At 68.6% G+C, this 57,671-nt stretch carries 47 protein-coding genes (1 of these 47 running past the window's edge); 24 read left to right on the top strand and 23 right to left on the bottom strand.

Annotated features, from left to right (window positions below; translation table 11 throughout):
- The 5 genes from ABD255_RS14640 to ABD255_RS14620 form a co-directional block, all read left to right on the top strand.
- On the top strand, nucleotides 1–1,103 hold the final stretch of the coding sequence (locus ABD255_RS14640; RefSeq protein WP_344213988.1) for a serine hydrolase. Its footprint begins 2,248 nt before the window's first position; only the last 1,103 of its 3,351 coding nucleotides appear in the window; its start codon lies off the left edge, out of view; its stop codon occupies nucleotides 1,101–1,103.
- A complete protein-coding gene (locus ABD255_RS14635) occupies nucleotides 1,103–2,266 on the top strand; it encodes a M20 family metallopeptidase (RefSeq protein ID WP_344213986.1) in 1,164 nt (387 codons plus the stop codon). Before ABD255_RS14640 ends, ABD255_RS14635 begins: the two co-directional genes overlap by 1 nt.
- Nucleotides 2,263–3,150: a GNAT family N-acetyltransferase gene (locus ABD255_RS14630; RefSeq protein WP_344213984.1), complete on the top strand. Its 888-nt coding sequence runs from the start codon at nucleotides 2,263–2,265 to the stop codon at nucleotides 3,148–3,150. The genes ABD255_RS14635 and ABD255_RS14630 overlap by 4 nt, the downstream gene beginning before the upstream one ends.
- The gene (gene menC / locus ABD255_RS14625; protein ID WP_344213982.1) at nucleotides 3,150–4,253 is read left to right on the top strand and encodes an o-succinylbenzoate synthase; all 1,104 of its coding nucleotides are present in this window, start codon (nucleotides 3,150–3,152) and stop codon (nucleotides 4,251–4,253) included. Before ABD255_RS14630 ends, menC begins: the two co-directional genes overlap by 1 nt.
- A 102-nt stretch (nucleotides 4,254–4,355) precedes the next feature.
- On the top strand, nucleotides 4,356–6,011 hold the full coding sequence (locus tag ABD255_RS14620) for a PucR family transcriptional regulator (RefSeq protein ID WP_344213980.1): 1,656 nt from the start codon (nucleotides 4,356–4,358) through the stop codon (nucleotides 6,009–6,011).
- Between the two features lie 291 nt (nucleotides 6,012–6,302).
- Here the strand turns inward: ABD255_RS14620 and ABD255_RS14615 are convergent, their stop codons facing one another.
- Nucleotides 6,303–7,250 carry an electron transfer flavoprotein subunit alpha/FixB family protein gene (locus tag ABD255_RS14615; RefSeq protein ID WP_344213978.1) on the bottom strand — a complete coding sequence of 316 codons (948 nt, stop codon included), beginning with the start codon at nucleotides 7,248–7,250 and terminating at the stop codon, nucleotides 6,303–6,305.
- A gap of 15 nt (nucleotides 7,251–7,265) precedes the next feature.
- Complete coding sequence (locus ABD255_RS14610; protein WP_344213976.1) at nucleotides 7,266–8,048, bottom strand: electron transfer flavoprotein subunit beta/FixA family protein; 783 nt, start codon at nucleotides 8,046–8,048, stop codon at nucleotides 7,266–7,268.
- Nucleotides 8,049–8,189: 141 nt separating this feature from the next.
- On the opposite strand from ABD255_RS14610, the gene ABD255_RS14605 reads away from it, so the two are divergent.
- The gene (locus ABD255_RS14605) at nucleotides 8,190–8,924 is read left to right on the top strand and encodes a class I SAM-dependent methyltransferase (protein WP_344213974.1); all 735 of its coding nucleotides are present in this window, start codon (nucleotides 8,190–8,192) and stop codon (nucleotides 8,922–8,924) included.
- A gap of 34 nt (nucleotides 8,925–8,958) precedes the next feature.
- On the opposite strand, the gene ABD255_RS14600 is transcribed toward ABD255_RS14605, so the two are convergent.
- From ABD255_RS14600 to ABD255_RS14560, 9 genes are all read right to left on the bottom strand, one after another.
- Nucleotides 8,959–10,038, bottom strand: a complete 1,080-nt coding sequence (locus ABD255_RS14600; RefSeq protein WP_344213972.1) for a hypothetical protein — start codon at nucleotides 10,036–10,038, stop codon at nucleotides 8,959–8,961.
- Nucleotides 10,031–11,008: an acyltransferase gene (locus tag ABD255_RS14595; protein WP_344213970.1), complete on the bottom strand. Its 978-nt coding sequence runs from the start codon at nucleotides 11,006–11,008 to the stop codon at nucleotides 10,031–10,033. Before ABD255_RS14595 ends, ABD255_RS14600 begins: the two co-directional genes overlap by 8 nt.
- Nucleotides 11,009–11,028: 20 nt before the next feature.
- Entirely contained in the window at nucleotides 11,029–11,976 is a 948-nt protein-coding gene (locus ABD255_RS14590) for a class I SAM-dependent methyltransferase (RefSeq protein WP_344213968.1), read from the bottom strand.
- A 2-nt stretch (nucleotides 11,977–11,978) separates the two neighbouring features.
- Nucleotides 11,979–12,758 (bottom strand): enoyl-CoA hydratase/isomerase family protein, encoded by a 780-nt coding sequence (locus ABD255_RS14585; protein ID WP_344213966.1) that lies wholly within the window; start codon nucleotides 12,756–12,758, stop codon nucleotides 11,979–11,981.
- A gap of 125 nt (nucleotides 12,759–12,883) precedes the next feature.
- Nucleotides 12,884–13,921: a Gfo/Idh/MocA family protein gene (locus tag ABD255_RS14580; protein ID WP_344213964.1), complete on the bottom strand. Its 1,038-nt coding sequence runs from the start codon at nucleotides 13,919–13,921 to the stop codon at nucleotides 12,884–12,886.
- The gene (locus ABD255_RS14575) at nucleotides 13,918–14,934 is read right to left on the bottom strand and encodes a Gfo/Idh/MocA family protein (RefSeq protein WP_344213962.1); all 1,017 of its coding nucleotides are present in this window, start codon (nucleotides 14,932–14,934) and stop codon (nucleotides 13,918–13,920) included. Before ABD255_RS14575 ends, ABD255_RS14580 begins: the two co-directional genes overlap by 4 nt.
- An 8-nt stretch (nucleotides 14,935–14,942) precedes the next feature.
- Nucleotides 14,943–15,827 carry a carbohydrate ABC transporter permease gene (locus ABD255_RS14570; protein WP_344213960.1) on the bottom strand — a complete coding sequence of 295 codons (885 nt, stop codon included), beginning with the start codon at nucleotides 15,825–15,827 and terminating at the stop codon, nucleotides 14,943–14,945.
- Entirely contained in the window at nucleotides 15,820–16,704 is an 885-nt protein-coding gene (locus ABD255_RS14565; RefSeq protein ID WP_344213958.1) for a carbohydrate ABC transporter permease, read from the bottom strand. Before ABD255_RS14565 ends, ABD255_RS14570 begins: the two co-directional genes overlap by 8 nt.
- On the bottom strand, nucleotides 16,701–17,990 hold the full coding sequence (locus tag ABD255_RS14560) for an ABC transporter substrate-binding protein (protein ID WP_344213957.1): 1,290 nt from the start codon (nucleotides 17,988–17,990) through the stop codon (nucleotides 16,701–16,703). The genes ABD255_RS14565 and ABD255_RS14560 overlap by 4 nt, the downstream gene beginning before the upstream one ends.
- Before the next feature lie 227 nt (nucleotides 17,991–18,217).
- On the opposite strand from ABD255_RS14560, the gene glgX reads away from it, so the two are divergent.
- The 5 genes from glgX to ABD255_RS14535 all read left to right on the top strand — a co-directional run bounded on the left by glgX (nucleotide 18,218) and on the right by ABD255_RS14535 (nucleotide 23,530).
- Nucleotides 18,218–20,314 (top strand): glycogen debranching protein GlgX, encoded by a 2,097-nt coding sequence (gene glgX / locus ABD255_RS14555; protein ID WP_425554416.1) that lies wholly within the window; start codon nucleotides 18,218–18,220, stop codon nucleotides 20,312–20,314.
- A gap of 25 nt (nucleotides 20,315–20,339) precedes the next feature.
- Entirely contained in the window at nucleotides 20,340–20,741 is a 402-nt protein-coding gene (locus ABD255_RS14550; protein ID WP_344213955.1) for a PPOX class F420-dependent oxidoreductase, read from the top strand.
- 77 nt (nucleotides 20,742–20,818) lie between these two features.
- A complete protein-coding gene (locus ABD255_RS14545; protein WP_344213953.1) occupies nucleotides 20,819–21,817 on the top strand; it encodes a hypothetical protein in 999 nt (332 codons plus the stop codon).
- Nucleotides 21,798–22,637, top strand: a complete 840-nt coding sequence (locus tag ABD255_RS14540) for a MerR family transcriptional regulator (RefSeq protein WP_344213951.1) — start codon at nucleotides 21,798–21,800, stop codon at nucleotides 22,635–22,637. Before ABD255_RS14545 ends, ABD255_RS14540 begins: the two co-directional genes overlap by 20 nt.
- Nucleotides 22,637–23,530 carry a transglutaminase-like domain-containing protein gene (locus ABD255_RS14535; RefSeq protein ID WP_344213949.1) on the top strand — a complete coding sequence of 298 codons (894 nt, stop codon included), beginning with the start codon at nucleotides 22,637–22,639 and terminating at the stop codon, nucleotides 23,528–23,530. Before ABD255_RS14540 ends, ABD255_RS14535 begins: the two co-directional genes overlap by 1 nt.
- Nucleotides 23,531–23,595: 65 nt before the next feature.
- Here ABD255_RS14535 and ABD255_RS14530 read toward each other — a convergent pair whose 3' ends face one another.
- Nucleotides 23,596–23,793, bottom strand: a complete 198-nt coding sequence (locus ABD255_RS14530; protein WP_344213947.1) for a hypothetical protein — start codon at nucleotides 23,791–23,793, stop codon at nucleotides 23,596–23,598.
- Nucleotides 23,794–24,088: 295 nt separating this feature from the next.
- Here ABD255_RS14530 and ABD255_RS14525 point away from each other — a divergent pair, with 295 nt between their 5' ends.
- Nucleotides 24,089–25,225: an erythromycin esterase family protein gene (locus ABD255_RS14525; protein WP_344213945.1), complete on the top strand. Its 1,137-nt coding sequence runs from the start codon at nucleotides 24,089–24,091 to the stop codon at nucleotides 25,223–25,225.
- A 232-nt stretch (nucleotides 25,226–25,457) separates the two neighbouring features.
- Here ABD255_RS14525 and glgP read toward each other — a convergent pair whose 3' ends face one another.
- Nucleotides 25,458–28,055: an alpha-glucan family phosphorylase gene (glgP, locus tag ABD255_RS14520; protein ID WP_344213944.1), complete on the bottom strand. Its 2,598-nt coding sequence runs from the start codon at nucleotides 28,053–28,055 to the stop codon at nucleotides 25,458–25,460.
- Between the two features lie 248 nt (nucleotides 28,056–28,303).
- On the opposite strand from glgP, the gene ABD255_RS14515 reads away from it, so the two are divergent.
- Together ABD255_RS14515 and ABD255_RS14510 are read left to right on the top strand one after the other, a co-directional pair.
- Nucleotides 28,304–30,292 (top strand): alpha-1,4-glucan--maltose-1-phosphate maltosyltransferase, encoded by a 1,989-nt coding sequence (locus ABD255_RS14515; protein ID WP_344213942.1) that lies wholly within the window; start codon nucleotides 28,304–28,306, stop codon nucleotides 30,290–30,292.
- Between the two features lie 116 nt (nucleotides 30,293–30,408).
- Nucleotides 30,409–30,798 (top strand): hypothetical protein, encoded by a 390-nt coding sequence (locus tag ABD255_RS14510; protein ID WP_344213940.1) that lies wholly within the window; start codon nucleotides 30,409–30,411, stop codon nucleotides 30,796–30,798.
- Here the strand turns inward: ABD255_RS14510 and ABD255_RS14505 are convergent.
- Nucleotides 30,770–31,945 carry a threonine synthase gene (locus ABD255_RS14505; RefSeq protein ID WP_344213938.1) on the bottom strand — a complete coding sequence of 392 codons (1,176 nt, stop codon included), beginning with the start codon at nucleotides 31,943–31,945 and terminating at the stop codon, nucleotides 30,770–30,772. The two genes, ABD255_RS14510 and ABD255_RS14505, sit on opposite strands and share 29 nt — an antisense overlap.
- 18 nt (nucleotides 31,946–31,963) lie before the next feature.
- Entirely contained in the window at nucleotides 31,964–33,226 is a 1,263-nt protein-coding gene (locus ABD255_RS14500; protein WP_344213936.1) for a YncE family protein, read from the bottom strand.
- Nucleotides 33,227–33,412: 186 nt separating this feature from the next.
- On the opposite strand from ABD255_RS14500, the gene ABD255_RS14495 reads away from it, so the two are divergent.
- Complete coding sequence (locus ABD255_RS14495) at nucleotides 33,413–34,546, top strand: RsbRD N-terminal domain-containing protein (RefSeq protein ID WP_344213934.1); 1,134 nt, start codon at nucleotides 33,413–33,415, stop codon at nucleotides 34,544–34,546.
- Here the strand turns inward: ABD255_RS14495 and ABD255_RS14490 are convergent.
- On the bottom strand, nucleotides 34,543–34,971 hold the full coding sequence (locus ABD255_RS14490) for a MarR family winged helix-turn-helix transcriptional regulator (protein WP_344213932.1): 429 nt from the start codon (nucleotides 34,969–34,971) through the stop codon (nucleotides 34,543–34,545). The two genes, ABD255_RS14495 and ABD255_RS14490, sit on opposite strands and share 4 nt — an antisense overlap.
- A 15-nt stretch (nucleotides 34,972–34,986) precedes the next feature.
- Nucleotides 34,987–35,628 (bottom strand): winged helix-turn-helix domain-containing protein, encoded by a 642-nt coding sequence (locus ABD255_RS14485; protein WP_344213930.1) that lies wholly within the window; start codon nucleotides 35,626–35,628, stop codon nucleotides 34,987–34,989.
- 334 nt (nucleotides 35,629–35,962) lie between these two features.
- On the opposite strand from ABD255_RS14485, the gene ABD255_RS14480 reads away from it, so the two are divergent.
- The gene (locus ABD255_RS14480) at nucleotides 35,963–40,333 is read left to right on the top strand and encodes a S8 family serine peptidase (protein ID WP_344213928.1); all 4,371 of its coding nucleotides are present in this window, start codon (nucleotides 35,963–35,965) and stop codon (nucleotides 40,331–40,333) included.
- Nucleotides 40,334–40,410: 77 nt separating this feature from the next.
- Here the strand turns inward: ABD255_RS14480 and ABD255_RS14475 are convergent, their stop codons facing one another.
- Entirely contained in the window at nucleotides 40,411–40,542 is a 132-nt protein-coding gene (locus ABD255_RS14475) for a hypothetical protein (RefSeq protein ID WP_344213926.1), read from the bottom strand.
- A gap of 141 nt (nucleotides 40,543–40,683) precedes the next feature.
- Between ABD255_RS14475 and ABD255_RS14470 the strand changes: the two genes are divergently transcribed.
- Nucleotides 40,684–41,475, top strand: a complete 792-nt coding sequence (locus tag ABD255_RS14470; protein ID WP_344213924.1) for a phosphotransferase family protein — start codon at nucleotides 40,684–40,686, stop codon at nucleotides 41,473–41,475.
- Nucleotides 41,476–41,580: 105 nt separating this feature from the next.
- Here the strand turns inward: ABD255_RS14470 and ABD255_RS14465 are convergent, their stop codons facing one another.
- From ABD255_RS14465 to ABD255_RS14455, 3 genes are all read right to left on the bottom strand, one after another.
- The gene (locus ABD255_RS14465) at nucleotides 41,581–42,207 is read right to left on the bottom strand and encodes a winged helix-turn-helix domain-containing protein (protein ID WP_344213922.1); all 627 of its coding nucleotides are present in this window, start codon (nucleotides 42,205–42,207) and stop codon (nucleotides 41,581–41,583) included.
- Between the two features lie 279 nt (nucleotides 42,208–42,486).
- A complete protein-coding gene (locus tag ABD255_RS14460; RefSeq protein ID WP_344213920.1) occupies nucleotides 42,487–43,755 on the bottom strand; it encodes a glycoside hydrolase family 18 protein in 1,269 nt (422 codons plus the stop codon).
- 97 nt (nucleotides 43,756–43,852) lie between these two features.
- On the bottom strand, nucleotides 43,853–44,515 hold the full coding sequence (locus tag ABD255_RS14455; RefSeq protein WP_344213918.1) for a TetR/AcrR family transcriptional regulator: 663 nt from the start codon (nucleotides 44,513–44,515) through the stop codon (nucleotides 43,853–43,855).
- A 62-nt stretch (nucleotides 44,516–44,577) separates the two neighbouring features.
- On the opposite strand from ABD255_RS14455, the gene ABD255_RS14450 reads away from it, so the two are divergent.
- From ABD255_RS14450 to ABD255_RS14420, 7 genes are all read left to right on the top strand, one after another.
- Nucleotides 44,578–46,734 (top strand): MMPL family transporter, encoded by a 2,157-nt coding sequence (locus ABD255_RS14450; RefSeq protein WP_344213916.1) that lies wholly within the window; start codon nucleotides 44,578–44,580, stop codon nucleotides 46,732–46,734.
- Between the two features lie 111 nt (nucleotides 46,735–46,845).
- Nucleotides 46,846–47,997, top strand: coding sequence for a channel-forming protein ArfA/OmpATb (arfA, locus tag ABD255_RS14445; RefSeq protein ID WP_344213914.1), 1,152 nt, complete (start codon nucleotides 46,846–46,848; stop codon nucleotides 47,995–47,997).
- A 138-nt stretch (nucleotides 47,998–48,135) separates the two neighbouring features.
- Nucleotides 48,136–48,852 carry a sunset domain-containing protein gene (locus ABD255_RS14440; protein ID WP_344213912.1) on the top strand — a complete coding sequence of 239 codons (717 nt, stop codon included), beginning with the start codon at nucleotides 48,136–48,138 and terminating at the stop codon, nucleotides 48,850–48,852.
- A 312-nt stretch (nucleotides 48,853–49,164) separates the two neighbouring features.
- Nucleotides 49,165–50,892 carry a maltose alpha-D-glucosyltransferase gene (treS, locus tag ABD255_RS14435; protein ID WP_425554415.1) on the top strand — a complete coding sequence of 576 codons (1,728 nt, stop codon included), beginning with the start codon at nucleotides 49,165–49,167 and terminating at the stop codon, nucleotides 50,890–50,892.
- Nucleotides 50,889–52,298, top strand: a complete 1,410-nt coding sequence (locus ABD255_RS14430; RefSeq protein ID WP_344213910.1) for a maltokinase N-terminal cap-like domain-containing protein — start codon at nucleotides 50,889–50,891, stop codon at nucleotides 52,296–52,298. Before treS ends, ABD255_RS14430 begins: the two co-directional genes overlap by 4 nt.
- Before the next feature lie 305 nt (nucleotides 52,299–52,603).
- Complete coding sequence (glgB, locus tag ABD255_RS14425) at nucleotides 52,604–54,796, top strand: 1,4-alpha-glucan branching protein GlgB (protein WP_344214718.1); 2,193 nt, start codon at nucleotides 52,604–52,606, stop codon at nucleotides 54,794–54,796.
- A 342-nt stretch (nucleotides 54,797–55,138) separates the two neighbouring features.
- Nucleotides 55,139–56,191 carry an NUDIX hydrolase gene (locus tag ABD255_RS14420; RefSeq protein WP_344213908.1) on the top strand — a complete coding sequence of 351 codons (1,053 nt, stop codon included), beginning with the start codon at nucleotides 55,139–55,141 and terminating at the stop codon, nucleotides 56,189–56,191.
- Here the strand turns inward: ABD255_RS14420 and ABD255_RS14415 are convergent.
- A complete protein-coding gene (locus ABD255_RS14415) occupies nucleotides 56,160–57,056 on the bottom strand; it encodes an aminoglycoside phosphotransferase family protein (protein ID WP_344213906.1) in 897 nt (298 codons plus the stop codon). The genes ABD255_RS14420 and ABD255_RS14415 overlap by 32 nt on opposite strands.
- A 52-nt stretch (nucleotides 57,057–57,108) precedes the next feature.
- Nucleotides 57,109–57,671: class I SAM-dependent methyltransferase (locus ABD255_RS14410; protein WP_344213904.1), on the bottom strand; the 563-nt coding region annotated here is incomplete at its 5' end.

Raw genomic sequence — 57,671 nt, 5'->3', positions numbered from 1 at the left:
AACTGCAACTGAAGGATCCCGACGTCGCCAAGCAGGTGACGATGCGCCAACTACTCACCCACACCAGCGGGATCGACGGCGACGTCTTCACCGACACCGGCCGCGGCGACGACTGCTTGGAGAAGTACGTCGACCTGCTCGCCGAGGTCGGACAGAACCACCCGCTCGGCGCCACCTGGTCCTACTGCAACTCCGGCTTCTCCCTGGCCGGCCGGGTGATCGAGAAGCTCACCGGCAAGACCTGGGACCAGGCACTGCGCGAGCGGATGATCGGACCGCTCGGGCTGGAGCACACGGTCACGCTGCCGGAGGAGGCACTCCTGCATCGTGCCGCAGTGGGCCACATCGCCGAGGGCGAGGACGAGCCGGCCCGTGCTCCCGTCTGGGGTCTCCCCCGGTCGCTGGGTCCGGCCGGGCTGATCACGTCGACCGTCGCCGATGCACTGGGCTTCGCCCGCCTTCACCTGACTGGTGGTGTTGCGCCGGACGGCACCCGCTTGCTCAGCGAGGCAACGGTCGCCGCGATGGCCGACAAGCACGCGGACCTGCCGGACAAGCACTCGCTCGGTGACTCGTGGGGTCTGGGCTGGATCCGCTTCGGCTGGGGTGAGCATCGCCTGATCGGCCACGACGGCAACACGATCGGCCAGGCCGCCTTCCTGCGCGTACTCCCCGAGCAAGGGCTGGCAGTCACCCTGCTGACCAACGGCGGCAACACCCACGACCTGTACGAGGACCTGTACCGGGAGATCTTCGGTGAGCTGGCCGGGCTCGACATGCCTCTCCCGCTGGCTCCCGCGTCCGAGCCGCCCGAGGTGGACCTGCAGCGGCACGTCGGCCGGTACGAGCGAGCCAGCAGCCTCCAGGAGATCCTGGTCCGCGACGGCCACGCAGTACTGCGGGCGACGTTGACCGGGCCGTTGGCCGAGTTGATACCGGAGCCGACGCAGGAGTTCGACATGCTGCCGGCGGACGACAGCGGCGACCTGTTCGTCGTACGGCAGCCGGGATCGCTGACCTGGACGCCGATGACGTTCTACTCGTTGCCGACCGGTGAGAAGTACCTGCATTTCGGGGTCCGGGCAACGCCGAAGGTGGGCTGATGAGCGACCCTGAACTGGTCGAGCGAATGCGGGCGGCGCTGCCCGCGATGCTCGCGGACCTGGAGACGTTGGTGACCTGCGAGTCCCCCTCGGCGAGTCTCGCCGCCGTGGCTCGCAGCGCCGAGGTCGTCGCTCGCGTCGGGACGGAACTGCTCGGCGTCGCGCCGGAGTACGTGGTCATCGATGGGCGGACCCACCTGCGCTGGCGGCTCGGCGACGGGCCGACGCGGGTGCTGGTGCTCGGGCACCACGACACAGTCTGGCCGATCGGCTCGCTGGCGACGCATCCGTTCAGTGCGGTCGACGGCGTACTGCGTGGGCCTGGGTGCTTCGACATGAAGGCCGGTCTGGTGATGGCCTTCCACGCTGTCGCCGCGTTGCCTTCGACTGCGGGCGTCACCTTGCTGGTCACGGGTGACGAGGAGTTGGGATCGCCGTCGTCGCGCGAACTCATCGAGGCCGAGGCCCGTGGTTGCGCGGCCGCCTTGGTGCTGGAGGCATCGGCCGACGGCGGTGCGTTGAAGCTGGAGCGGAAGGGCGTGTCCAACTACGAGGTCCGGATCCACGGGCGAGCCGCGCATGCCGGGCTGGAACCCGAGCGCGGGGTGAACGCAAGCATCGAGGCGGCCCACCAGATCCTCGCGATCAGCCGGCTGGGTGACGCGGACCTCGGCACCAGCGTCACGCCTACCCTGCTGAACTCCGGTACGACGCGGAACACCGTGCCTGCGGCGGGGAGCTTCTTCGTCGATGCCCGGGTTCGCGATCTTGTCGAGCAGGATCGCGTGGACGCCGCGATGCAGGCGTTGACGCCTGTTCTCGACGGCGCGTCTCTGGAGGTGCTCGGTGGACCGAATCGGCCTCCGCTGGAACGGAAGGCTTCCGAGGATCTGTACCTACGGGCTGGTGAAATTGCTGCTGAGCTCGGGATCTCGCCGCTCAGCGGAACCTCCGTGGGTGGCGCCTCCGACGGCAACTTCACGGCGGGGATCGGTACGCCGACGCTGGATGGCCTGGGCGCAGTCGGTGGTGGTGCGCATGCCGACCACGAGCACGTTCTCGTGGCTGAACTGGCGCCGCGCACTGCTCTGCTGGCAGCGCTGATGATTGATCTCTTGGCCGCGTCCGTGCCTGCCGGTGCTGCTTTGATGGACAGATCATGAGCGCGCCGGAGCACCTCACGGTCGACTTCAGCTCTACCGCGGTGGCCGCAGAGTTGGCTGATGGGGCGGCCGCGGCGGCCGGAGTACGGGTTCGGGAGTTGACCGAGCTGAGCGAGTTGGACGGCGTGTATCGGCTCTACGACTCGATCTGGCGGCCCGACCCGAAGAACCCGCCGGTGACGACGGAACTCCTGCGGGCGTTGACGAAAGCCGGCAACTACGTGTCCGGCGCGTACGACGGGGACGAGCTGATCGGGGCCTGTGTCGGGTTCTTCGCCGCGCCTGCCGAGGTGGCGATGCACAGTCACGTCGCCGGTGTCTCGGGGGCGGCGCGCGGCCGGAACGTCGGGTTCGCGCTGAAGCTGCATCAGCGGGCCTGGGCGTTGCAGCGCGGGGTGGCCGCGATCTCGTGGACCTTCGATCCGCTGATCCGGCGAAACGCCTACTTCAACGTCGTGAAGCTCGCGGCCCGGCCGACGGAGTACCTGACGAACTTCTACGGCGACATGCGGGACGGGATCAACGCCGGCGACGACACGGATCGGCTGCTGGTGCGATGGCAGTTGGACGACCCGGCCGTGGCTGCCGCCGCCGCTCGTCAGCCGAGTGGGGTTGATGCGGGGCTGCTGGACGGAGCGACCGTCGCTTTGAATGCTGGGGATGACGGCCTGCCTTTGATCGGGGATGCGAGCGGGCGGACGGTGCTGGTCGCAGTACCGGCTGATGTGGAGGGGTTGCGGCGGACCGATCCCGCCGGAGCCAAGGCCTGGCGGGCCGCGCTGCGGGACGTGCTCGGCGGGCTGCTCGCGGATGGTGCGCGGGTGACGGGTTTCGACCGTAATGGCTGGTACGTGCTCGATGTGGCTGGGAAGGGATTGGCCTGATGAAGCTGACCGGAGTCGAACTGCGGCGGATCTCGCTGCCTTTGGTGTCGCCGTTCCGGACCTCGTTCGGGACCGAGACGACGCGGGAGGCGCTGCTGGTCCGGGCCGTCAGCACCGAGGCGGAGGGCTGGGGCGAGTGCGTCGCGATGGCGGCGCCGCTGTACTCGTCGGAGTACGTCGACGCGGCGGCCGACGTACTGCGGCGCTTCTTCGTGCCGGCGTTGGCGGCCGTCGAGCGGCTGGACGCCGCGGCGGTGGCGCCGGCGCTGGCGAAGTTCCACGGCCACCGGATGGCGAAGGCGGCGCTGGAGACCGCGGTACTGGATGCGGAACTGCGGGCGGAAGGCCGGCCGCTGGCGCGTGAGCTCGGGGCTGTGCACGACCGGGTGCCGTGTGGTGTCTCGGTCGGCATCATGGACTCGATCGGCGAATTGCTCGACGCCGTCGGCGGCTACCTCGACGAGGGCTACCTGCGGATCAAGCTGAAGATCCAGCCCGGCTGGGACGTGGAACCGGTCGCCGCCGTCCGCGAACGCTTCGGCGACGTACTGCTGCAGGTCGACGCCAACACCGCCTACACCGTCGCGGACGCCCGGCATCTGGCTCGGCTGGATCCGTTCGACCTTCTCCTGATCGAACAACCCCTGGACGAGGAAGACGTGCTCGGGCACGCGGAACTGGCTCGGCTGATCAAAACTCCGGTCTGTCTGGACGAATCGATCACGTCGGCCCGCTCCGCCGCCGCGGCCATCAGCTTGGGCGCCTGCTCCATCGTGAACGTCAAACCCGGGCGAGTAGGCGGCTACCTGGAAGCTCGCCGGATCCATGACGTGTGCGTTGCCCACGGCATCCCGGTCTGGTGCGGCGGCATGCTGGAAACCGGTCTGGGCCGGGCCGCCAACGTCGCTCTGGCGGCTCTTCCTGGCTTCACGCTTCCCGGCGACACGTCCGCGTCCAGCCGCTACTACCAGACCGACATCACTGCTCCCTTCACCCTGGACGTCGGGCATCTCGCCGTGCCTTCCGCTCCTGGCATCGGTGTCGACCCGCTGCCGGACGAACTCGACGCCGTCACTACCGGCACGGAATGGCTGGCTCTCTAGAGAGGCACTTGTCGGAATGGACCAACTGGACTACTGATTCTGTCCGGCTGGACGAACTAGGCTGGTCATCCGGCTCCTAGCTTCGGAAAGGTGCTGCTTTCCGTGACCAACCGACCTCGCGCCAGCCTCGGTCGCGTGCTCGACGACCTCGGCGCCACCCTGCTCGAACTCGTGCACGGTGACCCCGACCGCCCGATGGAGATCGGCGGCATCGTCACGCACGATCCGCACGACGAACCGCTGCTCCCCCGGCATGCGTTGGTGCTCGGCGTCGGGCTCCAGGAACCATCCGTCATCGCCTGCGTACTGCGTGACCTCGGCCGCCAGCAAGCAGCCGGGCTCGTCGTGCGCGCTCCGATTCCGGCGCACGACATGATCACCAGCGCGGTCGCCGAGTCCGGCGTCGCCCTGCTCGCCCTGACCCGCGGCGCCTCGTGGGACCAGCTCGCAGTACTGCTTCGGTCGTTGCTGGCCGAGGGCGACGTCGGCGTGGCCGAGCCGGAGACCCTCGGCGGGATGCCCTCGGGGGACCTCTTCGCCCTCGCCAACGCGGCCGCCGCTCTGCTCGACGCACCCGTCACCATCGAGGACCGCAGTTCCCGCGTGCTGGCGTTCTCCGGCCGGCAGGACGAGGCCGACACCGCCCGGGTCGAGACGATCCTCGGCCGCCAGGTCCCGCAACGCTATTCGCGTCTCCTCAACGAGCACGGCGTCTTCCGCGAGCTCTACCGCACCGATCAGGTCGTCTACGTGCCGCCGCTGCCCACCACCGAGGCCGACTTCACCATTCCCCGCGTGGCCGTCGCCGTCCGGGCCGGGGACGAGATTCTCGGTTCCATCTGGGCCGCCGTGCACGACCCGCTGACCGAAGAACGCTCCCAGGCTTTGCGCGACGCAGCGAAACTCGTCGCCCTCCACATGCTGCGGATCCGCGCCGGCGCCGACGTCGAACGCCGTCTCCGCGCCGACCTCGTCAGTACCGCGCTCGAAGGCGGCGCGGGCGCCCGGGAAGCCCTGGACCGTCTCGGACTCGGCGGCCAGCCCGTCGTCGTGATGGCGCTGGCGGTCCCGGTCTCCGCCGCGGACGAATCCCTGCTCAGCGAGGCGGGCCTGGCCACCGAACGCCAGCGACTGGCCGACGCCTTCGCGATGCACCTCGGCGCCGTGCATCCGAGATCAGCCGCCGCGCTGGTCGGAGATGTCGCGTACGGGCTGGTTCCGGTGCGTCCCGATCGCGCGGACGGCGAGGAACGCGCGGTACGGATCGGCAGGGATTTCCTCGACCGGATCGGCGACCGAGTCACCGCCACGATCGGCGTCGGACCCGTAGTACGGGAGGCCGCGCGGCTCCCGCACGCCCGCGCCGGCGCCGACCGAGCCCTCCGTGTACTGCGAACCGGCCGCGGCTCGCAACGAGTCGCCCGGCTGGCCGATGTCCACGTGGAAACCTTGCTACTGGAACTCCGGGATCTGGTCGAGGCCCGGGGTGATCAGCCGACGGGCCCGATCGGCCGCCTGTTCGCCTACGACCAGCAGCACAACACCAGCCTCGTCGAGACCCTCCGAGCCTGGCTGGACGCCTTCGGCGACGTGATCGCCGCCGCAGCAGCCGTCTACGTCCACCCCAACACCTTTCGCTACCGACTCCGCCGCCTGGCCGAGGTCGGCGGCCTGGACCTGGACGACCCCGAAGCCCGCTTCGCCGCCATGCTCCAACTCCGAGTAGTAGCCCCACCTCCCCCGCGCCACACGCCTTAGCCGTTCCGCCGGCGTGATGGCGGGCTAAGTCGCACCTCGAAGACCAGCCAGTTGTAGATCGGCAGGTCGACGACCATTCCGAGCCTCGACGGCGACTCCTGCCTCGGGCTGCCCGCCGACCCGGCGAACCCGGCGGCCCGACTCGCGGGGGGAGGCGAGCCGGCCCGGCGAACCCGCCGAACACCAGGCGGCCCGACTCGGGGGGGTGGCGAGCCGGGCTGGCGAACCCGCCGAACACCGGGCGGCCCGGCTCGCGGGGGGAGGCGAGCCGGGCCGGGGTGGCGGGTTCGGTCAGGACTTGCGCTTGGTGACGTCTTCGGTGGCGGCGGGGAGCACCTTGTGGAGGTCGCCCACCACACCGAAGTCGACCAGTTCGAAGATGGGGGCTTCCTCGTCCTTGTTGATGGCGACGATGGTCTTCGAGGTCTGCATGCCGGCCCGGTGCTGGATCGCGCCGGAGATACCGGCGGCGACGTACAGCTGGGGCGAGACGGTCTTGCCGGTCTGGCCGACCTGGTAGGCGTGCGGATACCAGCCGGAGTCGACGGCGGCGCGGGAGGCGCCGACGGCCGCACCGAGTGAGTCGGCGAAGGCCTCGACCGGACCGAAGTCACCACCGGTACCGCGGCCGCCGGACACGATGATCGCGGCCTCGGTCAGCTCGGGACGGCCGGTGGCCTCCCGCGGCTTGGAGTCGGTGATGCGCGCGGTCTTCGCGGCGTCGGAGATCGAGACGTCGAACTCCTCCACCTCCGGCGAGGTCTCGGCCGCCTCCGGGGTGGCCGCGTTCGGCTTGACCGTGATGACCGGCGTGCCGTGGGTGATCTTCGCCTTGACCGTGTAGTTGCCGGCGAACACCGACTGGGTGGTGACCGGGCCCTCCTGGACGTCGACGGCATCGGTGATCAGGCCGGACTCGAGCTTGACGGCCAGCCGGGCCGCGATCTCCTTGCCCTCGGCGCTCGAGGAGATCAGGATCGCCGACGGCTCGACCTTCGCCGCGACCTGCTGCAGCGCCTCGGCCTTGGGCGCCACCAGGTACTGCGACAGCTCGGGGTCGGTCAGCGCGATCACCTTGGTGGCGCCGTACTGCCCCAGCGCGGGCAGCGCGTCCTGCACACCGTCGCCGATGTAGACGGCGACGGGCTCGCCGAGGCGGCGGGCGATGGTCAGGAGTTCCGCGGTCGTCTTACGGACCTTGCCACCGGTGTGGTCAACGAGAACGAGAACGTTCGCCATGTTCTGGATCGCCCCTCAGAGGAACTTGTTGGTGGACAGGAACTCGACGAGTTGGGTAGCGCCGCTACCGTCCTCGTCGGTGACGATCGTGCCGGCCGAACGCGGCGGCCGGGCGGTCACCTCGACGACCTCGGTCCAGGCGGCGGCCGCGCCGACCTGGTCGGGCGAGATCTCCAGGTCGGCCAGCGACCAGGTCTCGACCGGCTTCTTCTTCGCCGCCATGATGCCCTTGAACGACGGGTACCGCGGCTCACCGGACTGGTCGGAGACGCTCAGCACCAGCGGCAGCGTGCCCTCGATCGTGTCGCTGGCGGTGTCACCGTCCCGGCGGATCGTCACCGTGTCGCCGTCGACGGTCACCGACGAACCCAGCGTGACCCCCGGCAGCCCGAGCCGCTCCGACACCATCGCCGGCACGACCCCCATGCTGCCGTCGGTCGACGACATCCCGAACACGACCAGGTCGGCCTCCAGCTTGCCCAGCGCCTTGGCCAGGATCAGCGAGGTCGCCAGGGCATCGGAACCGTGGATGCCTTCGTCGTTGACGTGGACGCCAGCGTCGGCGCCCATCTGCAGGCCCTTCTTGATGGCGTCGGCGGCCTGCTCCGGGCCGACCGTGAGGATGGTCACCTCGGCATCCCCGGCCTCCTTCACGGTGAGGGCGGTCTCGACGGCATACTCGTCCAGTTCGGACAGCAGCCCGTCGACCCCGGCGCGATCCACCGTGTTGTCCTCGGAGCGGAAGCGGCGGTCCGCGGTGGCATCCGGCACGAACTTCGCGCAGACGACGATCTTCATAGCGTGTGGGACCCCTTCTGGTTAACGGTCTCTCCCCAGCCTGCCACGGATGTTACTCGCGAGAAACATATGACGCGTGCGAGTCCCATCACAGTCCGGCGGCCACAACGGCGTGCGATCACCGGGCACTAGTCTGACCAGGTGACCGAGACGTTACCGCTCACCGGCGAGAGAACAGCGCCCGGGATCTGGCACGAGAACTACTGGTTCGCGCGCCACGAGGCCGCCTATCGCTGGATCACGGCGAACTGGCTCACCGCAGAGCCCGGCAGAGTCCTCGACGCCGGCTGCGGCGAGGGCTACGGCGCCGACCTGCTCCACCGAGCGGGTGCGACCCGGGTTGTCGGGCTCGACTATGAAGGTACGACGCTTCGGCACCTGGCGAAGGCTTATCCACAGATCAATCTGATCCAGGGCAATCTCGTCCAGACCGGGTTCGCCGACGACTCGTTCGACCTGGCCGTGTCACTGCAGACGATCGAGCACCTGTGGGAGCAGCCCCGCTTCATCGCCGAGTGCGCTCGCGTCCTCGCGCCGGGCGGCGTGCTGGTGCTCTCCACGCCCAACCGGCTCACGTTCCCGAGCGGCAACTGGTACCACACCAGAGAACTCACCGAGGCGGAGTTCATCGGACTGGTCGAACCCGAGCTCGACGTGATTGGGACGTACGGACTCTGGCACGGCGAAAGCTTGCGCGCCTGGGAGACCCAGCACGGTTCCTGCGTGGGCGCGCAACTAGCCGCAGATCACGCCAAGTGGCCGCAGGACATCGTCGATATCGTCACCCGCACCGACCACCAGGACTTCGAGATCAGGCCGGGCGATCTCGACGACAGCCTCGACCTGATCGTCGTCGCCCGGCCGCGGACCAGCTAGTACGCGGACCACCCAGTACGCAGAACCCCGGCGGTCAGGGGCGTATGAAGCGTTCCGCGATCTTGCCGGCGATCAGGTAGACCAGGGCCGCGATCCCCCAGTTGACCAGCAGGGTGTTCTTCGCGGTCTCCAGCCGGAACAGGTCCTTGAACGGGCCGACCAGGTCGTGCCCACGAGCCAGCACCCAGCGGACGATCTCGTTGCTCTGGTTCGCCTGGTCGAGCGCGGTGAACAGCGCGCCGAGCGCGAGCACCGCGGCGGCCACGACGGCGATCAGCCAGATCAGCGAGGCCAGCAGGTTCCGGAACCGGTTGACGCCCGAGCCGACCGCCGACAACGCGGCCTTGCCCTTGGTGGACGAGGCTTCCTTCTTCACCACGGTCTTCGTGGCGACGGGCTTCGCGGTCACCGCAGGTTTGTTGCCAGTGGCACCAGTACCGGTGGCACCTGTACCGGCCACCGACGGCTGCCGGTGGACCGGCTTGGTCGCCGTGGTGTCGTCCTTCGGCGCCTCGGCCGCGGCCTTCTCCCGGGCCCGCTGCTCGGCGACGATCTCCGCCGCGGTCTTCGGCCTCGCGGATTTCGTCACGGTCGCGGTCGCACCACGACCAGCGGCACCCGAGTCGGTCGCGGGAGTCTCCTCAGCCTTCGCGTCCGACGGTGTCACCGCCTTCTCGGCCGCGGCGGACTCGGCCGCCTTGTCGTCGTAGGTACCCACGTCGTCCATCTCCTCAGCCGGGGTCGGTTCCTCGTCCGTCGCCGGTGCCGGCACCGGCGGTCTCCTGCGTCGGTTGACCGGGACCGGTCGCGGCGACAGTCTGCGCCGTACCCTCCAGATCGATGCCGACGGCGCGCCGTCCACTACCTCCAACGTAGCGATCTCCGCACCGTCCGTCACATCCGGCGCGGCGTCACCAGTGGCACCTGGTGTGTCAGCAAGCACGACCGGCACCGGATCGACCGTCCGGTGCGGCGCGTGCGTGATCGAGCCGTCGGTCGCGGCCTGGTCCAGGATCGACCGGATGTCGGGCTCCGCGGGCGTGGCGGACCGTACGGCGTCCGCCGGCGCGGACGAATCCGCCGCCGGCCGGGCCGCGCCGGTCTGATCAGCCACGCTGCGTCTCCTCTTCGACCACTTCGGGGACATAGTGCCCGACTGGTGAGTAACTTGAGAACCCCATAGTCACATCTGCTTTATCACCAGCAGTAGATCTGTCGTTACCCGCCGCGGGTGGCGCTGACGCGCCGGGGGCGGTGGGGTCAGCAACTGAAGGCGGTGGTGGGGTGGGAGAGGTCGGTGCGGCGCCGGGCGCAGGCGCCTCCGGCGGAGTTGGTGGTGCGGCGCCGGACGCAGTCGCCTCCGGCGGAGTTGGTGGTGCGGCGCCAGGCGGTTCAGCCTCAGGCGCTTGGCCGGCGTGGAGGCGGGCGGTGGTCTGGTCGTTGGTGCGGGCGAGTTCGGCCAGGTAGGCGCGGCGGTCGGATTCGGCTTCGTAGCGGGCTACCCGGTCGCGGACCACTACGGCGGGGATGCCGACCGCTACGGAGTACTCGGGGATGTTGCCTCGGGCAACGCTGTTGGCGCCGATGACCACGCCGCGGCCGATGTCGGCGCCGCGGGTGACCGTCACCTTCGTCGCCAGCCAGCAGTCCGGGCCGATCCGGACCGGGGACTTCACCAGACCCTGGTCCTTGATCGGCAGGCCGAGGTCCTCGGTCTTGTGGTCGAAGTCGCAGATGTAGGTCCAGTCCGCGATCAACGTCGAGGCGCCGATCTCGATGTCCAGGTAGCAGTTCACCGTGACGTCGCGGGCGAACACCACCTTGTCGCCGATCCGCAGCGTGCCCTCGTGCGCGCGCAGCCGGGTCTCGTCGCCCAGATGTACCCATTTGCCCAGGATCAGCCGGCCGTGCCCGGGCCGTGCCACGATCTCCAGTTTCTTGCCGAGGAAGACGAATCCCTCGGTGATCACGTGCGGATGCCGCAGCTTGAACCAGGCGAACCGCCAGTACCGCTTCAGGTAGTACGGCGTCCACGCCCGGTGGCGCACCACCCAGCGCAGATTCGCCGCCGTCAGCAACCGCATCCAACCAGTATGTACACGACCTACTTGGCCACCCCGGTGATCGACACGTTGTAGTAGAGCTCGTCGGGCACGACCTGGGACAGAACCTTGTCGACCTTCGACAACTGCAGCCACGACTTGTAGGCGAACATCCGCCAGCCGAACCCGAGCTTCTCCTCCGGCACCGCCGCCTCGAACGTCCGGATCGGCCACCCGACCCACGCCGCCAGCAACTCCTCCGTCACCGTCCGTACGTCGCTCGCACCGGCCCGCTCGGCCATCCGCGCGAGCGTGTCCGGGTCGAACGTGTGCAGGTCGACCACGGCCTCCAGCGCCGCGGCCCGGGACGACTCGTCCAGCTCCGACTGCGGACGCCGCCAGTGCGACAACGCCGGCAGCTTCGTCACGTTCGTGGTCGCCCACCAGGTGAGCCGCGAGAGCCGCCGCGCCACGAAATCGCCGTACCGGGTGGGCTCGCCGCAGATCACGAAGCGGCCGCCGGGCTTGAGCACGCGCAGCATCTCACGGAAGGCCAGTTCGACGTCCGGGATGTGGTGGATCACCGCGTGGCCGATGACCAGGTCGAAGGAGTCGTCGTCGTACGGCAGCTTCTCCGCGTCCGCGACCTTGCCCTCGATCGCGAAGCCGAGGGTGTCGGCGTTGCGCTTGGCCGCCTCGACCATGCCGGGCGACAGGTCGGTCACGTGGGCCTCGGCGAGCACGCCCGCCAGCTTGAGGTTCAGCGTGAAGAAGCCGGTGCCGGCGCCGATTTCGAGGGACTTGGCGTAGGGCCAGCCGTCGGTGCCCGCCACCGCCTTGAACCGGTCCCGGGCGTACTCGACGCAGCGTTCGTCGTACGAGATCGACCACTTCTCGTCATAGGTCGACGCTTCCCAGTCGTGGTAGAGCACCTGGGCGAGCTTGTTGTCGTTCCACGCGGCCTCCACCTCTTCGGCGGTGGCGGCGGGCTTGGGTCCAGCAGTGGTCATGCTCAGATTCCCTTGAACTCGGCCTTGCCGGGGCCGTTCTCGACGAAGGACTTCATCCCGATGGAGCGGTCCTCGGTGGCGAAGAGGCCCGCGAACTGCTGCCGCTCGATCTCCAGCCCGGTGTTCAGGTCGACGCCGAGGCCCGCGTCGATCGCCTCCTTGGCGGCCCGCAGCGCCAGCGCGGCACCGCGGGAGAACTGGGACGCCCAGGCGACGGCCGCGGAGTACACCTCGGCGGCGGGTACGACCTTGTCGACCAATCCGAGTTGCTGCGACTCGGCGGCATCCACGAACCGGCCGGTGTAGATCAGGTCCTTGGCCTTCGACGCGCCGATCAGGCGGGACAGCCGCTGGGTGCCGCCGGCGCCCGGGATGATGCCGAGCAGGATCTCGGGCTGGCCGAGCTTCGCGTCGTCGGCGGCGATCCGGTAGTCGGCGCACAGGGCGAGCTCGCAGCCGCCGCCGAGCGCGTAGCCGGTGATCGCGGCGACCGTCGGCTTCGGGATCGCGGCGACCGCGGACAGCGAGGCCTGCAGCGGGCCGGAGCGGCGGACCATGTCGGCGTACGACATGTCGGCCATCTCCTTGATGTCGGCCCCCGCGGCGAACACCCGCTCGCCGCCGTACAGCACCACAGCCCGTACTGCGTCGTCGGCCGTGGCCTGCTCGGCGGCGGCGCGGATCTCGTCCTGGACCTGGACGTTGAGCGCGTTCATCTTGGGCCGGTCCAACCGAATCGTACCGACGCCGTCTTCCACCGTCAGGTTGACGAACTCGCCCATCTTCCGCTCCTCAGTCCTAGTACTACCCACCGGTCACATCCCCGGCACGGTACCGGACCAGTTCGAGTCGTACTACGGGGAGGTGGGTGCCGCCTGGGGTGGGTTGGATCACCCCAGGCGGGCGGTCAGAGGTCGACGGGCTGGCCGGAGGCGACCGAGCGACGGGCGGCGTCGACGATCTTCAGGGTCCGGAGGCCGACCGCCCCGTCGGGTTGCGGGATCGAGGCGGGGGGCCGACCGGGCGTGGCCAGGCCGGAGACGCGGACGGCGGTGAGGAACTCGCCGAGCATCGTCGCGTCGAGGTTCCCGCCGATCGCCAGGAAGACCTCACCCGACGCGTCGGTGCCGCCGACGTGCGGCTGGAACGGTGCGATCTCCACCGACCCGTTCGTGCCGGTGACCTGCAGCGTCACGCCGCCCCAGGTCGGCCCGTTGTCCGGCACGCTCCACGAGCAGTCGATCGTTGCCAGCAGCCCGTTCTCGTAGGTGATCGTGACGAGTCCGCCGGTCTCGACCGAGACGCCCTTGTCCTGGTGCAGCACGTGGTTGGCGACGGCGTGCACGCGGGCCGCCTCCACGCCACCGTTCAGTCCGTCGATCAGGTCCGCGCAATGCACGGTGTGGTCGACCAGCGCTCCCCCGCCGGCCAGTTCCGCATCGGTGAACCACTGCCGCTGGGCGTACGGGATCTTTCCGTTGTTCGTTCCGATCACCGCGAACACGTCCCCGAGCCGCCCGGCTTCGACCGACGCCCGCAACCGCCCGTACGACGGCGCGAACCGGACCGGGTACGCCGTCATCAGGATCACCCCGGCCGCCTCGCAGGCAGCGAGCATGGCTTCTCCGTCGGCGATCTCCGTGGCGAGCGGCTTCTCACAGAGCACGTGTGCCCCGACCGCAGCGGCGCGTTCGACCAGACCGCGGTGCAACGCGTTCTCGCTCGTCACTACGACGGCATCCGGGCCCCAGGCGAACAGTTCGTCATAGGAGTCGACATAAGGCACCCCAACTGCTGCGGCGAACGCGGAACCGCGCGGACCGGCGTCGGGCGCAGCGGCTCCATCGGGGTCGGACGACAGCACCTCCACGTCCGGCATCGCGCCGAGCAGTTGCGCATACGACGAAGCGTGGGTATGTGCGAATGAAGCGATCGCAACCTTCACAGGGCATCTCCGGCGGGGTCGAAAGTGGTCATGTCGATCGTGCGGCCGGTCGTCATCGACTCGCGCGCGGCCTCGGCCAGGTAGACCGCCGCTGTTCCATCCGCTGCGACCACCCGCGGCTCGAGGTCACCCTTCAAGGCACCGGCCAGCTCGCGAAGCTGAGTCAGGTAAGGGCTTTCGTCCAGCGTCGAGGACGGAATCAACAGATCCGCGCCGGTCGCCCCGGACTGCAGTTCCTCGGCATACCCGGTGTCGCTGTCAGAGGTGTACTCGAGAACTCCGTCGGACCCCGCGATCGAGAACCCGCTCTTGAAAGGAGTCCCGGACGCTCCCCAGGTCGCCCGGAGATGACTGATCGCGCCACCCTCGTGCGTCAGCGTGACGTGCGCCGCCACGTTGACCGGGGAGATCCCGTCCACCGTCGGCGGACTCTGTACGGCGTACACGCTGATCACCTCGCCGCAGATCCACCGGGCCTGGTCGAGGTCGTGCACCATCAGGTCCATGATGACGCCGCCCGAGCGCGCGACATCGCGGTACCAGCCCGCCCCGGCGGGCGACGACGCCTGCCGGAAGAACCGGGCGACGGCGACCTTGCCGATCCGGCCGTCGGCCACCGCGGCGTGCGCCGCGACGTACGCCGGGAAGTACCGCACCACATGCGCCGGATAGATCCGTACTCCGGCCGCTGCCGCCGCCTCGGACAGTTCGTGCGAGTCGCTCGCGGTCAGCGTCAGCGGCTTCTCGCAGATCACGTCCCGGCCGGCCTTGATGGCGGCGAGCGCGATCTCCTTGTGCGTCGCCGACGGCGTGACGATGTCGACGAAGTCCACCGCCTCGAGGAGACCGTCCAGCGTCGCGGCGACCTCCAGTTCGTACTGCGCCGCGAGGTCCTCGGCGCCCGCGGCCGAGTGCACCAGCACCCGGGCGCCGAGCGCCTTCCAGGCCGCGACGTGAACGTGCGCGATGTTGCCCGCACCGATCAGGCCGACGGTGAGGTCAGAGACAGACATAGAAGTCCTTACTTGAGTCCGGAGAACGCGATGCCTTCGACGACGCGACGCTGCAGTACGACGATGAGAATCAGGATCGGTGCCATCGCCATCAGTGCCGCAGCCATCATCACCCCGGGCGAGATGCTGCCCTGGTACCCGCTCAGCGTGGCGAGACCGACCGCCAGCGGCATCTCCTCGGGCGACGAGGTGACCACCAGCGGCCAGAGCAGGTCCGCCCACGACGCGAGCACGGTGATGATCGCCAGCGAGATCAGCCCCGGCTTGGCGACGGGCAGGACGACCTTCCAGAAGGTCTGCCAGGGGTTGCAGCCGTCCAGCCGGGCGGCCTCTTCGAGCTCGACCGGGATCGACTTGAAGAACTGCATCATCAAGAAGGTGCCGAACGCGCTGAAGACGCCCGGCGCGATGATGCCCTGGATGCTGTCCAGCCAGCCGAGTTGCTGGACGATCTGGTACTGCGGGATCAGGTACACCTGGCTCGGCACCATCAGGATCGACAGGATCAGCGCCAGCAGAATGCCCTTGAACCGGAACGACATCCGCGCGAACGCGTACCCGGCCATCGAGCACAGCAGCAGTTGCCCCACCGTCCGGCCGACGGTGACCGCGACCGACACCCAGAACTGGTCCAGGAACGGCAGCCGCTGGAACACCTCGCTGAAGTTGCTCCACTCCAGCCCCTCCGGCAGCAGGTCCGGCGGGATCGACTGGATCTCGGCCTCGCTGGAGAACGCCATCTTCAGCTGCCACAGGAACGGGAACATCATCACCAGGCTGCCGATCACCAGCACGACGTGAGCGAGCCGGTTGCTGCCCAACCGGTTGCTGTCGGCCCGTTTCCGCGCCTGCTCGGTCTGCGGTGGCGCGGGACGCACCGCGGTGTCAGTCATAGCTCACCCACCTGCGCTGGAAGCGGAACTGGAACAGCGTCAGCAATCCGACCACCGCGAGGATCAGTACCGCGACCGCGGCCGCGTAGCCGCGCTCGTTGCCGACGAAGGCGGCGTCGTAGAACAGGAACACCAGCGACTGCGTCGACGGCATCACCGGGTTCGTCGGCCCGAGCAGCGCGAACAACTGGTCGAACAACTGGAACCCGGCGATGGTGGTGATGACGGACAGGAAGAAGATCGACGGCGTCAGCAGCGGCACGGTGATCGCGCGGAACTGCTGGGTCCGGCTCGCGCCGTCCAGCGACGCCGCCTCGTACAGCTCGCCCGGGATGCCCTTCAGCCCGGCCGACAGCACGATCATGTTGAACCCGATCGACATCCACAGCCCGAGCAGCGCGACCGCGACCAAGGCGAACCACGGCTCGGTGATCCAGGACGGCCCGTCGATGCCGACCACGCCGAGCGCCTGGTTCAGGACGCCGTACTCGCCGTTGTAGATGATCCGCCAGACCAGCGAGATCGCCGTCGGCATCGCGACGTACGGGAGGAAGAACAGCGTCCGGTAGACCATCGCGCCGCGCAGGCCGGGGCGGTTCAGCAGGTTCGCGAACAGCACCGCGATCGGGATCCCGAGCAGCACGATCGCCGTGTAGACCACGGTGTTGACGATCGCCCGGTAGACCTCGGAATCACCGGCCAACTGGCTGTAGTTCGCCGCGCCGACCCAGGTGCTGCCGCCGAACGGGCCGGTCTCGGTGAAGCTGTCGTACAGCGTCTTCAGCAACGGCCACAGGTAGAAGACCAGCACACCGAGGAACGTCGGCAGGACGAACAGCCACGGCCACTTCCCGTCGGCCGACCGCGACCGGCTCACTTCTCCTTGCCCAGCGCCTCGTCCATCGTGCTCGCGACGGCCGGACCGACCTCCGACATCGCCTTGTCACCACCGAACGCGGGTGCCAACCGGTCGAGCTCGAGCTTGTTCCAGACCCCGGTGTCCTTCGAGACCGGGTACGGCTCGGCGTACTGGTCCGCGGCCTCGATGAAGGTCTTCAGGTTGTACTGCGGCGCCGAGTCGACGAAGTCCGCCTGCGTACCGGTGTACGCCGGGTTCGCCGCGCCGGCCTTGGCCTGGATCAGCGCGGCGTCCTTGCCGCCGAGGAAGGCCAGGAACGCGGCCGCGGCCTGCGGGTTCTTCGGCTTCGCGCTCATCACGTTCGCGATCCCGTGGATCACCGTCTTGCGGTCGCCGCCGGGCGCCTTCGGCAGCGGCACCACGGTGAAGTCGTTCTTGTACCGCGACTTCAGCGCGGCCGACGCCACCCAGTTGCCGTTCCACATCATCGCGGCCTTGCCGTCGAAGAAGCGGTCCTGGCTCCGGGTCTCGGCGTTCTGCGCGGCGCTCGGGGTGTACCCGCCCTTGACCATGTCCGACCAGAACTGCAGCGCCTCGATCGACTTCGGGTCGCTGTAGCCGGACTTGCCGTCCTTGATCACGAAGCCGCCGTTGCTGAGCATGGCCGGGTAGTAGTTGGCCTGGTTGCCGAGATTGTCACCGCTGGCCCAGATGCCCTTCGGACCGAGCGCCGCCTTGAGCTTGACCGCGGCGGCCTTGTAGTCGTCCCAGGTCCACTCCGCGGTGGGCGCCGCCACCTTCGCCTCGGCGAACAGGCGCTTGTTGTACCAGAGCGCGATCGTGTCGAAGTCCTTCGGTACGCCGTACTGCTTGCCATCGAGCGTGTAGAGCTCGTTCAGCGCCTTCGGGTAGTTCGCCGGGTCGATCTGCTTGGCCTCGGTCAGACTGTCCAGGGTCGCGAGTTGCTTGTTGGCGGCGAACAACTGGAAGTTCGGGCCGTTCATCCAGAACACGTCGGGCAGGTTGTCCGACGAACCCTGGGTCTTCAGCTTGGTGAAGTACTGGTCGAAGGTGGCCAGCGAGATCGACACCTTCACGTTCGGGTACTTCTGGTTGAACGCCTTCACGATCTCCTGCATCGCGGGCTGCTGGTTGACGTCCCAGATCGCGTAGGTGAGGTCTCCCTTCACCTGCGCCGGGTCGTCGGGCACCTTCGCCTCGCCGGCGTCACCGGAGTCGCCCCCGCACGCGGTGAGGGCAAGGGCGGCCAGGACGACGCCGGCCACGACAGATGGAATTCGCATCAGATTCTCCTCGGCTCACGGGGCTGGAGAGTGCTGTCCGCAGGGAGGTTGTACCGGGCAACGGCTTACCTGGAGGGGGTGGTCCAGGTAACTAAGTAACGGTTCTTGCGTTTGTATCATTGCGCGTCTGTGTTCGCAACCGGCAACTCGTGAACACAAGAAACATCATTGCGCTCATCTCAGCCCCTCTTCGGGCGGGTTTGACCTGTCATGGGCACAATGTGCCGGTGACCGAAGCCACCGCCGCCCCGAATGAGCTCGGCCCCTCCCCCGAACCGGACCACCGGTTGGGCGCGGAGGTCCATGCCGACGGCACCACGTTCACCGTCTGGGCCCCCGCGGCCGAGCGGGTCGAACTGGCGCTGATCGGCGCCGACGGCAGCCAGCGGAACCTGGATCTCGCCCACACCGGGGAGTGCTGGACCGGGTTCGTCGCCGAGGTCGGGCATGGGCAGCGCTACGGCTACCGGGTGCACGGCCCCTTCGACCCGTCGCATGGGCTGCGGTTCAACCCGTCGAAGCTGCTGCTCGATCCCTACGCCCGGGCCGTCGACGGCGTGCTGGACTACGCCAGCCCGCTGATCTACGACTCCTCCGAGGGCGACTCGGCCGGGCACGTACCGGTCGGCGTGGTCGTCGCTCCGTCGGAACCGCCGCCGCCGATCAGCAGGCCGGTCCCGTGGGCCGAGACGGTGATCTACGAGATGCACACCAAGGGCTTCACCAAGCTCCACCCGGAGGTCCCCGAGCACCAGCGCGGGACGTACGCCGGGCTGGCGCATCCGTCGGTGATCGCGTACCTCGTCGACCTCGGCATCACCTCCGTCGAATTGTTGCCGATCCACCACTTCCTGACCGAGCCCCCGATCGCCGGGCGCGGCCTGCCCAACTACTGGGGCTACAACTCGCTGAACTTCTTCGCGCCGCACGCGCCGTACTCGTCGGCGGGTTCGCTCGGTGAGCAGGTGGCCGAGTTCAAGGCGATGGTGGCCGCGTTCCATGCCGCGGGCATCGAGGTGATCCTCGACGTCGTCTACAACCACACGGCCGAGGGCGGCTTCGACGGCCCGACGCTGAGCTTCCGCGGCCTGGACAACCGCGCGTACTACCGGCTCACCCAGGGCGGCGCCATGTACGACGTGACCGGCACCGGGAACTCGGTCGACACCTCGCATCCGCAGGTCCGCCGGCTGGTGATGGACTCGCTGCGCTACTGGGTCGAGGAGATGGGCGTCGACGGGTTCCGCTTCGACCTCGCAGTCACGCTGATCCGCAACGAACGGCACGAGGTCGACACCGTCGGGCATCCGTTCCTGGCCGAGGTCGCCGCCGACCCCGTGCTCGGCCGGGTCAAGCTGATCTCCGAGCCGTGGGACGTCGGCAACTTCGGCTACCAGGTCGGCAACTTCGGCACCCCCTGGTCGGAGTGGAACGGGAAGTACCGCGACAGCGTCCGCGACATCTGGCGCACCTCGTCGCACGGCGTACAGGACCTCGCGTACCGGCTGTCCGGCTCCAGCGACCTGTACGGCGACGACGGGCGGTACCCGTACGCGTCGATCAACTTCGTCACCGCCCACGACGGGTTCACCCTGCGCGACCTGGTCTCCTACGACCACAAGCACAACGACCTGAACCGCGAGGACAACCGCGACGGCACCGACGACAACCGGTCCTGGAACTGCGGTGTCGAGGGCGAGACGGACAACCGCCGGGTGATCGCGCTGCGGAAACGCCAGATGGCGAATCTGATGTCCACGCTGGTGCTGTCGACCGGGGTACCGATGATCACCGCCGGCGACGAGTGCGGGCGGACCCAGCTCGGCAACAACAACGCCTACTGCCAGGACAACGAGACCTCCTGGTTCGACTGGTCGCTGCCTGCCGCCTGGTCGGATCACCTGGAGCTGACCAAGAAGCTCCTCGCCCTGCGCGCGGCCCACCCGACCCTGCGTCAGTGGCACTACTTCTCCGGTCAGCCGGTCGTCCCCGGCGGCCGCAAGGACCTGTCCTGGATCGCCCCGCACGGCGGCGAGATGACCGAGGCCGACTGGCACGACGGCAACCTCCGCACCATCGGCATGTTCCTGGCCGGCGACGCCCTGCGCGGTACCGACGCCGAAGGCAACCCGCAGACCGACAACTCCTTTCTGCTGGCCCTCAACGCCACCGCGGAAACCCGCGAGGTGAGAGTCCCCGATGCCTCGTGGGCGCCGGCGTACGAGGTGGTCCTCGACACCAGCAACAGCGGCGCCACCGAGGTGGAAGCCAACGCCGTTGTCCCGCTGGCGCCCCGCTGCCTGGTCCTGCTCCGCGCTCTGTAGACCTGCGGCGTCGTAGGTTCTGGGCATGGAGATTCCGGTGGCGTTCCATGACCTGCTCGCCTCGACGGCGGTCGCCTTCGTCTCGACGATCGGGAAGCACGGCGAACCACAGGTCACCCCGTTGTGGTTCCTGTGGGACGGCGAGTCGGTCCGCATCAGCCTGGTCGAGGGCCGGCAGAAGCTGCGCAACCTGCGCCGCGATCCCCGGATCTCCCTCGTCGTCGTCGACCCCGCCCGCCCGACCCACTACATCGAACTGCGCGGGCGAGTGAGCGAACTCGCCCCGGACCCGGACTTCGACCTGGAGCGCGCGGTGGCGACGAAGTACACCGGCGGCTGGTCGGACGTCGAGCCGCCCGGCACCACGCGGTACGCGACCAGCATCATCGTCGAGAAGACCACCATGCAGATGGGGGCGCCCGAGTAGCTGCTCACCCGCGCGGGGGAAGGACACCGCTCGCTGGTGGGAGGTACGCGGCGGGCGGCTGAACCAGGCTGAGCCGCATGAACGCGCGTTTCTCTCGTCTGCCCCTGCTGGCCGGCTATGCCACCGTCGCGGCGATGCTGCCGTACCTGTCGATCAAGGTCGCGTGGCTCGCGGGCAGCGACCTCGGCCTGGCCGAGCCGGGCCTGATGCGTACTACGCCCTTCGTCGTGGGCAACCTGCTGACGGCGCTGATGGAGGTGGTCGGTGCCGCGCTGGCGCTGGTACTGGTCCACCGATGGGGGCACCGGCTGCCGGCCTGGTTGGTGCTTTTCCCGATGTGGGTCGCCACTGGGCTGCTCACTCCGGTGATGCTTGCCGCGCCCCTCGGCTTCGTTTTAGAGGTCCTCGCGGGGGCGGGCCGATCGGGCAGTGGTGAGGACCCGGTCTCAGGGCTGGAAGGTTGGGTCTATGCAGTCGTGTACTCCGGGTTCATCCTCCAGGGCATCGGCTTGGCCCTGGCCTTTGCGATACACCTGCGTACGCGGTGGTCCGACGTGCTCCGCTCTCCTCTTCGGCGGGCCGGCGCTACTCACGAAGTACAGGTAATGGCGACCGTTGCCGTCGGCGCGCTCACTGCGCTCGTCGTAGCGGTTCGCCTGTACTGGGCCTTCGGCGGCGAGGCTGGCTTGCCCAATACGTCGGCAGCGGATGGGAGGCTCGCCCAGCAAGCCCTGGACGCGTCCTCGGCCGTCCTCGCGCTGGCAGGTCTGCTCGGCTTGATCGTCCTCGTCGCCGGGCAGCCGAGAACGGTTCGTACCTGGATGCCACTCGCCGCGGTCTGGATCGGCAGCGGCTCGATGCTCTGCTCGGGCGCCTACCAACTCGTCATCCTGCTGGCACCCGGTACTCCCTTCGAGGCGTCCGGTGGCGGCGGGTTCGGCCTGGTGCTCGTCGCTCAACTGCTCGCCGGGCTGCTGTGCGCGGTGACCGGCACGTTCCACCTCGCCGAGAACAATTCTTCACTCTGCCCCAGGGGCAAGGTGTTCACTGGAGCGCATGCAGGAGACCGAGGGTGAGCTGACCATCAGCGAGTTCGGCCGCCGCGCCGGGCTTTCCCACAAGGCGTTGCGGCTGTACGACGTATCGGGCCTGCTGCCACCGGCGCGAGTGGATCCGCTCAACGGATACCGCCTGTACTCCGCGGCGCAACTCGAGCGAGCCCGGCGGATCAGCGTGATGCGGCAACTCGACATACCGCTGACCACGATCGCCGAAGTACTGGCAGGCACCGACGAGGAAGCCCTGATCCGGCTGGACCGCTGGTGGGCCGCCGAGCAGGCCACCAACGAGGCCCGCGAGGCCACCCTGAGCTACCTGCGGGACCGGCTGCTGCGCTCCGCGAGTCCGGGCTTGCCGCCACGGCCGGTGCTGACCCGCGACGTACCGGAGACGAAGATCGCGTCCATCCGGTCGGACACCGACCAGCAGACGCTGATCGGCGTGATCGTGTCGTCGACGATGGAGATCCGCACTCACCTCAACAGGGCCGGCGCTGCCCTGCTCGGTGGGTCCTGGGTCATCTACCACGGCGCGGTGACCCCGGAGGCCGAGGCGACGGTCGAGGTGTGCGTGCCGTTCGACGGGCTGGTCGATCCGGCCGGGTCGATCACGATCCGGGTCGAGCCGGCCCACGCCGAGGCCTACTGCACGATCAGCAAGGACGAGTGCGCGTATCCGCGGATCATGCTCGCCTACGACCTGCTCGAGGACTGGGTCCGCCGCTCCGGGCTGCCGATGACCGGCGCCATCCGCGAGATCTACTTTCCCGACTTCCCGAGCCTGCCCGGCGGCGCCCCGGGCGTGGACATCGCCCAACCGATCGAAAGAAGAGCTTGATGGACTACGCCAAGCAGACCCCCTACAGCGACCCCGGCGCTCACGCCGCACTGGTCGACGCCCTGCCCTCGGACATTCCCGAGCTGGTTAGCGTCGTGCAGAACCTGCTGATCCACTACCGCGGCGGTGGTGTGGAGTTCACCCCCGACCACCTGGAGGAGGTCAACAACCGCTGGGTCGAGGCGATCCTCTCGACCGACCAGCAACGCAACGCAGCCCCGCTGGCCACTCCCAGGGAACCCGTCGACCGAGTCGCGGGCTGCTGCCGGGACTACGCACTGGTGACAACCTCCGCCCTGCGCCACAAGGGCATCCCGGCCCGCACCCGGGTCGGCTTCGCGTCGTACTTCGGGCCTGCGTTCAACTACGATCACGTCGTCGTCGAGTACTGGAACGGCGACCGCTGGGTGATGCTCGACCCACAACTCGAACCGGCCGAGCACTGGGGATTCGACGTCCAGGACATCCCGGCCGGGAAGTTCCACTCGGCCGCCGAGGTCTGGCGGGCGTTCCGCGCGGGCGAGATCGACGACAGTCTCTACGGGGTCGACCCCTCGCTCCCGCTCCGCGGTGGCTGGTTCATCCGCACCTACGTCTTCCTCCAACTCGCCCACCTGATGGGCGACGAGTTGCTGCTCTGGGACGGCTGGGGCGCGATGGCCGACAACCTGGAGATGGACCTCACCCCGACCGACGAGATCGCCGCCCTGCTGATCGCTGCGGACAACGGCGACGAATCCGCCACCGCCAAACTCCGCGACCGCTACCGGGAGGACCCCGACCTCCACCCCGGCAACCGGATCCTCGTCCACTCCCCCACCGGTACGCCGCCGGCGTGGTTCGACCTCACCACGCGGCAGCCGGTCGACGGCCCGCTACCGCAAGCGGGGTAATCCCAAAAGCACCTGGATGTTCAGCAACGAGTCCACCGCGACAATCGTCGGGTCGTCCGAGAGGATCACGACGTCCGCGTACTTGCCGCGGGGTCGTGCGCCTCGGCGCTGATCGCGTGCGCCGTCACCTGCCAGCCGATGCGGTGTGCTGACAGCACATACTCGTCCAGCTCGGCCTGGTCCCAGTGGAACTCGGTGCCCCAGTCGCGGTCGAGGAACAGCTTGATGCCGCCCGACGCCTGAGAACGCCTGCGACACAGCACCGTGCGTGGGTCGGACGCACGGTTGCTGGTGGTTTGGGGTGGTTTTCGGTCCCGTTGGGGGGTGTTTTCCTCCCCAATCGGCCTCGGGATTGGGGTAGGGGCGGGAGGTTGGTGGGCGGGGGGTTGGTGGGCGGTGGGAGGGCGGGCTCGGGGCGGGTGGCTGGGGTGAGATGCCGTGGGGCGCGGGCGCGGGCCGGAGGCGTGGGGTTTCGCTCGGTTTTAGACTTTTCGGCATTTCTGCAGGGTGATAGGGATCTAAGTCTCAATCGAAGGTTCGACGATACGGTTGAGGGATATGAGCCAAGACGTTGGAGACTTCGCAGACCCGTCGTGTGAGCTGTTGGCAGTCGGTGAGCCGGCGCACCCGACGCTGGAGCCGGCCTTCGGGCATATCCGTAACGAACTTTTCGCAGCGCTTGTGGATCAGGGCTTCCGGTCCATCGCGCTGGAGACCGATCGAGTGGCCGCGCTCGCGGTGAACGACTTCGTCCAGGGTGGAGCGGGAAGCCTCGACACGGCGATGAGGGATGGGTTCTCGCACGGCTTCGGTGAACTGGAGGTCAACAGGCGACTGGTCGCCTGGATGCGCGAGTACAACGAGGGCCGTTCCGCCGAAGAACGGTTGGCTTTCCACGGGTTCGACGCGGCGACCGAGAACATCAGCGCGCCCAGCCCTCGACGCTATCTGGAGTATGCCGGCGACTACCTGGGGGTCGACCTCGACCTCGCGGGTCTGCTCGGCGCCGACGAACGGTGGAGCCGGCAGGAGGCGATCCTGGACCCGGCGATCTCGATCGGCGCCACCCCTGAGTCCGCGCAACTGCGAGCGATCGCCGACGACCTGCTCACCTCGCTCTACGCACGCGCACCCGAACTGATCGCGGCCACCTCACGCGCCGAGTGGTTCCGGGCCCGCACTTACCTCACCGCCGGTCTCGGTCTGTTGCGATACCACAAGCAGTCCGCCCAGCGGATCGAGGAGAGCGCCAGGATATCCAGCCTCCTGGCCACCCGCGACGCGATCATGGCCCAGAACCTGCTGGACATCCGCAGCATCGAGGAGCAACGCGGCGCGACGCTGGTCTTCGCGCACAACGCCCACCTGCAACGGAATCTGAGCAGCATGCGCATGGCGGAGATGGACCTCGAATGGTTCTCCGCCGGCGCCATCGTGGGCTCCCTGCTGGGCCGGAGATACACGGTCGTCGTCGGCAGCCTGGGGCGCAGCGAAGCCCTCGGACTCGGAGAGCCGGAACCGGATACCTACGAGGGCTTGCTGCAGCGTCGTATCACCACTTGGGGGCTGACTGCCGCCACCGCGGTCAGGTCTGCACGCACGCGCACCGACGTAAGACCAGAGCAGCGCTACTCGCCGCTTGACCAGGCACTCGTCGACTCGGCTGACGCAATCCTCCACGTCAACGCCGACTAGGCCGCGACACGTGCCCCGGGCGGACTCCTGTAGTGGCCGGGGTCGGTGCGTGGCCAGGGTAGGTGGTGCCCGCGGGGGGAATCCCGAACGTCGGCTGTCACGCGGGGAGGCAGCGACATGTGGGCGACGCAGGAGCGAGCGTGGCGCCAGCGTTGGGGAAACCACCCGCCGCCAAGAAAACCGAACGGGCCCCGCCTAGTGAGGTAGGCGGGGCCCGGCGTGGTCGGAGTACTCAGAACTCGGAGCCTGCAGGCAGGTCCGGAGTCTCAGGGTCTTCCGGGTCGGACGGTCCCGCCGCCAGGCCAAGCTCTGCAGGACTCGCAAGCATCGCGTTCTTCGGAAGCACCCGGACCGTGTACCCAAACGGCCCAGTGCGGTCGAGCTTCAGTTCGCCTTCGTACCGATAGCGGTTGCCCTCGTAGGTTTCGGCGAGCGAGAGCGACACCCGGCCGGCGTCGGTGATCTCGTCCTCCGAGTTCACCCGGCCGTGCAAAGCCTCCACGTCGATGTCCTGCGCAGTCAGGTCGCCGAGGCTGACGAACGCCCGGATGCCGACCGTCGTACCGAGCTGCGGTACGTCGCCGAGGCCCTGCAGCTCGACGTGGTCGACCCGGATCTGGTCCCAGGCCGCCCGGACCTTCTTCTTCCAGCCGGCCAGCTCGCGCGCACCTTCGTACGTCGAGTTGAGCTGGCGGGAGGAGTGCGCGGCCGGGACGTACAGCTGCTCCACGTAGTCGCGGACCATCCGGGTGGCGAGCACCTTCGGGCCGAGCTCCTTGATCGTGTGCCGCAGCATCTCGATCCAGCGGCCGGGCGCCTCACCGTCGTAGAACCGCGGCGCGACCTGCTTCTCGATCAGGTCGTACAGCGCGTGCGCCTCGAGGTCGTCGCGGCGGTCGGTGTCCTCGATCCCCTCGGCCGACGGAATCGCCCAGCCGAACTCGTCGTCGTACCACTCGTCCCACCAGCCATCCCGGATGGACAGGTTGAGCGCGCCGTTCAGCGCCGCCTTCATGCCGGACGTGCCGCACGCCTCGTACGGACGCAGCGGGTTGTTCAGCCAGACGTCGCAGCCCGGGTACATCGGCTGCGCGAGCGCGATGTCGTAGTCGGGCACGAAGACGATGCGGTGCCGGACCTCGGGGTCGTCGGCGAACCGGACCATCTCCTGGATCAGCTTCTTACCGCCCTCGTCGGCCGGGTGCGCCTTGCCGGCGATGACGATCTGGATCGGCCGGGTCGGGTGCAGCAGCAGCGCCTTCAGCCGGGCGGGGTCGCGCAGCATCAGGGTGAGCCGCTTGTACGACGGGACGCGGCGGGCGAATCCCATCGTCAGCACGTCCGGGTCGAGGATCGAGTCGACCCAGCCGAGCTCGGCCTCGCTCGCGCCCCGGTTCACCCAGGAGGCGCGGACGCGGGCGCGGGTGTCGTCGATGAAGCGCTGCCGCAGCATCCGCTTCGTCTCCCACAGGGCCGCGTCCGTGGTCTTGTCGAGACCCTCGAACATGCCTTCGGAGTCACCCTCCTCGGCGGCCGCGTAGGTGAGCGCCGAGATCTCCCGGGCCACCCAGGTCGGCGCGTGCACGCCGTTGGTGATCGAGGTGATCGGCACGTCGGTGGCGTCGAAGCTCGGCCACAGGCCGGCGAACATGCCGCGGCTGACAACACCGTGCAGCTTGGAGACGCCGTTGGCGCGCTGGGCCAGCCGCAGCCCCATGATCGCCATGTTGAAGACGCTCGGATCGCCGCCTTCGAAGTCCTCGGCGCCCAGGCCCAGGATCCGGTCGACCGGGACGCCCTCGCCGAAGGTGTCCGGCGAGAAGTGCTGCTGGATCAGCTCGACCGGGAACCGGTCGATGCCCGCCGGGACCGGGGTGTGGGTGGTGAAGACGGTGCCGCCGCGGGCCACCTCGAGCGCGGTGTCGAAGTCGAGGCCCTGGTCGGAGGCGAGTTCGCGGATCCGCTCGATGCCGAGGAAGCCGGCGTGGCCCTCGTTGGTGTGGAACACCTCGGGTGCCGCGTGGCCGGTGATCCGGCAGTACTCCCGTACTGCGCGGACGCCGCCGACGCCCAGCAGGAGCTCCTGGAGCAGCCGGTGCTCGGTCGTCCCGCCGTACAGGCGGTCGGTGACCTCGCGCTCGGCCGGCTCGTTGTCCTCCATGTCGGAGTCGAGCATCAGCAGCGGCACGCGGCCGACCTGGGCGACCCAGATCTGCGCGCACAGCTTGCGGCCACCGGGCAGAGTCACGTTGATGGTGGCCGGCGCGTCACCGTCGCGGAGCAGGCTGATCGGCAGCCCGTCCGGGTCCACCAGCGGGTAGCGCTCCTGCTGCCAGCCTTCGCGGTTCAGCGACTGGCCGAAGTAGCCGTGCCGGTAGAGCAGCCCGACGCCGATCAGCGGGACACCGAGATCGCTGGCGGCCTTCAGGTGGTCGCCGGCCAAGATGCCCAGCCCACCGGAGTACTGCGGCAGCACGTGGGTGATGCCGAACTCCGGGGAGAAGTAGGCCACCGAGTTGACCGGAGTACCGGCCTCGGACTGGAACCACCGGTCGTCGGTCACGTAGCCGGTCAGGTCGGCTACAGCCAGCTCCAGCCGGCGCAGGAAGGCGTGGTCGTTCGCCAGCTCGTCAAGCCGGGCCGCCGGGACCTCCCCGAGGAGGCGGACCGGGTCACCACCGGTACTGCGCCACAACCGCGGGTCGACAGCCTCGAAGACGTCTTGCGTCTCGGGGTGCCAGGCCCAGCGCAGGTTGTTCACCAGGGTGCCGAGACCGGTCAACGGTTCGGGCAGGACAGGGCGGACGGAGAATCGTCGTATCGCTCGCACCGGGACACCGTACCGGCCTGGGGTGCCGAGAGCACCCTCGGGATGTATCGGTTTTGCAATCCGAGCAAGATCTTGCAGGACCAGACCAGTTGGCTCCGAGGTCCGGGGTCCGCAGTGTGGACGGGGAACCGCCGAACCCTGGACCCATCTTTGCGCACTGCATGACGCACGGCAGCACTGGGAACCGATACGGTCAGTGCTGTACTTCCTTGTCCCCGCTAGTCGGAAAGCGAAGGTTCGTTAACTCCATGACTGGGCGCATCCCGATCACCGAGGTCAGTCCGACCGTCGACGCCGGCGCGTATCCGGCCAAGTCGTCGGTGGGCGAGACGTTCACCATCGCGGCCACGGTGTTCCGCGAAGGCCACGACGCGGTGAACGCGAACGTCGTTTTGACCTCGCCGACCGGCCAGACCCGGCGGATGCTGATGACGCCGGTCGGGCAGGGCACGGACCGCTGGACGGTCGATGTCACCCTGCAGGAGCAGGGCGCGTGGACCTTCGCGGTCGAGGGCTGGAGCGACCCGTACGGGACGTGGCGGCACAACGCGGAGATCAAGATCCCGGCCGGCATCGACGTGGACCTGATGTTCGCCGAGGGCGCGGCCTTCTTCGACCGCGCCGCGGCCGGAGTACCGCCGGCGGTGCGGGTCGACCGCAGTACGTTGAGCGACGCCGCGCAGGCGCTGGCGAACCCGGCCCTGCCGCCGGAAGCCCGGCTGGCCGCGGGGATCTCGCCGCAGGTCCGCGCCGCGCTCGGGCGCTACCCGGTGCGTGAGCTGATCACCTCGTCCGAGACCTACCCGGTCTGGGTCGACCGGCAGCTCGCGCTGTACGGCAGTTGGTACGAGTTCTTCCCGCGCTCCGAGGGCGCGACGTTCGACGAGGACAAGCAGGAGTGGACCTCCGGCACCTTCCGTACTGCGGCCCAGCGGCTCGACGCGGTCGCCGCGATGGGGTTCGACGTGCTCTACGTGCCGCCGGTCCACCCGATCGGCAAGGCGTACCGCAAGGGCCCGAACAACACCCTCGACCCGAAGCCGACTGACCCGGGGTCGCCGTGGGCGATCGGTTCGTCCGAGGGCGGGCACGACGCGATCCACCCGGAGCTCGGCACCTTCGAGGACTTCGACTACTTCGTCGGCCGGGCCCGCGAGCTCGGGCTGGAGGTCGCCATCGACCTGGCCCTGCAGGCCTCACCCGACCACCCCTGGGTGACCGAGCACCCGAAGTGGTTCTCGGTCCGCGCCGACGGCTCGATCGCGTACGCGGAGAACCCGCCGAAGAAGTACCAGGACATCTACCCGATCAACTTCGACAACGATCCCGAGGGCATCTACGCCGAGGTACTGCGGATCGTGAAGCTGTGGATCTCGCACGGTGTCACGGTGTTCCGGGTCGACAACCCGCACACCAAGCCGGTGAACTTCTGGGAGTGGCTGCTCGGCGAGGTCCGCAAGACCGACCCGGACGTGGTCTTCCTGTCCGAGGCGTTCACCCGGCGGCCGATGATGCGCGAGCTGGCGAAGGTCGGCTTCCACCAGTCGTACACGTACTTCACCTGGCGCAACGAGAAGTGGGAGCTGGAGGAGTACCTGACGGAGCTGACCAAGGAGACGGGTCACTTCCTGCGGCCGAACTTCTTCGTGAACACGCCGGACATCCTGACGGCGTACCTGCAGTACGGCGGTCCGGGCGCGTTCAAGATCCGCGCGGCGATCGCGGCGACCTCGTCCCCGGCCTGGGGGGTCTACGCGGGCTTCGAGCTGTTCGAGCACGTCGCGCTGCGACCGGGGTCCGAGGAGTACCTGGACACCGAGAAGTTCCAGCTCCGCCCGCGCGACTGGGACGCCGCCGCGGCCGAGAACCGCACGCTGGCGCCGTACCTGACGCTGCTGAACAACATCCGCCGTCGGCACCCCGCGCTGCAGCAACTCCGCAACCTGAGCCTGCACAGCGTCGAGGACGAGGCGATCATGTGCTTCTCGAAGCGGGTCACCGGCCCCGACGGCCACAGCGACACCGTCATCGTCGTGGTGAACACCGATCCGCACGCGGTCCGCGAGTCCATGGTCCATTTGGACATGGCCGCGCTCGGGATGCGCCCGGAGGACACCTTCACCGTCTACGACGAGATCACCGGCGCCACCTGGCGCTGGGGCCAGCAGAACTACGTCAAGCTCGACCCGAACGGCGACCCGGCCCACATCCTCGCCGTACGCCGCGGCCAGGCCTGAGGTGCCCTGCTCGACCGGGTCTCCGCCAAGACCCGCCTGAAGACAGGTTGACTGCGGACCGAGGAGCCGGTGGCCTGAGTGGGTGGCATCATCGCCTCACACAGGGAGGTGGGGCGATGCAGTCGATGCTGGAAAGGGTGCCGGAGGCAACGCGGCGTAAGACGGGGTGGATCTTGCCGTTGGCGATCTTCCTCGGCCTGCGGGCTGGTTTGCCTGAGCCGGAGGTGGTGAGCGCGGCGGAGCGGTACTGGACGGGTGGATTGGCTCTGGGTGGGTGCCTGGTGGGCGCGCTGTGGCAGTGGTACAGCCCGCGACCGCTGGTCGAGCGGCTCTACAACCCGGCCGGCTTCGCGATGGCGTTCGCGGTGGTGTTCATGCTGCCGTTCGACCTGGTCGACAAGAGCCCGGAGTACTTTTTCTGGTTTCCCGCCGGTGTGGTCGCAGGGCTGGTGTTCAAGTCGCACGACGACTCGGAACCTACAGAGGAACCGTCTCCGGGTACTTGAGGCCGGTTCCGGTGTTGAGGGCAACCACCTGGTCGTCGGCGTTGATCCAGCCCGACTCGCGCAGTTGCCGAACGGCGGCGAAGTTGGCGGCGCCTTCGGGACAGATGAACGCACCCTCCACCGAAGCCACCCGGCGCTGGGCAGCCAGGATGTCGACATCGTCGACGGCGATCGCGCAGCCATCGGTCTCCTTGATCGCCTGCAGCACCAGGAAGTCGCCCAGCGCCTTCGGCACAGTGATGCCGAAGGCAACGGTCTGCGCGTTCGGCCAGGCCTCGCTCTCGGCCAGCCCTTTCTCATAGGCCTGCACGATCGGCGCGCACCCCGAAGCCTGTACTGCGACCAGCCGCGGCATCGGCCCTTCCACCCAGCCGAGCTCGGCGAGTTCTGCCAGCGCCTTCCAGATCCCGATCAGCCCCACTCCCCCGCCGGTCGGATAGAGGATCACGTCCGGCAGCTTCCAGCCGAGCTGCTCCGCGATCTCCAGGCCCATCGTCTTCTTGCCCTCGATCCGGTAGGGCTCCTTCAACGTCGACACGTCCTGGTACCCCTCGCGCACCGCGAGCTGCTCCCGCACCCACGCGCCCGCGTCACCGATCAGCCCGTCGATCAACTTCAGCTCGGCACCGACCACCGAGACCTCGCGCCGGCAGATCTCCGGCGCCGCGATCGGCATCGCGATCAGCGCCTCCATCCCGGCCCGCGCCGCGTACGTCGCCCACGCGGACCCGGCGTTCCCGTTCGTCGGCATCGCGATCTTCCGTACGCCGACCTCCCGCGCCCGGGACACCCCGACCGCCGCACCGCGCGCCTTGAACGTCCCGGTCGGGATCAGCCCCTCGTCCTTCATCAGCAGCCGCTCAACCCCCAACTCCCGCCCGTACCGCGGTAACGCGAGCAGCGGCGTCATCCCCTCGCCCAGGCTGATCACGTTCTCCGCCGACCGCACCGGCAGCAGTTCGTGGTACCGCCACAGGTCGGGTGGTCGCGACGCCACCTCGTCCTTGGTCAGGCCGGCCCGCACCTCGTCGAGGTCGTACCGGGCCAGCAGCGGCGACCCGCACGAGCACAACCCGATCACCTGATCCGGGGAATGGGTGAGGCCGCACTTGGGACAGTCGAGGTGATTCACAGCGGAGAAGCGCACAAACCCCGAGGCTACCCGTCAGGCCGGGGGTGTCCAGTCGGTGGTCACGTGGCCGAGACGGACCCGCTGCGGATGGTCGCCGACGGCAACAGTGGTCAGCTTCGCGCCGGTGGCGAAGTCGATGGCGGTGACCGTGTCGGCGCCGCTCTCGGAGATGACGCAGGCTTTCCCGTCACCGCTCACCGTCGCCCAGTACGGCTTCGAGGCCGGGACGACCGGGCGTTCCTGCAGGGTGGCGCGATCCACGATCGTCGCGTAGTCGTCCATCGTGCCGGCGACACAGAGCTTGTCCCCGGCCGGATTCATCGACAGCCCGTGGTGTCGTGAGTCGTTGATCCAGGTGGTGCGGTCCTCGCTGGTATTCGGGTTCTTCGGGAGCGTCTTCAGCCGGGTGATCTTGTCGGCGGCGACGTCATACTCCAGGAAGCCGTGGAAGAACGACACCTGGAAGTAGAGCTTCGACTCGTCCGGCGTGAACGCCACCGGCCGTACGGCGTCCGACAGGTCCCGGCGGCCGAACGCGTCGAGCCGCTGGCGCAGGTCGATCACCTTGACCTGCGCGAAGGTCCTGGCGTCGACGACGGTGATCCGGCGGTCGCCCTTGGTCCAGTCGAGGCCGGGGTCGTCGAGGGCGGTGGTGACGTCGCCGATCGCCATGTTCCACAGGTGGCGGCCGTCGCCGGTGAAGACGTTCTCGTGCGGCTTGTCGCCGGTGCGGAAGGAACCCACCTGCGCTCCGGTGACCATGTCGAGCACGTGCACGGTGTTCGAGGTCGACGCGGAGACGGCCACGCGGGTGTTGTCCGGCGACACCGCCATGTGGTCGGCGCGGAAGCCCGAAACGGGGAACCGCCAGTTGAGCTGGCCGGTGGCCAGGTCGATCGAGACCACGTCGGCGAAGCTCGGGCGGGAGACGACCAGGGACTTCCCGTCGGAGGTGGTGTACAGGTCGTCGACCAACTGGTCGTGGCCCTCGCCGACGCCGTGCCGGATCCCCAGGAAGAACGCCAGTTTCGCCGGGTTGAGGTAGATCTCGGCGAGGCGTTGGGCCTTGTCGGGAACGACGTTGACGCGCCCGATCCTCGCGAAGTCGCCGGTCGACTTGATCGCGTCGGCGGTGCCCTCCCAGTTGTTGCCGACGAACATCACCTCCCGCAGCGCCACCGTGGTCTGACTCGACGCGGTCGCGGGAGACGTGCAGAGTGCGGCGGTGGTGAGTCCGGCGGCGACCAGAGCGAGGAACCGGCGACGGCGAGGCGGGCGGGAGACCGGGTTCTGCATGGGGCAACGCCTTTCGGGCGGAGGGCTGCTACTTTTCAGTCGCTCACAGAAAAGCAACCCGTCCGGTACGGACGGTAGGGGCCGGTCGTCAACGCCCGCACGCCTCGTTGTGTCCGGGCGACAAGCCGGGCGCCAAGCCGGGCGCCAAGCCGGGCGACAGGGACGAGAAAGGGACGCGGAGTGGTCGTGAAGGAGAACCGGCTGCTGGCCGACGTCCTGCACGCCATGGCGAGCGACACCGGCGCCATCGACGAGGTGGTCGCGGCGGCCCGGACCGAGTCTCCCGAGGTGTCGCGCCTCCCGGAAGCCGAGACCCGGCGGCACGTCGAGATCATGCTGGTCGCGGGACTGGCCGCGTTCAGCCAGGAGCCGGCGCCGGATCAGCAGGACTTCGCCGCCGCGGCTCGGCTCGGCGCGGACCGCGCTGCTCAGGGCATCCCCCTGGACGCGTTGCTGCGCGGCGTACAGGCCGGTCGTTCCCGCGCCGTCGAGATCGCGGTCGCCCGCGCCCGGACGGCCGGCGTACCGGCGGACGTGTTGCTGACCGCGCTCGTCGAATTCGGGCATTTCGCCGGCACCCTGGAACGTCACGTGATCAGCGGCTACCACGCCGCGGAACTGGAACTGTCGCGGACGGCCCGCGACCTTCACGTCCACCTTCTCCGGCTGGTGCTGCAGGATGGCGAACTGACCGAGGCAGCGATCGCCCGGGCGGGCCTGAATCCGGACGGGCTCTATCACTGCTTGTCGACCGATGTCGCCGACCCGCACCACGCCCGTGCGCTGGAGCCGTGGCTCGCGTCCTGCGGCGGCCTCTTCGGCCCGGTGGAAGGACGGTGGGCCGCAGTCGTTCCCCGGCTGCCTCCCGCCAATACGCTCGACGCAGCAGTACTGGTGGTCGCCTCCCCCGCGGCCGCGCTGACCGAGCTGGGCCCACTGCATTCCCTGTGCCGGGCCGCTTCGACCGCGGCCGCCCGATCAGGCCTGCGCGGGTTGCATCCCCTGACCGAACTGGCCGGCGACATCGCACTGGCCGCACAGCCTGTACTGGCTGATCTCCTGGCCCGGGAACTGCTCGGCGCGCTAGACCCGGCGGACGAGTTCCACCGGCAGTTGGTGTTCACCGCGCGGACCTACCTCGACCACGGCCAACGGCTGGACCAGACGGCCGCGGCCCTGCATATCCACGCGAACACCGTCCGGTACCGGCTGGATCGGCTGGAAGAACTCACCCGGACCTGGGACGCGGACGACCGGCGTACTGTGCCGCAGACGCTGCGTTGGTGGTGGGCGTTGCGGACGTGGCTGGACGCTGACTAGAGCACGGCCAGCAGCTTGCGGATGGTGTCGCGGGCGGCGTCGAGCTCGGCGACAGTGACGCCCGCACGGTTGAGACGCTGGGTCCGATCCGCGTCCGAGTCCACCACGATCTTCCGCAGCGTCTCGCGGCCGGACTCGGTCAGCGAGTACAACGGCGACCGCTGATGATCCGGGTTCTCCGAACGCTCGACCTCGCCCTCGGCAACCAGTTCGTCCGCGACGCGCTGCACACTCTGCCGGACCAGGCCCAGCCGCCGCGCGATCGCCGGAACCGTGTACGGCTGGTCCGACAGCACGCTCATGAGATGCCAGCGAGCCACCGTCTGCCCATGCTCGGCAGCCGTCTGCTCACTGCTCCGCCGAGACAGCCCGGCCAGCTCGTAGACGTCGGCGACCAGCAGCCGGTAACTCTCAGCTTTCGACACGTTGACAGCCTACTGTCAACCAGCGCGCAATCCCGTGATCGAGGGCCGCTGGTGATCGGTCAGCCGGAACCCTGTCCCCCGGACAGCATCGATCGTGACGGTCGTGCCGAGTTCGTCGAGCTTGCGCCGGACGCGCTTCACCAGGGAGTGCACGTCCGCGGTACCGCGCAGGTGCCGGTTCCGCCAGACCGCTTGGTGCAGCGCCTCGTACGTCCAGACCCGCAGCGGCTCGGCCATCAACCGGGTGAGCAGATCGTGCTCGAGATCCGTCAGCGACACCTCGTGCCCACACCACTTCGCCACCGACCGGTCCGAGTCCACCGTCAGCACGTCGGCCTCCAACCCGCCGGACTCCGCCGCACCGGACCCCGTACGCCGCTCCGGCACCGTCCGGGCGGCTGGTCCGTCCGGTGACCCCGGCCCTGGTGGCTCCGGCTGACCGGCCGGCGGTGGCGGCGGGGCCGGACTGATCAACTTGCGCAACTCATCCAGGCTGGAGACGAGCAGCAAGGGGGCAACGTCGTCGACGAGTTCGGCGAGCCGGACCCGCTCCTCCACGGAGACCGCCACCGCGATGAGCAGCGGGAAGGACTCCTCGGTGGAACCGGTCAGATCGATGGCGCCGTCGTTCGGGGCGGGGACACGGGCGGTGACCATCCGATTACGATGTCAATCTTTGCCTTTAATCGTCAACGCATTGCCAAACAATGGCGAAAGTTGCCTCGAAGCAGCCAACCGCTAGTGACAACTTGCTCACGAAGTGTGCTTGTTCGTGCCTTCGTCTGACACATAGGGTCCACGTCAGGCTCTCGGCGTAACACGTCGCGACCTGGGGGGCACGGAGCGTTCGCAGAACCGGTTCACCACGGCCTTGGCTGCGAAGCCCCTGCACCTCTGCACCAGATGACTCGGGGGAGTCAACTCGGGGTCGTACAAGTGAGGGGCTGCAGAGATGTCACATCAACGACGTAGGGGGCTCGCCAGATCACTGGTGAGCGCCCTGGCGGCGGTGGCCGTCGTCACCACCGGGCTGGCCGCCACCGGCCAGGCCCAGGCTGCACCAACCAAACCGGACGGCGCAGCGGCGCCGGCCGCCAAGATCAAGCCGGACGTGCTGTCGAAGCTGGAGGGCAAGGACGCCAAGGAGGCGACGGACTTCTGGGTCCGCTTCTCCGCCAAGGCCGACCTGGCCAAGGCCGGCACCATCACCGACTGGAACCAGCGCGGTACCGCGGTCGCCGCGGCGCTGCGCAAGACCGCTGCCGAGAGCCAGGCGCAGGTCCGCGCCGAACTGGACGCGCAGAAGGTCAAGTACGAAGCCTTCTGGGGCACCAATGCGATCCGCGTCTCCAGCGGCTCGCTGGCCACCGCGCAGAGTCTGGCGGCGCACACCGAGGTCGAGGGCATCTACGCGCCCGTCGTGATGGAGGTGCCCAAGGTCACCGCGGGCCAGACCGAGCGCCAGATCAACGCGCTCGAGTGGGGCATCGCGAACATCAACGCCGACGACGTCTGGAGCCAGTACGGCGACAAGGGCGCCGGCATCGTCATCGCGAACATCGACACCGGGGTGCAGTACGACCACCCGGCGCTGGTGAACCAGTACCGCGGCAACCTCGGCGGCGGCACCTTCGACCACAACTACAACTGGTACAACGCGGCCGGCACCTGTGCCGCGGCGCCTTGTGACAGCAACGGCCACGGCACCCACACGATGGGCACGATGGCCGGCGACGACGGCGGGGCCAACCAGATCGGCGTCGCGCCGGCGGTCAAGTGGATCGCCGCGAACGGCTGCTGCCCGAGCGACGCCGCGCTGATCAACTCCGGCCAGTGGATGCTCGAGCCGACCAACCTCGCCGGGCAGAACCCGGACGCGAGCAAGCGGCCGAACATCATCAACAACTCGTGGGGCAGCCAACTGCCGTCCAACGACCCGTTCATGGAGGACATCACCAACGCCTGGACCGCCTCCGGCATCTTCGGTGTCTGGTCCAACGGCAACAGTGGTTCGGCCTGCCAGACGAGCGGTTCGCCGGGCAGCCTGACCAGCAACTACTCGGCCGGCGCCTACGACATCAACAACAACATCGCCGGCTTCTCGGGCCGCGGCGTGGGCCAGAACGGCACCATCAAGCCGAACATCTCGGCCCCCGGTGTCAACGTCCGGTCCAGTGTTCCGGGCAGCGGCTACGCCAGCTTCAACGGCACCTCGATGTCCGCTCCGCACCTCGCGGGCACCATCGCGCTGCTGTGGGCCGCGGCTCCGGCGCTGAAGGGTGACATCACCGCCACCCGGGCGCTGCTCGACGACTCGGCGGTCGACAAGGCCGACGCGCAGTGTGGTGGCACCACCGACGACAACAACGTCTACGGTGAGGGCCGTCTCGACGCGCTCGCGCTGCTGAACTCGGCTCCGATCGGTGACACCGGCACCCTGACCGGCAAGGTCACCGCCACCGGTGGCGCCGCTCTCTCCGGTGCGACCGTCACCGTCACCCAGACCGGCACGCCGGACCGGGTGCTGACCACCAACACCGCGGGCACCTTCTCCGCGATCGTGCCCGCCGGTGACTACAACCTCAGCGTCGCCGCGTTCGGCTACCAGAGCCAGACCGGTACCGCGACCGTCGCGGTCAACGCGACCACGACGAAGAACTTCACCCTCGAGGCCGCTCCGACCGTGAACGTCGGCGGCACCATCACGGACGGCTCCGGCCACGGCTGGCCGCTGTACGCGAAGGTCAGCGTCGAGGGCCCGGGTGGCGTGTTCGACTACACCACCCCGATCAACGGCCGGTACACGCTCAAGGTGCCTTCCAGCGCGAGCTACACGCTGAAGGTCGAGTCGCAGATCCCCGGCTACCAGACGGTCAGCCAGCCGATCGCCGTCGGCGCGTCCAACCTGACCAAGAACGTGGCGGTGCCGGTCCGGACCGACGCGTGCACCACCGCACCGGGGTACAAGTACGGCTCCGACGGTGTCTACGAGACCTTCGACACCACGGCCGCCCCGAGTGGCTGGACCGTCGTCGACAACAAGGGCAACGGCCAGGTCTGGAAGTTCGAGGACGTCGGCAACCGCGGCAACCTGACCGGCTCGGCCGGCGGCTTCGCGATCGTCGACAGCGACCGGTACGGCTCCGGCCAGCAGCAGGACACCTCGCTGGTCAGCCCGGTGGTCGACCTGACCGCCGTCACCGCTCCGAAGATCAAGTTCAACCAGGACCTCAACTGGCTCGGCGGCGAGAAGGCCGACGTCGACCTGTCGATCGACGGCGGCGCCACCTGGACCACCGTGCTCAACCAGGCCGCGGACGTCCGCGGCGCCAAGGAGATCGCGATCCCGCAGGCGGCCGGCCAGTCGGCCGTGCAGGTCCGCTTCCACTACTACGACGCCTCGTACGAGTGGTGGTGGGAGGTCGACAACGTCCTGATCGGCAGCCAGGTCAACTGCGTGCCGGTCGGCGGCGGTCTGGTCGTCGGCAACGTGAAGGACGCCAACACCGGCGGTTACGTGAACGGCGCCGTCGTCACCCGTGACGACAAGCCGGCCGAGACCGTCACCACCGTCGCGACGCCCGAGGACACCGGGCTGGCCGACGGCTTCTACTGGCTGTACTCCTCGGACTCCGACGAGCACGGCTTCACCGCCAAGGCGGGCAACTACGTCTCGGCGAACCAGACCGTGAACGTCGAGGCCGACTGGACCACCCAGGCCGACTTCAGCCTCGCGGCCGGCCGGATCGCGGTCGCGCCGGGCTCGCTGGAGGCGAACCTGCGGCTGCCCGGTGGCAAGACCACCAAGTCGTTCACCGTCACCAACACCGGCGGCGCGCCGGTCGAACTGAAGTTCGGCGAGCGCGACGGCGGCTTCACCCTGCAGAACGCGGACGGCAGCACCACCACGAAGACGCAGGTCTTCAGCAGCACCGGTGCCCCGCTGCAGCGGCTCGAGGTACCGACCTCGTTCGCGAACAAGCAGTCGGGCAAGATGGCCGGCACTCCCGCGGTGGCCAAGCCGATGGCGGCCCCGTGGACGGACATCGCCGACTACCCGGCGACCGTGATGGACAACCGGGTGGTCAACCTCGACGGCAAGATCTACTCGATCGCGGGTGGCAACGGCAGCGCTTCCACTGCCAACAGCTACGTGTACGACCCGGCCACCCTGGCCTGGACCGCGATCGCCCCGCTGCCTGGCGCCCGTAACGCCGTCACCGTCGGCGCCGTGGGTGGCAAGATCATCGCCAGCTCCGGCTGGGGAGCCTCCGGTCCGGACGCCGGTACCTACGCCTACGACCCGGCCGCCAACGCCTGGTCGTCGGTAGCCGCCAACCCGGCGCCGCGTGCGGCCGCCGGCCAGGCTGTCCTCGACGGCAAGCTGTACGCCGTCGGCGGCTGCACCACCTCCGGTTGCACCCCGATGTCCAACTCCGTCGTCGCCTACGACGCGGCTTCGAACACCTGGGCGACCCTTGCCAACTACCCGAAGTCGGTGGCCTTCGCGTCCTGTGGCGCGATCGACGGCAAGATCTACTGCTCCGGCGGTAACGACGGCGCGGCGGCCCAGAAGGCCGGCTACGTCTACGACCCGGGAACCAACGCCTGGTCCCCGATCGCCGACTCCCCGGCCGACCACTGGGCGGCGTCCTTCGCCGTCGCCGGTGGCAAGCTGCTCGTCGTCGGCGGCGTCCAGGCCGGTGCCGTCACCAACGCCGGCTTCGCCTTCGACGCGGCCGCCGGTACCTGGGCCGCTCTGCCGAACGCCAACATGCCGCGGTACCGCGGTGCGGCGGCGTGTGGCTTCTACAAGGTCGGCGGTTCCTCCGGCGGCTTCACCGCGACCGTGGACAGCGAGGCCCTGCCGGGCCTCGAGGACTGCTCCGAGTCGTCGGCTGACGTCAGCTGGATGTCCCTCGACAAGTCCGAGGCCACCCTGGCCCCGGGCGAGAAGGTCACCGTCAAGGTCGGCCTGAACGCCGCGGTCGACCAGCCGGGCACCTACACCGGCATGGTCACCATCGGCGAGAACACCCCGTACGCCGTGGCTCCGGTCGACGTGAAGATGAACGTCACGCCGCCGACCACCTGGAGCAAGCTGATGGGCACGGTCACCGGAGTCCCGACCACCGGTACCGCCGCCCCGCTCGGCGGCGCCATCGTCCAGGTCGACTCCTGGGCGCAGTCGTACACCTTCATCACCGAAAGCGACGGCACCTACGCCCACTGGCTGGACCGCCGCAACAACCCCCTGACGCTGATCGCCGCCAAGGACGGCTACAAGCCTCAGACCCGCACCACCAGGCTGCTGGCCGGTGAGCCGGTGGTAGAGGACTTCGCACTGAAGTCCATCCGGTAGTCACAACTTCATAGGCAGTCGGCCGGCCCCGGACAGCTCGTCTGTCCGGGGCCGGCCCTCGTGCTGCGAGCCTCAGCTCAGGAGCAGTCGAGGATCAGGCTCGCTGTGTCCTCGTCGACCTCCAACTGCCGGGCGATCAGACGCACGGCCTCGCTCTGCTCGTCGGTGACGCTGCCCTGCCAAGCATCTGACACCACGGATTCAGCCATATCTTCTTAACGCGCCGCACCCCGTTCGGTCACTCCTCCGTCACCGATCCGCAACCAGCTGTCATCCTCACCCTGAAATCCGCCCTCGACCTGCTCATGAGCAATGGTTGACTCCTCAGCGGAACCGGAGAAGGAGGCGGTATGCCAACCGCGCAGGATCGGGCCGAACAAGCCCTTCGGAAACACCTGCCCCACCTCGCGGAAGAACCACTGATCCCGTCCGGCAATGGGCTGGACAACGTCACCTATCGAGCCGGCGACGTGCTCGTCCGCGTCGCCATCGATGGCGAAGTCGACGCCGAGGCCCGGCTTCTCCGAGTGGTCGCGGCCCATGCCCCCGAGGTCGCGGTCCCGGCCCCGCTCTTCGCCGATCCAGATCTCGAAGTACTGGCGTACCCATTCCTGTCCGGTACTCCGTTGCTGGGACGTTCTGCGCCCGCTGGGTCCGCGGTCCAACTGGGAACGTTCCTCCGCCAGTTGCACTCGATCGATCTCGGTGAGGTCGACGGGCTGGTGGAGCCCGACGATGCCGACCCAGCCGAGTGGCTCGTCGACCTCGAAGGCTCCCCCGCCCACCTGCGCCTGCTCGCCGAGACCGTGCCTCCGCCGTCCACCCGCCAGGTGCTGATCCACAACGATCTCGGCGCGGAGCACCTGCTGTCGGACGGGACGACCGTGACCGGCATCATCGACTGGTCGGACGCCGCTCTCGCTGATCCAGCCCTGGACTTCGCCCGGCTGTACCGCGACTTCGGCCCGTCCTTTGTGCACCAGGCACTGCAGGCATACGGCGGCCTCGACCACTCCCTCCCCCGGATCGAGTACCACGCCCGCTGCGCAGCCCTGGAGGACCTCGCCTTCGGTCTGACCACCGACCGCCCGGAGTACGCCGACAGCGCCCGCCGAAGCATCGCCTGGCTCTTCCCGCAGTGACCAGGTGGTCAGAGCCAGCCGCTGCTCTGACCGTGGATGACGAACTGGCTCGCTACCTCGTTGCTACCTCGTTGCCGGCGGGTGTCCTCTGGTAGTCCGCCGGGATCAGGTGGCCGGGAGCAGGTTGAAGCCGACTCCTCGGACGGCGTGGATGGTGACCGAGGCGCCGAGGCTGGCCAGTTTCTGGCGGAGACGCTTGACGACGGAGTGGATGTGGGAGCCGTGGCCGAGGTGTTCGTTGCCCCAGACAGCGTGGTGCAGGCGCTGGTAGGTCCAGACCTTGCCGGGTTCCTTCACCAGGCAGCGCAGGAAGTCGTGCTCCAGCCGGGTCAGCGGCATCTCCCGGCCGTTCCACTCGACCACCCGCCGGTCGACGTCCAACCGGAGACCGGCAGCCGGCGCCGGGACAGGTGCCGGCGCGGGGACCGGAGCCGGGGTAGGTGTATCTGGGATGGGGGCCGCCCACAGTTGGGCAGGCTTCTCGGGGACTGCCTCGATCTGGGCAGTGACCGCTCCCCTGGGCACGACCGTCGGCAGGACCGCGGGAGTCAGTAATACGGGGGTCGACTCCGCACCGCTGGTCAGCTTGAGGAAGGCCCGGGCCTGCTCCGCGCTCGACACCAGCAGCAGCGCGTCCGCACCGCCGAGCAGCCGGGCAAGGTGGACCCGCTCAGCGGTGGATGTGGCCACACCGATGATCAACGACGACGACGAGTCCGGCAGCCTCTCCATGGAGCCCCTCCGTTCAACGCTTGCCGGGGTTCAGCAGGGACAAGTACGGCCAACGGAGAAGGTTAAGTCAAGGGATTTCCTGCGCCTTCGGGTGGCACATTAGCGCCCTGTCCGACGTAGGACAGGTTCCGAGGGCGATGCTCTACGCAGCGCCACGGAAAGGGCCTTCCACGGTCGCACACAGTTGCGGACCACAACCGATCTCCCGCCGCGCGAAGGCGTCCGGGTCCCCCTGCCGGACGGGGCAGGAGGACCCGGACGCGGGAATCGGCCGCCGGATCAGCCGATGGTCTTGACCGCCGTGATCAGCGCGCCGGAACTGGTGTCGCCGGACAACTCCCAGAAGAAGGCGCCGCCCAGACCCTGCTGGTTCGCGTAGGACATCTTGCCCCGGATCGTGGCGGGCGTGTCATAACCCCACCACTGGCCGTTGCAGAACGCGTACGCCGTACCGCCGGCCGTGCCGGTGGACGGGCACCGGGTCGAGATGAGCTTGTAGTCCTCGATGCCGGCCTCGTACTTGCCCGGGGCGGCGCCGGTGGCCCGGCCGCCGGGAGTCGCCTGGGTGACGCCGGTCCAGCCGCGGCCGTAGAAGCCGATGCCGAGCAGGATCTTCGATGAGGGGATGCCCTTCGACTTGAGCTTCTGGATCGCCGCGTCGCTGTGGAAGCCGGTCTGCGGGATGCCGGAGTACGAGGTCAGCGGCGAGTGCGGAGCCGTCGGGCCCTGCGGGTTGAAGGCGCCGAAGTAGTCGTACGTCATCGGCATGATCCAGTCGAGCTTCTGCGCGGCCAGCGCGTAGTTGGTGGCGTCGATCTTGCCGCCGTTGGTGCCGTCGGCGGTGATCGCCGCGGTGACGAGGGCCGACGAGCCGAAGCGATTGCGCAGTGCCGTGATCACGTTGTTGAAGGCGTTCGGGCCGGAGGTGTCGCAGCTCAGGCCACAGGCGTTCGGGTACTCCCAGTCGATGTCGATGCCGTCGAACACGTCGGCCCAGCGCGGGTCCTCGACCAGCCGGTAGCAGGAGTCGGCGAACGCGGCCGGGTTCTTGGCCGCCTCGGTGAAGCCGCCGGACCAGGTCCAGCCGCCGAACGACCAGACCACCTTGATGTTCGGGAACTCCCGCTTGAGCTTGCGCAACTGGTTGAAGTTGCCGCGCAGCGCGCCGGTGTCCCAGGTGTCGGCGACGCCGTCGACGGACCCGGCCGCGTCGTAGGCCTTGTCGTAGGCGGCGTAGGAGTCGCCCAGCGCGCAGCGGCCGCCGGTGGTGTTGCCGAAGGCGTAGACGATGTTGGTCAGCTTTGCGGCCGACCCGCTCGTCTTGATGTTCTTGACGTGGTAGTTGCGGTCGTAGACACCCCACTCGGTGAAGTAGCCGACGACTCGCTTACCGGCGGCGGCAGCCTGGCCGGTGTCCTGCTGGGTGACGACCGACGGACCGGCCTCGGGCGGCGTGGCCGCGACGGCGGCCGATACAGCGGCCGGTACGAGGCCGGCGCCGAGCAAGGCCACGGCGGCCAGCAGGGTGGGAAGGGGGCGGATTCTCATCGTGTGTTCCTCCTGGGGGGCGGAGAAGGACTGTCCGCACCTTACCCAGCACACAGGGTTAATAAAAGAAGAAATCAAAATAAATATGTTCGCGCGATCACGCGCGGAAGTTCGCCCTGACTGCCCAGAAACTGCGCACAAAGGCATCCATCGTCTGGTCGACCACCGCCTGCCGCTCCTGCTGCGGCAGCCGGGCCAGCGGACCTTCGAGCATCAGCAGCGACAACCCGTGCACCAACGACCAGGCCGCGACCTCCGAGCCGATCCGGAACTCCTCCCCCACGAAGCCCAGCCGGATCAACTCGTCGACACCCTTGACCAGCATGGTGTGCGGCCCGTCGGGGCCACGGAAGTCCGGCGCGGGTTTGCTCACGTCCGCCACGAACGCGGTCCGGAAGAGCCCGGGCTGCGACAACGCGAAATCCACGTACCCCCGGCCGATCGCCTCGATCCGGGCCATCGCCGCTCTCGGCGCGTCCGGTTCCGCGGGCAGCGCGGCCAGCCGCTTGCGCATCGCATCGCCCATCTGCTCCAGCGAGTACGCCTTCGCCGCTCCGAGCAACGCCTCATGCCCGGCGAAGTGCCGGTATGCCGCCGTCGGAGTGACGCCGACCTGCCGGGCGGCCGCGCGGATCGTGACAGCGGCCGGCCCGCCCTGTTCGGCGAGTTCGGCGGCTGCGGAGATCAGGGCGTTCCGCAGATCTCCGTGGTGGTACGCATTCCGGCCGCTCATCTGGCAGATGTTGACGGCTGTGAACATCTCTGGCAAGTTAACACCCACCAAGTTTACACCCGTTAACTTACCGACGACGGAGTCCCGCCATGCTGCATCGCCTCGGAACCTTCGCCGCCCACCGCGCCCGGCCGATCCTGCTCACCACCGTGCTGCTGCTGATCGCGGCCGGCGTCGTCGGCTTCGGCGCCTTCGGCAAGCTCGCCGGCGGCGGGTTCGAGGATCCGGGCTCCGACTCCGCTCGCGCCGCGACCGCGCTGGCGGACAAGTTCGACGGGCAGGCCGACCTCGTCTTCGTGGCGGACGCCGGCCGGAACGTGGACGAGGCGGGCGTCGCCCTGGCCGGCGCCGACCTCACCCGCCGGATCGCCGCCGAGCCCGACCTCAGCGGCGTCACGTCGTACTGGACGACCAAGGCGCCGCCGCTGCGTTCGGAGGACGGCACGAAGGCGCTGGTGCTGGCCTCGATCGACGGCGACTTCGACTCCCGGACCGACGTCGCGGACCGGCTGATCGGGACGTACGGCGGTGAGTACGACGGGCTGACGGTGAATCTGGGCGGCGAGGTCGGGGTGAACCACGACGTCAACGCGCAGGTCGGCCGCGACCTCGCGATCGCCGAGGCGATCGCGGTCCCCATCATCCTGGCGTTGCTCGTGCTCGCGTTCGGCAGCCTGGTCGCGGCGCTGCTGCCGCTGGCGATCGGGACCATCGCGATCTTCGGCACCTTCGCCGAACTGTCCGTGCTCGGCTCGACGACCGACGTCTCCATCTACGCGATCAACCTGACCACCGCGCTCGGCCTCGGCCTGTCCATCGACTACGCCCTGCTGATGGTCAGCCGCTACCGCGAAGAACTCGGCAACGGTGCCGACGTCCGGGCCGCAGTGGTCCGGGCCGTCGAGACCGCAGGCCGCACGATCGTTTTCAGCGCGCTGACGGTCGCCGTCGCGCTGGCCGCGCTGCTGCTCTTCCCGCTGTTCTTCCTCCGCTCCTTCGCGTACGCCGGGATCGGCGTGATCGTGATCGCGATGGTCGGCGCGCTCGTGGTCCTGCCCGCGATGCTGGCCGTGCTCGGCCAGCGGGTGAACGCCGGGCGACTCCCCTGGGCCAAGGGCGCGCCGAAGACCGTCGCGCCGTTCTGGGGCCGGCTGGCCGGGCTGGCGATGCGACGCCCGGGTCTGGTCGCCCTGCCGGTCGTCGCCGGTTTGTTGCTGTTGGCAACTCCCCTGCTGCACGTCGAGTTCGGTACTCCGGACGACCGGGTGCTGCCCACCACGGCGACCAGCCGAGTGACCGGCGACGCCCTGCGGAACGACTTCGGCAGCGACGACACGAACGCGGTGAACCTGATCAGCACCGGCGCTGTCGACACCACCGCCATCGGTGCGTACGCGGGGAAGTTGTCGCAACTGCCGGACGTAGTACGGGTCGAGTCCGCGGCCGGTACCTATCTGGGCGGACGGCAGGAAGGGCCGGCCAATCCGCGCTTGGTGGCGGACGGAATCCAGCGACTGTCGGTCGTCACCGAGGCGGACTCGCGATCCACCGCGGCCCGGGACCTGGTCGACTCGGTCCGGGCGCTGCCGGGGCCGGGTGAGTTCCTGGTCGGCGGCACCACGGCGGAATTCATGGACAGCCAGCACGCGATCGGCTCGCGGCTTCCGCTCGCAGGCGGGCTGATCGCGCTGACGACGTTCCTCCTACTCTTCCTGTTCACCGGGAGCGTGCTGCAGCCGCTGCGGGCATTGCTGCTGAACGTGATCGGCCTGTCCGCGACGCTCGGCGCGATGGTGCTGATCTTCCAGGACGGGCACCTGTCCGGCCGGCTGGGCTTCACCCCGCTGCCACTGGACACGAGCATGCTGGTGCTGCTCTTCTGCATCGCCTTCGGCCTCTCGATGGACTACGAGGTGTTCGTGCTCAGCCGGATCAAGGAGCAGCACGACGAAGGCGCGAGCCTGACCGACTCGGTGACGACCGGTCTGGCCCGCAGCGGGCGGATCGTGTCGATGGCCGCGGTGATCCTGTCCGTCAGCTTCTTCGCCTTCGGCACCGGCTCGGTCAGCTTCATCCAGTTGTTCGGCATCGGCACCGGGCTCGCGATCCTGATCGACGCGACGCTGATCCGCGGCATCCTCGTCCCCGCCGCCCTGCGCCTGCTCGGCCGGTTCGCCTGGTGGTCGCCGCCGCCGCTGCGTGCTCTCCACCACCGGATCGGGCTGACCGAATCGAGCCCGACCTGAGGCTCGCCGGGGCGATTCCCGTGATCAGTTGGTGGGCTGGTATGCGCGCGGGCCGCAGAACGGAGTAATGTCCTCGCGCACGGTCACTTCGACCGCCCTGACGGAGGAACAGTGCCCGGATCCTCGGACGAATCCCGGTCCGAACACCTTGCGGCCGCTGCGACGAGTGCGCGACTCGTCCGGTGGCGGCCCGGTCTTGTCTGGCTGCTCGCGGCTGTACTGGTTCCCGTCCTGCTGACCGCCGTACTGCTCGGGGCGAACGCCGGGGCCACCGAAACCGATCTCCGGGCCCGTTCGATCGCAGCGCTCGAGGCGCGCGGCATCAGCGGAGTACAGGTCGAGTTCGAGGGCCGGGACGCGACGGTCTCCGGGCCGGCCGGTGGTGATCTGGAGCAGGCCCGCTCTGTGGTCGCGGGGGTCAAGGGCGTCCGTACGGTGACTGCCGATTCGTCCGGTACGTCGGTCGGGGTGTCCTCTCCGACGCCGGCGCCGAGCGCGACGCCGTCGGCCGGCGAGGTGGCGCCCTTCACGCTGGCGCGGACGGACGACAAGTTCACCGTCCAGGCGGTCGTGCGGGACCAGCAGGCCAAGGACAAGGTCACAGGCGAGGTGCAGGCGCTGCTGGACGAAGGCGCCGACTTCGACAACCAACTCACCGTCGACCAAGCGACCGGGCTCGCGAACCCGTCCGCACTCACAGCGCTGCTGCAGGCATTGTCGACCGCGACCGGTGAAGCCTCGGTCAAGTACGACGGCGACAAGGTGACGCTGAGTGGCAAGGTCGCCGACCAGGCCACCAAGGCGACCGCGGCGAGAGCGGCCGCGGCCGCCGTCCCGGGCGCGGTCGTCGCGAACGAACTGCGCGTGCCGACGGCCGTGAAGCCGCAGATCAGCCAGGAGTGCCAGACTTTCGAGGCTCGGCTCGCGCGGCTGATGACGCAGCACAAGATCGTCTTCCTGTCCGGCACCGCGATCGTCAACGAGGCCTCGCGGGGTTCGGTGGTCCGTGCCGCGGAGGTGGTGGAGAGTTGCGACACCGTCGTCGTCGAGGTCGGCGGCCACACCGACAACCTCGGCGATCCGGCCACCAGCCTGCCGCTGTCGCAGCAGCGCGCCGACGCCGTCAAGGCGTCCCTCGTCAAGCTCGGCATCCCCGCCGGGCGGATCACCAGCCGCGGCTACGGGGAGACCCGTCCGGTGGCGCCCAACACCACCGCCGCCGGCCGGATCGCGAACCGCAGGGTCGAGATCCGGGTTCCGTAGCCTTCCTTAGGGGTCATTTTTCATGAGTTGGCTGATCGCGCAGGTCTGGATCCTGCTGCTGGTCGCGTTCGTGCTCGGCAGCGCGGCCGCGTGGATCGTCCGCCGGGCCCTGCCCGTTCGTTCGAAGGGTGTGCGCTGATGGGTTGGCTGCTGCGGCACAACTGGCTGTGGGCGCTGGTCGCGTTCCTGCTCGGTGCTGTGATCACGTGGTTCCTGCTCGCCCGCCGCGAGCAACCGCACGCTGCCGAAGAACAACAGGCAGAAGAACCTGCCGAGGAGAAGACCCTCGTCGGCGCCGGCGTAGCAGCAGCGGCCGGTACTGCGCACGCCCCGCCGCCCCCCGAGCCCACCGACCGCGCTCCCACTCCCGACCGCGCTCCCGCTCGCGCTCCCGACCGCGCTCCCACTCCTGCTCCCGCTGCCGCTCCCCGGCGAGACGAACCGGTCGAACCCTTCGACCAGGAACAGCCTGAGCCCGCGCCCGAGCCTGAGCCCGCGCCCGAAGTACCGGCGGTGGCGCAGCCCTTGTTCTCGCGGCGGATGGATGCCGATCGGGACACGAGTGAACCGACGCTGTTCGACGATCCCGAGCCGCCCACCCCCGAGGTATCGGACGATCGCGTGCCCGCCGGGCGGTACGGCGAAGGATCCGCCGACGCGGTGCCGCACCAAGGCCCGCCGGACGGCTTCACCATCAAGGGCAACGCGCTGTCGAAGCTGTTCCACACTCCGGATTCCCCGTACTACGGCCGGACCAAACCCGAGGTCTGGTTTCGCACCGAGGCCGACGCCGAACGCGCCGGCTTCAGCAAGTACGTCCGCAAGCCGCGGAAGTCGCCGAGCCCCGGTAAGTAACGACCGGCGGGGTCGGACGCAACGCGAACCGGGTAACGAATGTCCGGCGATTTAGGGTGATCCGGCCCCCATTTGCTTGTACTGGCAAAGGGCCGTCACACTGAGCGGAACGCCGGCCCGGACCGCCCATCCCACCCCGTCGTGACACATCACCGGACGCTTCGACGGCCTGGCCGTTCCCTTTTGAGAACCCGCACACCGGGTAAGGGAAAACGTGCACGCCCAAAAGAGAGTCCACCCGCGCGTCGCCGGATCGACCCGGTGGCGGCAGCCCGTAGTACCGCTAGGTTTGGACCGAGGGGATGACACCCGATGGAGGTGAGCGTGACCGACATGCTGCCGGAGCAGCACCACGGACTGACGAAGAGTGACCCGCTGTGGTTCAAGCGGGCTGTCTTCTACGAAGTCCTCGTGCGGTCCTTCAAGGACTCGAACGCCGACGGCATCGGCGACCTGCAAGGCTTGACCGAGAAACTCGACTATCTCGAGTGGCTCGGCGTGGACTGTCTCTGGTTACCGCCGTTCTACCCCTCACCCCTGCGTGACGGCGGCTACGACATCTCCGACTACACCAACGTGATGCCCGAGGTCGGCACGATCGCCGACTTCGCCGCGTTCATGGAGGCCGCCCACGCCCGCGGCATGCGCGTCATCGTCGACTTCGTGATGAACCACACCTCGGACCAGCACCCCTGGTTCCAGGAGTCCCGCAACAACCCCGACGGACCGTACGGCGACTTCTACGTCTGGTCCGACAACGACGACCAGTACCAGGACGCCCGGATCATCTTCGTCGACTCCGAGACGTCGAACTGGACCTGGGACCCGGTCCGCCAGCAGTACTTCTGGCACCGGTTCTACTCCAACCAGCCCGACCTGAACTTCGAGAACCCCGCGGTCGGCGACGCGATGATCGAGGCGCTGAAGTTCTGGCTCGACCTCGGCGTCGACGGCTTCCGGCTGGACGCGGTGCCGTACCTGTTCGAGGAGGAGGGCACCAACTGCGAGAACCTGCCCAGGACGCACGAGTTCCTGAAGCGGGTCCGCAAGGAGGTGGACGCGAACTACACCGACCGCGTCCTGCTCTGCGAGGCGAACCAGTGGCCGGCCGACGTGGTCGAGTACTTCGGCGACCGCGACTCCGGCGGCGACGAGTGCCAGATGGCCTTCCACTTCCCGGTGATGCCGCGGATCTTCATGGGCGTGCGGCGCGAGTCGCGGTTCCCGATCTCGGAGATCCTGGCCCAGACCCCGCTGATCCCCGACACCTGCCAGTGGGGCATCTTCCTGCGCAACCACGACGAGCTCACCCTCGAGATGGTGACGGACGAAGAGCGCGACTACATGTGGGGCGAGTACGCCCAGGATCCGCGGATGAAGGCCAACATCGGCATCCGCCGCCGGCTCGCGCCGTTGCTCGACAACGACGTGAACCGGATGGAACTGTTCACCGCGATGCTGCTGTCGCTGCCCGGCTCGCCGATCCTGTACTACGGCGACGAGATCGGCATGGGCGACAACATCTGGCTCGGCGACCGCGACGGGGTCCGTACTCCGATGCAGTGGTCCCCGGACCGCAACGCCTCGTTCTCCACGGCCACCCCGGGCAAGCTCGGCCTGCCGGTGATCATGGACCCGGTCTACGGCTTCCAGGCGGTGAACGTCGAGGCGGAGATGGAGAACGCGTCGTCGCTGCTGCACTGGACCCGGCGGATGATCCAGACCCGCAAGCAGCACCCATGTTTCGGGATGGGTACTTTCACTGACCTAGGCGGTTCCAACCCGAGCGTGCTGTCCTACATTCGCGAGTTCGGTGACGACGTGGTGCTGTGCGTGAACAACCTGTCGCGCTTCCCGCAGCCGATCGAGCTGGATCTGCGGCAGTGGCAGGGCGTGGAGCCGATCGAGCTGCTCGGCGGGGTGCACTTCCCGACCATCGGCGAGCTGCCCTATCTGCTCACGCTCGGTGCGCACGGTTTCTACTGGTTCCGTCTGCCGGTCAACACCTCGGCTAGCGATCGTGAGGAGAGCTCTTCGTGACTTCCCATCTGGACCAGGTCCAGTCCTTCTGCGCCAACCAGCGATGGTTCGGCGAGAAGGGACACGACGTCGACGTCGAAGCCATGGCCACCTCGGCCTGGCTGTCGGACGAGGGCGTCTGGCCCGCGGTCCGGATCGGGTTCGTCTACTGCTCTGGGCCGCCCGGCGCCGAGAACGCGATCCGGGTCTACCAGTTGCCGCTCAGTTACCACACCGCGCCGGTCGACAACCTCGGCCACGCGTTGATCGGTGACTGGGCGGAGCAGGACCTCGGCGACACCGAGGTCTGGGTGTACGACGCGCTGCACGACAAGGAGGCGACGCCGTACTGGCTGGACGCGCTCACGCACGGTCGCCGGATCGACGGACTCGAGTTCCATCCGGTGCACGCGCCGGAGCACGCCACCGTCGTACCGGAGGACGCGCGGTCGCTCGTCCTCACGGTCGAGCAGAGCAACACGTCGCTGGTGTTCGGCGACACCGCGCTGCTGAAGGTGTTCCGCCGGCTCGAGCCCGGGAGCAATCCCGGGGTCGAGATCGAGTCGGCGCTCACCGAGGCGGGCTCGGAACTGGTTCCGGAGGTGCTCGGCTCGGCCCGCGGTTCGTGGCCGCGGGCGGGCGGCGGCACCGATTCCGGCGATCTGGCGATGATGACGGCGTTCGAGAAGAACTCGACCGACGGCTGGTCGTACGCCTGCACCTCGGTCCGGGACCTGTACGCCGAGGCCGACCTGCACGCCGAGGAGGTCGGCGGGGACTTCGCGGGTGAGTCCCACCGGCTCGGCGCGGCCACAGCGGAGGTGCACGCCGAGTTGGCGAAGGCGCTCGGCACGGATGTCTGGGAGCCGGCGCAGATGGTCGAGCACGCCGCCGCGATGCAGCGCCGCCTCGACAAGGCGGTGGCGGCGATCCCGGAGCTGGCGCAGTACGCCGACGGCCTGGCCCGCGCGTTCGAGGCGCTCGCGGCGTACGACGTACCGGTCACGGTGCAGCGGATCCACGGCGACTTCCACCTGGGTCAGGTGCTCCGCACGATCGAGGGCTGGAAGCTGATCGACTTCGAGGGCGAGCCGGCCAAGTCGCTGGTCGAGCGGCGGGCGCTGGACACCCCGATCAAGGACATCGCCGGGATGCTGCGCTCGTTCGACTACGCGGCCCGGTCGCTGCTGGCCGATCACCAGGGCGACCAGCAGATCGCCTACCGCGCGGCCGAGTGGGCCAACCGGAACAGGCGTGCGTTCTGCGACGGTTATGCCGAGGTTGCGGGTACGGATCCGCGCGACCAGAACGTGCTGCTGAGCGCGTTCCTGGCCGACAAGGTCATCTACGAGACGCTTTACGAGGCGCGAAACCGCCCGACCTGGCTGCCCATTCCGCTGGCCGCGGCCGCTCAGCTCGCCCAGTAGCACCCGGCTGACCGCCTGTTGCTCCCTGGTCACCGTGTACGTATCAGCCGCACGGGTACGGGGTGCACTGGATAAGGCTTCGATCGGGCAGGATGGGGTGTATGGATTCGAGCAAGCGCGACCAGGTGGACAAGCCGACCTCGGAGACTGCGAGTGAGGCGCCGGCTGAGAACCTGCCGCCGTCTGTCGACGAACCGGCAGTGCAGGCCTTCGAGCCCGCGCAGGCTTCCACCTTCGAGCCTGCGGACTCCTCCGCTTCCGCCTCTGGCCCTGCCGGCTCTGAGCCGCGGCCGGATCCGGCGGCTGTGCCCGGAACCCTGCGGGACAAGGCGGTTCCGGTGGAGCGCGGCGTGCTCGAGCGGCTCGTCCACGGGACGTATCACGATCCGCACCAGGTGCTCGGGCCGCATCTCGGCGATGGTGCGGTGACGTTGCGCGTCCTGCGGCCGTTCGCCAGCACCGTGGCCGCCGTGTACGACAACGCGCGGGTTGAACTGGAGCACGAGTACGACGGCGTCTGGGTCGGCGTGCTCGACCTCGACAAGGTGCCCGACTACCGGCTCGAGGTGACCTACACCGACGGCCCGGCGCTCGAGGTCGATGACCCGTACCGGTATCTGCCGTCCCTCGGCGAGATGGACCTGCACCTGATCGGCGAAGGCCGGCATGAGCAGTTGTGGACGGTGCTCGGTGCCCACGTCCGCCGCTACGACGGCCCGACCGGCACCGTCACCGGTACTTCGTTCGCCGTGTGGGCGCCCAACGCGCAGGGCATCCGGCTGACCGCCGACTTCAACTTCTGGGACGGCCGCGCGCACCCGATGCGCACGATGGGCTCGTCCGGGGTCTGGGAACTGTTCGTGCCGGGCGTCGGGCCGGGTACGCGGTACAAGTTCGACATCTGCGGGCGGGACGGCGTCTGGCGGCAGAAGGCCGATCCGATGGCGAGCTTGGCCGAGGTTCCCCCGGCGAACGCGTCCGTCGTGCATGATTCGCAGTACGAGTGGAAGGACGCGGCCTGGCTCGACCACCGCGCCGCGTCGCAGGCCTATGCCGAGCCGATGAGCGTCTACGAGGTGCACCTCGGCTCGTGGCGCAAGAACAAGTCGTACCGCGAACTGGCCGACGAGTTGGTTGCCTACGTCACCGAGATGGGTTTCACCCACGTCGAGTTGATGCCGGTGATGGAGCACCCGTTCGGCGGCTCCTGGGGCTACCAGGTCACCTCGTACTTCGCGCCGACGTCGCGCTTCGGTGACCCGGACGACTTCCGGTTCCTGGTCGACTCGTTGCACCAGGCAAACATTGGCGTGATCGTCGACTGGGTGCCGGCGCACTTCCCGAAGGACGCCTGGGCGCTGGCCCGGTTCGACGGGACCCCGCTGTACGAGCACCCGGACCCGCGCCGCGGCGAGCAGCCGGACTGGGGCACGCTGGTGTTCGACTTCGGCCGTCCGCAGGTGCGCAACTTCCTGGTCGCGAACGCGGTCTACTGGGCCGAGGAGTACCACATCGACGGCCTGCGGGTCGACGCTGTCGCCTCGATGCTCTACCTGGACTACTCCCGCGAGGAGGGCCAGTGGGTGCCGAACCAGTACGGCGGCCGCGAGAACCTCGAAGCGGTGTCGTTCCTGCAGGAGATGAACGCGACCCTCTACAAGCGGGTGCCGGGTGTCATCACCGTCGCCGAGGAGTCGACGTCGTGGCCCGGTGTCACCCGGGCGACGCATCTGGGCGGACTCGGCTTCGGTTTCAAGTGGAACATGGGCTGGATGAACGACTCGCTCAGCTACCTGGAGCACGAGCCGATCCACCGGCAGTATCACCACCACGAACTGACGTTCTCGATGATGTACGCGTACTCCGAGAACTTCGTGCTGCCGCTGTCCCACGACGAGGTCGTGCACGGGAAGGGCTCGCTGCTGCGCAAGATGCCGGGCGATCGGTGGCAGCAACTGGCGAACCTGCGCGCGTACCTCGCGATGATGTGGGCGCACCCGGGCAAGCAGTTGCTGTTCATGGGCTGCGAGTTCGGCCAGGAGTCGGAGTGGTCCGAGAAGGGCGAGCTCGACTGGTGGCTGCTGGACCACAGCGACCACCGGGGCCTGCAGCAGTTGGTGAAGGACTTGAACACCGGCTACAAGGACACCAAGGCGCTTTGGGGCACTGATCACGCGCCGGAGAAGTTCACCTGGATCGACGCGAACGACGCGAGCAACAACGTCTTCTCGTTCGTCCGGTACGGCGAGGAGGGCCAGCCGACGCTCGCCTGCGTCGCCAACTTCTCCGCGATTCCGCACCATGGTTATCGCCTCGGCCTGCCGCACGCCGGGCACTGGCAGGAGTTGGTCAACACCGACGCCGAGACGTACGGCGGGTCGGGGGTCGGCAACTTCGGCGGTTTCGAGGCTGACGGTCCCGGTTGGCACGGGATGGACGCCAGCGCCGAGATCTCGGTGCCGCCGCTGGGGACGATCTGGTTCCGTCACGACGGTTGAGCCTTGAGTTTCAGGCCCTGGAACGTGGGCCGGCGTGTGGGATCGCATCCGCCCCGATGGATCCCACACGCCAGTACAGCCTTAGATGCACAAAAGCCGAAAAAAGTTATCGACGGCCCTGAGAGGGCGGGTGTTGGCAGCCGATGGGGTGGGGTGTGAGCGGCCCGACTGCGCGCGTGAGCAGCCGACGGGCTGGAGCGTGAGCGGCCCACGGGGCGCGCGTGAGCAGCCGACGGGCTGGAGCGTCAGCGGGCCCACGGGGCGCGTGTGAGCAGCCGACGGGCTGGGGCGTGAGCGGCCCGACGGGTTGAGTGTGGGGGGCGACCGGGTAGCGTTCCCGGGGTGACCGGCGTGCCTCCTCAACCGACCCTGACCGATGGTGAGCTGACGCTGCGTCCCTGGCGCGACGAGGACATCGACCTCGCCCACGGGCTGAGCGACGACGAAATGGCCCGCTGGTTCGACTTCGCCGGCACTCCGGGCCGCGCCGATCTGGCCGGAGCTGTCAAACGGTGGCGGGAGGCGTATGCCGATGACCGATCGGTGGTGAACTTCGTCATCGAACTGGCCGGCGTCCCGGGCCCCGTCGGCAACGTGGAGATCCGCCGTACTTCGCCAGGCGTCGGAAGCGTCTCGTGGACGACGTACAAGCCGTACCGCGGGCAGCGGGTGGCGCGGCGCGCAGTACGGCTCCTGGTGGTCTACGCCTTCGGCGAGCTGGGCATGGAACGGCTCCAGGCCGAGGTGGATCCGGAGAACCGCGCGTCGGCCCGGGTGGCGATCCGCTCAGGCTTCAGGCGGGAGGGTCTGCTGCGCGGCGGCGCCGTACTGCAGGGTGAGCGCCGGGACGTCGCGGTGTACGGGCTCCGGCGGGACGATCCGCGGGCTGACACGTTGTCCGGCTGGACCGCACTGATGGACTCGGTGCTGCCGAAGAAGCGGGTGATCGCACATGTGGTGGTCCGCGACACCGGTGGACGGGTCCTGCTCTGCAAGGTGAGCTACAAGAAGGACCTGGAGCTCCCGGGCGGGGTGGTCGAGCCTGACGAGGACCCGGCGACCGGGGCGTTGCGGGAAATGCAGGAGGAACTCGGCTTCGAACTGCCGCTGGTCGGCGTACTGGCGATCGACTGGCTTCCCCGTTGGGAGGGCTGGGGCGACGCCATCGAGATCCTGTACGACGGCGGCGTCCACGACCCGGACCTGCTCGAATCGCTGCAGCCGGACGGCTTCGAGATCCTCGGCGTGGACTGGTACGCCGCGGACGAACTCTCGGGTCTGGTGTCGGCGTTGAACGTCCGCCGCCTTCCGCTGGTGCTCGGAGCGCCGGGCATCCTGCACAACCTTCGCGATGGCAACCCGATCACAGCGCCGCGCGAAGGTCTTCCCGATTGAGGTTGTTGACGCACCAGGTGTAATGACCGTCGGAGCCGTCTTCGGAGTAGATGGTCGCTGTGGTGATGGCGTAGGCGGCGCGGTAGAGGTACATGCGCCCACGGTCGTGGCCTAGTTCCTCGAACCGGCCTAGGAGTTGATCGTCGATCGCGCGGGCGTCCGGGCCGTACATGTCGTAGAACCCGGCGGCTGTTGACGCGTCGAAGGTGTTGTCGCCTGCTGTCGTGTAGAAACCCCAGTCGAGGAGGGCGAGCCTCCCGTCGTCGTCCACCAGGAGGTTCGGCGTACAGATGTCGCCGTGGACGATCTGGAGATTTCTCAACTCCAGGAGGGCCAGCTTGGCCAGCACGTGGTCGACCAACTCCTCGAAGCCCTCGACATCTGCTTGCAGGTAGTGCTGGGATTTGTCAGCTCTCCGGCTGACGAGTCCGGCCAGCGCGTCACCCCACGACACCCGGTAGCGCCAGAACGGCGCCGACTCCTCGACCACTGGGAGTGTCCTGCTCGCGGAGCCCGCGTGGGTTGTGGCGAGGGCAGCCACCACGTCGACGAACATGTCCAACCCTTGCTGCTGACTGACCCTTCCACTCTCGAGCGCCTGGCTCAGCGGCGTACCGACGAGCTTGGCCTCGATACTCACCGCACGCTCGCCGACTTCGTCCACGGCGGAGATCTCCGGAGTACGGAACGGCAGGTCTTGCGCCTTGAGCTCGTCGAGAAACTCCTGCAGCGGGAGAACCTCGTCGGGTGTCCGGTTGAACCACACCTTGCCGACCTGCCCACCACCGAGGTCGTAGACGGCCCCCTCCATCCCTTGACCGATCAACTCAACCGGACCGGCCGCCTGCTTTTCGAAGTACTCCATCGCCGCGTCCACGCGTCAGCTCCCCATTCCTCGTTCTCTCACCGCCAAGCTTTCACGCCGACGGCTTGCGGGCCATGAGATAACCCTGCGCGGTCTTCTCCGTGTCATCACGCTCACGCACCGCCGTCATCGACACCTCAAACCCCGCCTCCCGCAGCAACTCCGCGACCTCATCCGGCTGCTGCCGATACCAGTCGAGGGACAGAGGCGTCCCGAAGAACTCAGTCCGACGCCCCCGCTCGTCACCGACCTGGAACACCAACATCACCTGCCCGCCCGGCGCGAGCACCCGATAAAACTCGGCAAACACCTGCCCCCGCTGCTCCCACGGAATATGAATGATCGAGTAGTACGCAAGCAGCCCACCAAGCGAGGCATCCGCCAACTCCAACCCCAGCATCGACCCCACCTCAAACCGCAACTCCGGATGCGTCCGCCGAGCCAACTCCACCATCCCCGGCGACAAGTCGATCCCAAACGCATCCACCCCCAACCCCGCCAACAACGCCGTAACCCGCCCCGCCCCACACCCAACATCAGCAACAACCCACCGCGAGCAAGCGACCGCCATCGGACCGGCGTCGCCGCGGAACCCATGCAGCCACACGACGACTC

The organism is Kribbella sancticallisti (assembly GCF_039530625.1).
Taxonomy (GTDB): Bacteria; Actinomycetota; Actinomycetes; order Propionibacteriales; family Kribbellaceae; genus Kribbella; species Kribbella sancticallisti.
The sequence above is the reverse complement of the archived record's forward strand: the minus strand, read 5'-3'. Positions and strand labels throughout refer to the sequence as shown.

Excerpts from the sequence above, each read along its gene's own strand:
- ABD255_RS14635 (WP_344213986.1), top strand. The coding sequence starts at position 1,103 with ATGAGCGACCCTGAACTGGTCGAGCGAATGCGGGCGGCGCTGCCCGCG.
- ABD255_RS14630 (WP_344213984.1), top strand. The coding sequence starts at position 2,263 with ATGAGCGCGCCGGAGCACCTCACGGTCGACTTCAGCTCTACCGCGGTG.
- menC (WP_344213982.1), top strand. The coding sequence starts at position 3,150 with ATGAAGCTGACCGGAGTCGAACTGCGGCGGATCTCGCTGCCTTTGGTG.
- ABD255_RS14615 (WP_344213978.1), bottom strand. The coding sequence starts at position 7,250 with ATGGCGAACGTTCTCGTTCTCGTTGACCACACCGGTGGCAAGGTCCGT.
- ABD255_RS14610 (WP_344213976.1), bottom strand. The coding sequence starts at position 8,048 with ATGAAGATCGTCGTCTGCGCGAAGTTCGTGCCGGATGCCACCGCGGAC.
- ABD255_RS14595 (WP_344213970.1), bottom strand. The coding sequence starts at position 11,008 with ATGCGGTTGCTGACGGCGGCGAATCTGCGCTGGGTGGTGCGCCACCGG.
- ABD255_RS14590 (WP_344213968.1), bottom strand. The coding sequence starts at position 11,976 with ATGACCACTGCTGGACCCAAGCCCGCCGCCACCGCCGAAGAGGTGGAG.
- ABD255_RS14585 (WP_344213966.1), bottom strand. The coding sequence starts at position 12,758 with ATGGGCGAGTTCGTCAACCTGACGGTGGAAGACGGCGTCGGTACGATT.
- ABD255_RS14575 (WP_344213962.1), bottom strand. The coding sequence starts at position 14,934 with ATGTCTGTCTCTGACCTCACCGTCGGCCTGATCGGTGCGGGCAACATC.
- ABD255_RS14570 (WP_344213960.1), bottom strand. The coding sequence starts at position 15,827 with ATGACTGACACCGCGGTGCGTCCCGCGCCACCGCAGACCGAGCAGGCG.
- ABD255_RS14560 (WP_344213957.1), bottom strand. The coding sequence starts at position 17,990 with ATGCGAATTCCATCTGTCGTGGCCGGCGTCGTCCTGGCCGCCCTTGCC.
- ABD255_RS14550 (WP_344213955.1), top strand. The coding sequence starts at position 20,340 with ATGGAGATTCCGGTGGCGTTCCATGACCTGCTCGCCTCGACGGCGGTC.
- ABD255_RS14545 (WP_344213953.1), top strand. The coding sequence starts at position 20,819 with ATGAACGCGCGTTTCTCTCGTCTGCCCCTGCTGGCCGGCTATGCCACC.
- ABD255_RS14540 (WP_344213951.1), top strand. The coding sequence starts at position 21,798 with ATGCAGGAGACCGAGGGTGAGCTGACCATCAGCGAGTTCGGCCGCCGC.
- ABD255_RS14535 (WP_344213949.1), top strand. The coding sequence starts at position 22,637 with ATGGACTACGCCAAGCAGACCCCCTACAGCGACCCCGGCGCTCACGCC.
- ABD255_RS14525 (WP_344213945.1), top strand. The coding sequence starts at position 24,089 with ATGAGCCAAGACGTTGGAGACTTCGCAGACCCGTCGTGTGAGCTGTTG.
- ABD255_RS14515 (WP_344213942.1), top strand. The coding sequence starts at position 28,304 with ATGACTGGGCGCATCCCGATCACCGAGGTCAGTCCGACCGTCGACGCC.
- ABD255_RS14510 (WP_344213940.1), top strand. The coding sequence starts at position 30,409 with ATGCAGTCGATGCTGGAAAGGGTGCCGGAGGCAACGCGGCGTAAGACG.
- ABD255_RS14500 (WP_344213936.1), bottom strand. The coding sequence starts at position 33,226 with ATGCAGAACCCGGTCTCCCGCCCGCCTCGCCGTCGCCGGTTCCTCGCT.
- ABD255_RS14485 (WP_344213930.1), bottom strand. The coding sequence starts at position 35,628 with ATGGTCACCGCCCGTGTCCCCGCCCCGAACGACGGCGCCATCGATCTG.
- ABD255_RS14475 (WP_344213926.1), bottom strand. The coding sequence starts at position 40,542 with ATGGCTGAATCCGTGGTGTCAGATGCTTGGCAGGGCAGCGTCACCGAC.
- ABD255_RS14470 (WP_344213924.1), top strand. The coding sequence starts at position 40,684 with ATGCCAACCGCGCAGGATCGGGCCGAACAAGCCCTTCGGAAACACCTG.
- ABD255_RS14465 (WP_344213922.1), bottom strand. The coding sequence starts at position 42,207 with ATGGAGAGGCTGCCGGACTCGTCGTCGTCGTTGATCATCGGTGTGGCC.
- ABD255_RS14460 (WP_344213920.1), bottom strand. The coding sequence starts at position 43,755 with ATGAGAATCCGCCCCCTTCCCACCCTGCTGGCCGCCGTGGCCTTGCTC.
- ABD255_RS14455 (WP_344213918.1), bottom strand. The coding sequence starts at position 44,515 with ATGTTCACAGCCGTCAACATCTGCCAGATGAGCGGCCGGAATGCGTAC.
- ABD255_RS14450 (WP_344213916.1), top strand. The coding sequence starts at position 44,578 with ATGCTGCATCGCCTCGGAACCTTCGCCGCCCACCGCGCCCGGCCGATC.
- ABD255_RS14440 (WP_344213912.1), top strand. The coding sequence starts at position 48,136 with ATGGGTTGGCTGCTGCGGCACAACTGGCTGTGGGCGCTGGTCGCGTTC.
- treS (WP_425554415.1), top strand. The coding sequence starts at position 49,165 with ATGGAGGTGAGCGTGACCGACATGCTGCCGGAGCAGCACCACGGACTG.
- ABD255_RS14415 (WP_344213906.1), bottom strand. The coding sequence starts at position 57,056 with ATGGAGTACTTCGAAAAGCAGGCGGCCGGTCCGGTTGAGTTGATCGGT.